This window comes from Odoribacter sp. N54.MGS-14 (assembly GCF_000980295.1).
GTDB classification, from domain to species: Bacteria; Bacteroidota; Bacteroidia; order Bacteroidales; family Marinifilaceae; genus Odoribacter; species Odoribacter splanchnicus.
This window is the reverse complement of record NZ_LARL01000021.1, coordinates 1-43,565: the sequence shown is the minus strand read 5'-3', so window position 1 is coordinate 43,565 and position 43,565 is coordinate 1. Positions and strand designations below refer to the sequence as shown.

Annotated in this window: 34 protein-coding genes, 2 pseudogenes and 1 riboswitch; of the genes and pseudogenes, 20 read left to right on the top strand and 16 right to left on the bottom strand. The window is 44.5% G+C overall.

Features of this window, described 5'->3' with window-relative positions; genetic code table 11:
- A pseudogene (locus WS42_RS06555) lies at positions 1-311 on the top strand (hypothetical protein); the annotation flags it as partial.
- A gap of 89 nt (positions 312-400) precedes the next feature.
- Here the strand turns inward: WS42_RS06555 and WS42_RS06550 are convergent.
- The 6 genes from WS42_RS06550 to WS42_RS06525 form a co-directional block, all read right to left on the bottom strand.
- On the bottom strand, positions 401-1,024 hold the full coding sequence (locus tag WS42_RS06550; protein WP_022160770.1) for a lipoprotein signal peptidase: 624 nt from the start codon (positions 1,022-1,024) through the stop codon (positions 401-403).
- Between the two features lie 60 nt (positions 1,025-1,084).
- Positions 1,085-1,465 carry a TraR/DksA family transcriptional regulator gene (locus tag WS42_RS06545; protein WP_022160771.1) on the bottom strand — a complete coding sequence of 127 codons (381 nt, stop codon included), beginning with the start codon at positions 1,463-1,465 and terminating at the stop codon, positions 1,085-1,087.
- A 106-nt stretch (positions 1,466-1,571) separates the two neighbouring features.
- Positions 1,572-5,003 carry an isoleucine--tRNA ligase gene (ileS, locus tag WS42_RS06540; RefSeq protein ID WP_046450875.1) on the bottom strand — a complete coding sequence of 1,144 codons (3,432 nt, stop codon included), beginning with the start codon at positions 5,001-5,003 and terminating at the stop codon, positions 1,572-1,574.
- Positions 5,004-5,129: 126 nt separating this feature from the next.
- Positions 5,130-6,869, bottom strand: a complete 1,740-nt coding sequence (locus WS42_RS06535) for a hypothetical protein (protein ID WP_022160773.1) — start codon at positions 6,867-6,869, stop codon at positions 5,130-5,132.
- 4 nt (positions 6,870-6,873) lie between these two features.
- Positions 6,874-7,581 (bottom strand): glycosyltransferase family 2 protein, encoded by a 708-nt coding sequence (locus WS42_RS06530; RefSeq protein WP_022160774.1) that lies wholly within the window; start codon positions 7,579-7,581, stop codon positions 6,874-6,876.
- Positions 7,582-7,594: 13 nt separating this feature from the next.
- Positions 7,595-8,854, bottom strand: coding sequence for an aspartate kinase (locus WS42_RS06525; protein ID WP_022160775.1), 1,260 nt, complete (start codon positions 8,852-8,854; stop codon positions 7,595-7,597).
- Between the two features lie 211 nt (positions 8,855-9,065).
- Here WS42_RS06525 and fbp point away from each other — a divergent pair, with 211 nt between their 5' ends.
- Genes fbp through WS42_RS06510 form a run of 3 tightly spaced genes read left to right on the top strand, consistent with a single transcriptional unit; the run spans position 9,066 to position 12,909 of the window.
- Positions 9,066-10,079, top strand: coding sequence for a class 1 fructose-bisphosphatase (gene fbp, locus WS42_RS06520; RefSeq protein ID WP_013612658.1), 1,014 nt, complete (start codon positions 9,066-9,068; stop codon positions 10,077-10,079).
- Positions 10,080-10,123: 44 nt separating this feature from the next.
- Positions 10,124-12,181: an acetate--CoA ligase family protein gene (locus WS42_RS06515; protein WP_046450874.1), complete on the top strand. Its 2,058-nt coding sequence runs from the start codon at positions 10,124-10,126 to the stop codon at positions 12,179-12,181.
- A complete protein-coding gene (locus WS42_RS06510) occupies positions 12,178-12,909 on the top strand; it encodes a hypothetical protein (protein WP_022160777.1) in 732 nt (243 codons plus the stop codon). The genes WS42_RS06515 and WS42_RS06510 overlap by 4 nt, the downstream gene beginning before the upstream one ends.
- 48 nt (positions 12,910-12,957) lie before the next feature.
- On the opposite strand, the pseudogene WS42_RS06505 reads toward WS42_RS06510, so the two are convergent.
- Both WS42_RS06505 and WS42_RS06500 read right to left on the bottom strand, forming a co-directional pair.
- A pseudogene (locus WS42_RS06505) lies at positions 12,958-13,536 on the bottom strand (Rpn family recombination-promoting nuclease/putative transposase).
- Positions 13,537-13,539: 3 nt separating this feature from the next.
- Positions 13,540-13,728, bottom strand: a complete 189-nt coding sequence (locus tag WS42_RS06500) for a hypothetical protein (RefSeq protein ID WP_046450873.1) — start codon at positions 13,726-13,728, stop codon at positions 13,540-13,542.
- A 127-nt stretch (positions 13,729-13,855) separates the two neighbouring features.
- Positions 13,856-14,059, top strand: a riboswitch (cobalamin riboswitch).
- Positions 14,060-14,378: 319 nt separating this feature from the next.
- Here WS42_RS06500 and WS42_RS06495 point away from each other — a divergent pair.
- From WS42_RS06495 to WS42_RS06480, 4 genes are all read left to right on the top strand, one after another.
- A complete protein-coding gene (locus WS42_RS06495; protein WP_022160779.1) occupies positions 14,379-16,502 on the top strand; it encodes a TonB-dependent receptor plug domain-containing protein in 2,124 nt (707 codons plus the stop codon).
- Between the two features lie 46 nt (positions 16,503-16,548).
- Positions 16,549-20,367 (top strand): cobaltochelatase subunit CobN, encoded by a 3,819-nt coding sequence (locus tag WS42_RS06490; RefSeq protein ID WP_118577283.1) that lies wholly within the window; start codon positions 16,549-16,551, stop codon positions 20,365-20,367.
- Between the two features lie 98 nt (positions 20,368-20,465).
- Positions 20,466-21,071, top strand: a complete 606-nt coding sequence (locus WS42_RS06485) for a flavodoxin domain-containing protein (protein ID WP_022160781.1) — start codon at positions 20,466-20,468, stop codon at positions 21,069-21,071.
- Positions 21,072-21,279: 208 nt separating this feature from the next.
- Entirely contained in the window at positions 21,280-22,227 is a 948-nt protein-coding gene (locus WS42_RS06480) for an Abi family protein (protein WP_353743302.1), read from the top strand.
- A gap of 195 nt (positions 22,228-22,422) precedes the next feature.
- Here WS42_RS06480 and cobC read toward each other — a convergent pair whose 3' ends face one another.
- The 4 genes from cobC to cobU form a co-directional block, all read right to left on the bottom strand.
- Positions 22,423-22,950 (bottom strand): alpha-ribazole phosphatase, encoded by a 528-nt coding sequence (gene cobC / locus WS42_RS06475; RefSeq protein ID WP_013612651.1) that lies wholly within the window; start codon positions 22,948-22,950, stop codon positions 22,423-22,425.
- A complete protein-coding gene (gene cobS, locus WS42_RS06470) occupies positions 22,947-23,693 on the bottom strand; it encodes an adenosylcobinamide-GDP ribazoletransferase (RefSeq protein ID WP_046450872.1) in 747 nt (248 codons plus the stop codon). The genes cobC and cobS overlap by 4 nt, the downstream gene beginning before the upstream one ends.
- Positions 23,694-23,702: 9 nt before the next feature.
- Positions 23,703-24,740, bottom strand: a complete 1,038-nt coding sequence (gene cobT / locus WS42_RS06465) for a nicotinate-nucleotide--dimethylbenzimidazole phosphoribosyltransferase (RefSeq protein WP_022160783.1) — start codon at positions 24,738-24,740, stop codon at positions 23,703-23,705.
- A 72-nt stretch (positions 24,741-24,812) separates the two neighbouring features.
- The gene (cobU, locus tag WS42_RS06460; RefSeq protein WP_013612648.1) at positions 24,813-25,328 is read right to left on the bottom strand and encodes a bifunctional adenosylcobinamide kinase/adenosylcobinamide-phosphate guanylyltransferase; all 516 of its coding nucleotides are present in this window, start codon (positions 25,326-25,328) and stop codon (positions 24,813-24,815) included.
- Between the two features lie 204 nt (positions 25,329-25,532).
- Here cobU and WS42_RS06455 point away from each other — a divergent pair, with 204 nt between their 5' ends.
- The 6 genes from WS42_RS06455 to WS42_RS06430 all read left to right on the top strand — a co-directional run bounded on the left by WS42_RS06455 (position 25,533) and on the right by WS42_RS06430 (position 33,717).
- Positions 25,533-26,075 carry an RNA polymerase sigma-70 factor gene (locus tag WS42_RS06455; protein WP_229032340.1) on the top strand — a complete coding sequence of 181 codons (543 nt, stop codon included), beginning with the start codon at positions 25,533-25,535 and terminating at the stop codon, positions 26,073-26,075.
- A 122-nt stretch (positions 26,076-26,197) separates the two neighbouring features.
- Complete coding sequence (locus WS42_RS06450) at positions 26,198-27,451, top strand: FecR family protein (protein WP_022160785.1); 1,254 nt, start codon at positions 26,198-26,200, stop codon at positions 27,449-27,451.
- Positions 27,452-27,486: 35 nt separating this feature from the next.
- Complete coding sequence (locus WS42_RS06445) at positions 27,487-31,023, top strand: SusC/RagA family TonB-linked outer membrane protein (RefSeq protein ID WP_046450878.1); 3,537 nt, start codon at positions 27,487-27,489, stop codon at positions 31,021-31,023.
- A 5-nt stretch (positions 31,024-31,028) separates the two neighbouring features.
- Positions 31,029-32,627 carry a RagB/SusD family nutrient uptake outer membrane protein gene (locus tag WS42_RS06440; protein ID WP_046403158.1) on the top strand — a complete coding sequence of 533 codons (1,599 nt, stop codon included), beginning with the start codon at positions 31,029-31,031 and terminating at the stop codon, positions 32,625-32,627.
- A 12-nt stretch (positions 32,628-32,639) separates the two neighbouring features.
- Entirely contained in the window at positions 32,640-33,269 is a 630-nt protein-coding gene (locus WS42_RS06435) for a lipoprotein (protein WP_046403160.1), read from the top strand.
- Positions 33,270-33,288: 19 nt separating this feature from the next.
- Positions 33,289-33,717 (top strand): hypothetical protein, encoded by a 429-nt coding sequence (locus tag WS42_RS06430; RefSeq protein ID WP_046403206.1) that lies wholly within the window; start codon positions 33,289-33,291, stop codon positions 33,715-33,717.
- 60 nt (positions 33,718-33,777) lie between these two features.
- On the opposite strand, the gene WS42_RS06425 is transcribed toward WS42_RS06430, so the two are convergent.
- Positions 33,778-34,284 (bottom strand): IS1634 family transposase, encoded by a 507-nt coding sequence (locus tag WS42_RS06425; RefSeq protein WP_022160790.1) that lies wholly within the window; start codon positions 34,282-34,284, stop codon positions 33,778-33,780.
- Between the two features lie 1,274 nt (positions 34,285-35,558).
- Positions 35,559-35,699 carry a hypothetical protein gene (locus WS42_RS15390; RefSeq protein WP_286728381.1) on the bottom strand — a complete coding sequence of 47 codons (141 nt, stop codon included), beginning with the start codon at positions 35,697-35,699 and terminating at the stop codon, positions 35,559-35,561.
- 1 nt (position 35,700) lies between these two features.
- Between WS42_RS15390 and WS42_RS06410 the strand changes: the two genes are divergently transcribed.
- The 6 genes from WS42_RS06410 to cbiB are packed head-to-tail and all read left to right on the top strand — an operon-like array spanning position 35,701 to position 40,816.
- Positions 35,701-36,144, top strand: a complete 444-nt coding sequence (locus tag WS42_RS06410; protein WP_274973152.1) for an RNA-guided endonuclease InsQ/TnpB family protein — start codon at positions 35,701-35,703, stop codon at positions 36,142-36,144.
- A 36-nt stretch (positions 36,145-36,180) separates the two neighbouring features.
- Positions 36,181-36,702, top strand: a complete 522-nt coding sequence (locus WS42_RS06405; RefSeq protein WP_046403163.1) for a histidine phosphatase family protein — start codon at positions 36,181-36,183, stop codon at positions 36,700-36,702.
- 37 nt (positions 36,703-36,739) lie between these two features.
- The gene (locus WS42_RS06400; RefSeq protein WP_022159601.1) at positions 36,740-37,306 is read left to right on the top strand and encodes a cob(I)yrinic acid a,c-diamide adenosyltransferase; all 567 of its coding nucleotides are present in this window, start codon (positions 36,740-36,742) and stop codon (positions 37,304-37,306) included.
- Positions 37,307-37,348: 42 nt separating this feature from the next.
- On the top strand, positions 37,349-38,842 hold the full coding sequence (locus tag WS42_RS06395; protein ID WP_046403830.1) for a cobyric acid synthase: 1,494 nt from the start codon (positions 37,349-37,351) through the stop codon (positions 38,840-38,842).
- A gap of 2 nt (positions 38,843-38,844) precedes the next feature.
- Positions 38,845-39,879 (top strand): pyridoxal phosphate-dependent aminotransferase, encoded by a 1,035-nt coding sequence (locus WS42_RS06390; RefSeq protein WP_046403167.1) that lies wholly within the window; start codon positions 38,845-38,847, stop codon positions 39,877-39,879.
- On the top strand, positions 39,872-40,816 hold the full coding sequence (cbiB, locus tag WS42_RS06385; RefSeq protein WP_046403168.1) for an adenosylcobinamide-phosphate synthase CbiB: 945 nt from the start codon (positions 39,872-39,874) through the stop codon (positions 40,814-40,816). The genes WS42_RS06390 and cbiB overlap by 8 nt, the downstream gene beginning before the upstream one ends.
- On the opposite strand, the gene WS42_RS06380 is transcribed toward cbiB, so the two are convergent.
- Both WS42_RS06380 and WS42_RS15385 read right to left on the bottom strand, forming a co-directional pair.
- On the bottom strand, positions 40,809-42,110 hold the full coding sequence (locus WS42_RS06380) for a cobyrinic acid a,c-diamide synthase CobB (RefSeq protein ID WP_046450870.1): 1,302 nt from the start codon (positions 42,108-42,110) through the stop codon (positions 40,809-40,811). The genes cbiB and WS42_RS06380 overlap by 8 nt on opposite strands.
- Positions 42,111-42,196: 86 nt before the next feature.
- Positions 42,197-43,525 carry a TlpA family protein disulfide reductase gene (locus WS42_RS15385; protein WP_182321339.1) on the bottom strand — a complete coding sequence of 443 codons (1,329 nt, stop codon included), beginning with the start codon at positions 43,523-43,525 and terminating at the stop codon, positions 42,197-42,199.
- Positions 43,526-43,565 lie beyond the last annotated feature (40 nt).

Sequence of the window (43,565 nt, the reverse complement as noted above, 5' to 3'; positions counted from 1 at the left end):
GTTTGTATTATGGTTTGCTTTATACCGATCAGGATGACAACAATACTTTCGTAAACGGTGATAATGATTATTGTCCGGATACTTATGCCTATTATAGTGGCTACAGTTCGGGTATCTATAAGAATAACCGTTTGTATCGGGAAGATGTTGATGCTGAATATGAGTGGTTTACCTCTTTTAATATCATGGATAATTATAGTCGCCGGAATTCAATTACGGTGAATCAGGCAGAACGGATACGGATGATTGTTGAACGTTGTCCTTCCCGTTGGGCATACAAATCTTCTTGGGCATTTACTGGAAAAGAATAAAGTGGATGTTTAGATAGTAAACTAATCGAGGGAACTCCCGTCTGAAGGGCTCCCTCGATTGTTTTCTATCTATTCCGGGTGGAAATGAATTATGCTTTTGTTGGGGCTTTTTTATCGGAGAAAAATTTCCGGTAAAAAAGGATAAGTATCAAGACTCCGATGGTGATATAAGAATCCGCAAAATTGAAAACGGGACGGAAAAACAGAAAATTTTCGCCCCCCCAAATGGGAAACCAATCCGGGAAGGTTCCTTCGATAAGAGGGAAATACAACATATCTACGACTTTGCCATGTAAAAAAGAGGAATAGCCTCCTTCGCTCGGAAATAAGGTAGCGACTTGATAATGGCTGTCGTTAAAAATCATGCCGTAAAACAGACTGTCGAATATATTACCGATGGCTCCACAAAAAATCAGGGCAAAGGAAAAAAGGACTCCCGTGGGGGCTTTTTCTCGGATGAGTTTTAAAATATACCAGCCGATTCCGATAACAGCCACGATGCGGAATAAGCTGAGAATGGTCTTGCCGATCTTACCATCTCCGAGTTCCATGCCAAATGCCATGCCGTTGTTTTCGATGAAAAGAATTTTAAACCAGTTGAAGACCGTGAATTCTTCCCCAATCATCATATGGGTCTTGATCCATATTTTTACGGCCTGGTCCAATACTAGCAGGGCGGCGATGAAAATGATCAGTTTTTTGCGCACACTCATAAAAGGCGGTATTAAAAGCTATTGTACCCCTGTACTGAAAAGTACGGGGGTACGTCATGATTAATTTTCTTTTCCTTCTTTGGCTTCTATGCTTAACGTGGCATGAGGAACAGCGCGTAATCTTTCTTTCGAAATCAGCTTACCTGTTGCCCGGCAAATACCATACGTTTTATTTTCGATCCGAATTAAGGCTGCTTCCAAATGGGCGATAAATTTAGCTTGTCTCTGAGCTAAACGGCCGGCCTCTTCTTTAGAGAGAACAGAGGCTCCTTCTTCCAGTACCTTGAATGTAGGACAAGTGTCCGCAATGTCGTTCCCGTCACTTCCCGAGATGACACCTTTCAGCAAGTCATAGTCTTTTCTTGCTTTATCGAGTTTCTCCAGAATTAATTCCTTAAATTCCTGCAACTCTTCATCCGAATATCTCGTCTTCTCTGCCATAGCTTATAAGTTTTTGTCTAAATTAATAAAAAACATCAACATTTGAAAATTTTACAGATGTTTCTTCATACGAAATACCGGTGGGATTGTTCGCCGGTTTCGTTATTCAGTTTATTCTTTCAATTTTGATAAAGGTGTGAATGTCGTCGATCTCGATATCCTTGGCCTTATTATCCTTCTCGTCTGTTAGTTCGATATGTTCGGCTAATACCTGACTGGCAATGTATTGCGAAAAATTTTCAACAGCTTCGTTTATCTCTTTGTGCCGGCCAATAGCTAACGTGATTTTATCCGTAACATCAAAATTACTTTCTTTCCGAAGATTCTGAATCCGGTTGATCAATTCCCGGGCAATTCCTTCTTCTTTCAATTCTTTAGTTACGTTGATATCTAAAGCTACCGTCAGGTGTCCTTCATTGGCGACTAACCAACCCGGGATATCTTCCGACAATATTTCGACATCTTCCAGGCTCAAATCGATCGATTCGTTACCGATATTCAGTTGATAACGGCCATTTTTCTCGAAATCGAAAATATCACTTTGTTCCATTGCGGCGATCAAAGTGGAAATTTGCTTCATATATTTACCGTATTTCGGTCCCAAAGTCTTGAAATTCGGTTTGATTTTCTTGACTAAAACACCTGTCGTATCGGTAATGTATTCGATTTCCTTGACATTGACTTCCGAGAGAATGATATTTTTCACAGCGTCCAGTTGCCGGATCATATGATCGTTCAGAATCGGTATGATGAGCTTACTTAGTGGTTGACGCACGCGAAGTTGAACTTTTCTCCTCAATCCCAACACCATAGAAGAGATTTGTTGGGCAAGTTCCATTCTCTCTTCGAGTTTATTATCGATCAATTTTTCGTCGGCTTTCGGGAAATCGGTCAAATGTACGCTTCCGCTATGCCGTCCGGTCACTTTATTCAGGTCACCGAATAGTTTTTCCATATAGAACGGAGCGATCGGAGCCGAAAGAATAGCGATCGTTTCCAGACAAGTATACAGCGTTTGATAAGCAGAAATCTTATCCTGGGAATATTCACCTCCCCAATATCTTTTCCGGGATAAACGTACATACCAGTTGGATAGATTTTCGATGACGAAATCCTGAATAGCCCGGCCTGCCCTGGTCGGTTCGTATTTTTCGTAAGCTTCGGTTACTTCTTTGATCAGAGAATTCAGTAAAGACAGAATCCAACGATCGATCTCCGGACGTTCTTCAATAGCAACTTCTGCCTCAGCATAGCGGAAATGGTCTACATTGGCATACAAAGCGAAGAAACCGTAGGTATTGTAGAGGGTTCCGAAAAATTTACGTTTTACCTCGTCGATACCCGCCATGTCGAATTTCAGATTATCCCAAGGCTGCGAGTTAGTAATCATATACCAACGCAATGGGTCCGATCCATAAGTGGCTATCGTAGAAAAAGGATCTACTGCATTCCCGAGCCGTTTGGACATTTTATTACCCTTGGCATCTAATACCAGTCCGTTGGAAATGATGTTCTTGAAGGCAACTGAGTCGAAAGCCATTGTCGCGATGGCATGCAGGGTGAAAAACCAGCCCCGGGTCTGATCGACACCTTCGGCGATAAAGTCTGCCGGGAAGCGCAGCTTCTGATCGATATCTTCGCGATGTTCGAATGGATAATGAAGCTGAGCATAAGGCATAGCACCTGAGTCGAACCACACGTCGATCAGATCTTTTTCCCGGTACATTTTTTGTCCGCTGTCTGACACCAAAATGATATGGTCGACATAAGGACGATGCAAATCTATTTTATCGTAATTCTCTTTAGAATAATCACCGGCAATAAATCCCTGATAAGGATTTTCCTGCATAAAGCCGGCCTGGATCGATTTTTCGATCTCTTCAATTAGTTCGGCTACTGAACCGATACATTTCTTTTCTGTGCCGTCTTCACTTACCCAGATGGGGAGCGGAGTGCCCCAGTAACGTGAACGCGAAAGGTTCCAGTCGACCAGATTTTCCAGCCATTTCCCAAACCGGCCTTCGCCCGTACTGGCTGGTTTCCAGTTGATTGTCTTGTTGAGTTCGATCATCCGTTCACGTACAGCGGTAGTTTTGATAAACCATGAATCCAAAGGATAGTACAATACCGGTTTATCGGTACGCCAGCAATGCGGATAATTGTGTTCCTGTTTCTCGACCTTGAATGCTTTATTTTCTTTTTTCAACATGACAGACAGGTCGATGTCAAGGGTGGTATCTTCTTCAGTCAGTTGCGGGTCATAAGCGTTTTTGACAAACCGGCCGGCATACTCACTGTAAAGTTCGGTATTGACATGGTTCTTTACAAACTCGGGATCGATTTCTTCCAAAACGAAAAAACGTCCGCGTTTATCGACCATCGGTTGTTTATTACCGTCTTTGTCGACCAATAACATCGGAGCGATTCCGGCTTGTTTGGCAACCCGGTCGTCGTCGGCACCGAAAGTCGGAGCGATATGTACGATGCCGGTTCCGTCTTCTGTACTCACATAATCCCCGAGAATCACCCGGAACGCATCTCCTTCGGGACGCATCCAGGGCATCAGCTGTTCATAACGGATACCTTCGAGTTCCGGACCTTTGAATTCTCCGACTTTTCGATAAGGAATCAATTTATCTCCTGCCTGATAATCTTCCAGGGCCAAATTTTCAGCTTTGGGATTGAAATAGGCATTGAACCGATCTTTGGCCAAAACGACGGTCACCGGAAGGTAGGTATAAGGATTATAAGTCTTTACGACATAATAAGTGATATTGGGTCCTACAGCCAGGGCGGTATTGGAAGGCAAAGTCCAGGGTGTAGTTGTCCACGCCAGGATATATACCGCTTCGCTGTCGGCAAACAGCTTTTCGGATTTTTCGTCCCGGATTACCTTGAATTGGGCGACACAAGTCGTATCCTTTACATCCCGGTAACATCCCGGTTGGTTCAGTTCGTGTGTACTCAGACCGGTACCTGCAGCCGGAGAATAAGGCTGTATGGTATAACCTTTATAAAGAAATCCTTTTTCATACAATTTCTTCAATAGGTACCATAATGTTTCGATATATCGGTTGTCATAAGTGATATAGGGATTTTTCATGTCTACCCAATATCCCATTTGCTTTGTCAGATCTTCCCATTCTTTTGTGAATTTCATGACATCTGCACGACATTCTTTGTTATATTCCACGACGCTGATCGTTTTACCGATAGCTTCTTTGGTGATTCCTAATTTTTTTTCTACACCAAGTTCTACAGGGAGGCCATGCGTATCCCAGCCTGCTTTACGTTCTACTAAAAATCCTTGCAGAGTTTTATAACGGCAGATGACATCCTTAATGGTTCTGGCCATCACATGATGGATTCCGGGCATGCCGTTCGCTGAAGGAGGACCTTCATAGAAAACGAATGAAGGGTGACCTTCCCGTGTCTTCAAACTCATTTCGAAAGTCTTGTTTTCTTCCCAGGTTTTTAATATCTCTTTGTTTACCTCAGAAAGATCCAGGCCTTTGTATTCAGGAAATTTCTCGTTCATTATAGGTGATTTTTATATTTGCAATAGTAAATGACACACCTTGTTGTGCACTTTTATAAAAACAAAGTGCAAATATATCATTTTTGAATGGAAATTGATATAGTTCTCTTTTATAATCAGATAAAATTATTGTGCATTTGTTTCAGGCTTAGTCCAGTCGGGATGAAATTCGAAAATAAGAGTCGGGGGTTCCTGTTGGGCTCCCCGGCTTTCAAACTTGCCGACGAACTTGAATTTTTCCGGATAATGTGTCGAGATCAACGGATACAACGTATAGTAGGCATGCCGAAACCAATGGTCGATGATGACATGGGTGGCTTTTTGATCGGTCAGCTGTTGCAGGATATCTTCCGGTTTTCCGTATTGGGAAAAACTACCGCATTTTTTCCCTCCTGAGTACATAAAGAATATTTCCGGTTTCCGGCAAATCACCCGTGCGCTATCGGGAAGATTTTTCCCGCACCATTGCATGGCGGCTGTAAATTCTGCAAAAGCATTTCCGGCAATTTCAGGACTCCAGGTTTTGTATTTCGCCAGCTGCTTTTTTTCGACCAAAGCCTGGGAATAGGCAGGAAACATGAAAATCAGGGCAAAGATAATCATGCAGGCAGCCGGTAAGAATACCGGAATATTTTTTCTCCGGCGTTTACCCAGATAAAGAATCACCGCATTTATACCGTAGAAAAACAGGAAGATGAAAAAAGGAATAGCGGCGATGAAATAGCGAAGACCGCCGTATTGTTCCGGCCATACGAGCAGGACTGCCATGGTTGCACCCAAATAGAGAAACAGGAGTAATCCGCCTTTGGGCAATTTGATGAGACCGAAAATGATCAGAAATGCGATCAGCATCCCCCGGAAGATTTCTCCCCCGGAAGATTTGGCAGTCAGATTATAGGGGGTATTCAAAATGGCGTTGGGCAGCCATTTGTTCAAATAGGATCCGAAATTATCGGTAATCCGGTTTTTCCAGTCGTCCCAATTGGCCATCGTTTGTCCATTCGGTTTTTTCATAAAGTCTTTGATGTAATCGTTGCTTGTTTTGCCGACGTTTTTGTTCCGTACGTCCCAGGCCATTTTCGTACCCCAGAACGAACCGGTCAGTAATACGAACAATAATCCGTATCTCAGTAGCTGTTGGAAAAAAGTTTTCCGGAACGAGGATTCTTCCAGGTTTTTTCTGTTTTTGTACAGAGCATAACACCGTTTGAAAAAGAGTATACCGCTATAAATGATAATTGCCAGAATAAGTGAAGTGCCCATAGTCCGGACAAAATAGATATAGTTGACCAGGAACAGAAGAAGAACGAGCAAAACCGTATCCCGTACCCCTTTTTTGGTAAAAAGTTGTTCCGGTTTTATGCTCAGCATCAAGAAGATTGCTGCCACGCTACAAAACAGGAAAAGCATTTCACTCATCATGATCGTGGCATACCGCAATATCTCTGCATGGATAGAACAAAACATACAAGTCAGGAAAGCAACGATGATACTTCCCGATATTTTTTTCAATAAAAAGAAAAGCAGCAAGATAGCGGCATAAAGCAAGATACCGTTTGCTATTTTTACGGCATTGATATTATCCGGAAAAAATTTCATCACTCCGGCAACAAAAACCGGATATCCTGGCGGGAAATGAGTATGTGGAGTTTCAGAAAAAGAAATGGTGTTGGTAAATCCTTTACCTTCTGCCAGCGCTTTTCCCAAAGCATAATAATGGATATTATCTCCGTTCATATCCAGTTTTACATCGTAAATCTTAGTATAAGTGCTCACAAAACAGATCGTAACGATGAATAATAAGACATATAAAAAGGAACGACTGTCTAGTAGCGTCTGAATTGAATAATTTGTTTTTTTCTCCATCCTATTAGTTTTTAAAACGATATTTTAACAGAGTCCAGATGGCTTCCAGACCATCTTTCCAATTTATTTTTTTTCCTTCGGCGATGCTACGTGGATAGTAATTGATCGGTATTTCGTGAATTTTGATTCCTTGCTTACAAACTTTTGCCGTTACTTCCGGACAAAATTCAAATCCCTGGCATTTTAATGGAATGGATTTTAAAAATTGTGCATCGAAGAATTTATAACAGGTCGGTTCGTCTGTCAGATGTTGGCCGTATAAGAGATTCGTGACAAAAGTGACTAACCTTCCGCCTAAATAAAAACGCAGGTAAGAATGTTTGTTCGAAGGTTTCAGAAAACGGGAACCATAGACTACTTTTGCATCGTTTTCGATCACCCATTGTAATAAAGGATTATAATCTTCGGGGTCATATTCCAGGTCTGCATCCTGAATGATGATCCAATCCCCTGTCGCTAATGCTATGCCTGTTCTCAACGCTGCTCCTTTCCCCTGATTGAAAGGCTGGAGGTGATAATGTATATCCAGATCAGGGTGGGCCTGCATGAATTGCCGGCATTTTTCAGCCGTACTATCTTTTGAACCGTCGTCGATAATGAGGATCTCTTTTTCTGTTTCTCCAATCAATCGGGTCTGATGTATTTTTCCGAGAATTTGGGAAATCGAACGTTCCTCATTATAGGCAGGTATGATGATAGATAGTTTTTTCATTGGCAGGATCGTTTTAATTGTCGGCTACGACAAAACGGGCTGTTAAACGGCTGCGTTGTTCTACCAACACATTTTTATGGCTGGTCAGCTGTTGGATGATGTCTTCATTGTAATGGCGAATCGTCAGTAAACGCACATTTTTGTTGTAGAGTACTTCGTATTCGTCATGGAGTTCATCGATGAAACTTTCAAAAATCGCTTCATTATAGTCGATGCAAAAAGAGAATGTGATTGCTGAATTTTGCATCAGGTTAAGGCGGAGTCTGTATTTGGCTAACGTAGCGAAAATACGGCTCAGTTTTTCTTCTGCTATAAAAGAAAAATCCCGGGGGGAAAGAGTCAGTAATAACTGATCTCCTTTATTGATATAAATCGGAGGTAATTTCAATTTCTCGTCCAATTCCCGGATCACCGAACCATGACTTTCCGGGTAAAGGAAAGATCTTACGAATAACGGAATCCCTTTATTTTGCAACGGTTTGATGGTTTTCGGATGAATTACTTTCGCTCCGCAGTTCGATAGCTCGATCGCTTCTTTATAGGATAGCTTACTGATAATTTCTGTATTTTCATATATTTTGGGATCGGCATTCATAATACCGGGCACGTCTTTCCAAATGGTAACATCTTCGGCATCCAGCAAATTGGCCAAAAGGGCTGCGGTATAGTCCGAACCTTCACGCCCCAGGGTGGTCGTTTGATTGGTCGTCGTTCCGGCAATGAATCCCTGCGTGATATACATAAATGTATCCTGAAAATTGAATGTCTTCCGGCACAACTGAGCCGATAATTCGATATCTACACAAGCATTCCGGTAGTTTTGGTCGGTAATCAGACATTTACGGATATCGGTAAACTTGGCTTTTCGCCCTTGTTTCTCGAGATAGGAGGCAATGATTGTTGTCGAGAGCAATTCACCGAAACAGATGATCCGGTCGTATTCATAATCGTAACAGAGGGAAGGATCACTTTTTAGGATAGTGTCCAATTCCTGATACAGGGCTTCTACCCGGGCATTTACTTCACTGTCGGCAGAACCGAAAAGATCCCGGATAATCTGCTGATGGAAATCTTGAATGCGCTGAAAAACCTCTGCAATATTACCGGTTTTCCCGAAATAAGAATTACACAAAACTTCCAGGGCATCGGTCATTTTTCCCATCGCCGATACGACAATGATTAAATTTTCCCGCTGGGTATTGATGATTTTAAATAAATTTTTTACACCTTCGGCATCTTTAACGGAAGCGCCACCAAACTTATATACGTTCATTGCGTTTAAATTTAAACACGATAATTAATTCATGGCGCTAATTTAGATATTAAAATTGAATAATAATGTGGAATCAATTCGGATTGAATGAAAACTTATTTGATTTTCAAAAAATCTGTGATTCTGAGGGAATACTAATTTCATGAAAACGTTTGTGTATTACGATTTATCATTTTATATTTGCATCTAATAACAAATAGAATCAGAATCAATGAATAAAGTTACAACCTTAAATCAGTTTATTATCGAACAGCAGGCAGGAGTACCTCAGGCAACAGGGGGTTTTTCTTGTTTGTTACATCACGTAGGTATTGCAGCCAAAAAAGTCAACCGGGAGGTGAATAAGGCTGGTTTAGTGGATATTCTGGGGCGTGCCGGCTCCGAGAATGTACAAGGTGAAGACCAGCAAAAACTGGACATTTATGCCAATGAGACTTTTTTGTCGGAACTGAAAGCCAGTGGTGAATGTTGCGGTGTTGCTTCAGAAGAAAATCAGGATATCATTGTTTTTGACGATGGATTGAGCCGTGATGCGAAATATATCTTTTGTATGGATCCGCTGGATGGCTCTTCGAATATCGACGTGAATGTCTCTATCGGTACTATTTTTTCTGTTTACCGCCGCAAATCTCCGCTGGGCGAAGTTGCGAATATCGATGACTTTTTACAGCAAGGTTGTGACCAGGTTGCTGCCGGTTACGTTATTTATGGCTCTTCTACGATGTTGGTATATACGGCCGGCAACGGAGTGAACGGTTTTACGCTGGACCCTTCTATCGGGGAGTTCTGTCTTTCACATCCGAATATTAAAACACCGGAAAATGGTTTTATTTATTCTATAAACGAAGGAAATTATGAGAAATTTCCGGTGGGAGTGAAAAAATATATAAAGTATTGCCAGGAAACCGATAAGAAAACCAAGCGTCCTTATACTTCGCGTTATATCGGTTCTCTGGTGGCCGATTTCCACCGGAATTTATTGAAGGGAGGTATTTTTATTTATCCCGAAACCAATAGCCATCCGACAGGAAAACTGCGTCTGTTGTACGAATGTAATCCGATTGCATTTATTGCCGAGCAAGCCGGAGGATTGGCTACGGATGGCGGAAACCGGATATTGGACATGACCCCTGAAAATATCCACCAACGGATACCTTTTTATACCGGCTCAAAAAATATGGTCACTAAAGTAGGGGAATTTTTGAAGTTTTTCAATAATATATAATTGATAAAATTGAATAGTGAATTTTATAGTAAAATTCGGAAGATATGATTAATAAACAATTGCTAAATCCTTCCAGCATTGTGGTGGTTGGAGGATCGGACGATATTCAGAAACCGGGTGGTAAGGTATTGAAGAATTTGATCGATGGACATTTTAAAGGGAGTTTATATGTGGTGAATCCGAAAATGGATGAAGTACAAGGTATCAAATCCTACCGGGACGTGAAAGATTTGCCGGAAGTGGATTGCGCTATCCTGGCCATCGCTGCCAAATTCTGTCCGTCGACGGTAGAGATGCTGGCGAAACAAAAAAATACCCGGGCATTTATCATTCTGTCTGCCGGATTTAGTGAAGAGAATGCAGAAGGGAAAGCATTGGAAAAACAAATTGTAGAAACGATCGATTCTGTCGGGGGAGCTTTGATCGGCCCGAATTGTATCGGTGTATTGACAACGAACTACAATGGGGTATTCACGACCCCTATACCGAAATTGGATCCGAAAGGAGTAGATTTCGTATCGGGCTCGGGAGCAACGGCACTTTTCATTATGGATGCCGGTATGCAGAAAGGTGTAAAATTTTCGAGTGTATTTTCAGTCGGTAATTCTGCCCAGTTAGGCGTGGAAGAGGTCCTGGAATATTGGGACGAATCTTTCGATCCTGAGACAAGTTCACGGATTAAATTGATGTATGTAGAGAGTATCGATAAACCGGAAAAATTATTGAAGCATGCTTCCTCACTGATCCGGAAAGGTTGTCGTATCGCTGCGATCAAATCAGGCGGTTCCGCTGCCGGAAGCCGTGCTGCTTCGTCGCATACCGGAGCTTTGGCCAGCTCGGATGTAGCCGTGGAAGCTTTGTTCCGGAAAGCCGGTATCGTACGGTGTAACGGGCGGGATGAACTGGCCACGGTGGCGGCTATTTTTAACTATCCAGAATTGAAGGGAAAGAATATGGCTATCGTAACCCATGCCGGAGGACCGGCCGTAATGCTGACAGATGCCTTGTCGGACGGGGGAATGGAAATTCCTCATTTGGAAGGACCGAAGGCTGAAGCATTGCTGGGACAGTTGTTTAACGGATCTTCTGTAGGTAATCCCATTGACTTTTTAGCGACAGGAACAGCTGAACAATTGGGAATTATCCTGGATGCCTGTAACCGCGATTTCGATAATATCGACGGTATTGCAGTGATCTTCGGTAGTCCCGGGCTTTTCCCCGTTTTCGATGTATATGAAGTATTACGTGAAAAAATAGCTACTTCCCCGAAACCGATTTATCCCATATTCCCCTCTTCGATGGTGGTGAAAGAGGAAATCGACGAGTTTGTAAGGAAAGGTGGCGTTTACTTCCCCTATGAAGTGAATTTTGGTAATGCTTTGTGTAAAATATACCGTACTCCTGCTCCGCAACCTGCCGAGCCCGAATTGCCGGAAGTAGACCGGAAACGGATCCGGGCTGTCGTCGATCAGGCTGAAAACGGCTATCTGTCACCTGAACAGATCCATGAATTGCTGGATGCTGCCGGTATTGCCCGGGCAAAAGAAGGAGTGGCCGATAAAGAGGAAGAAATTGTCGGTTTGGCCCGTCAGATCGGTTTCCCGTTAGTGATGAAAGTAGTAGGACCTGTCCATAAATCCGATGTCGGTGGGGTAACCCTCAACGTAAGGGACGAAGCGACGGTACGCAGCGAATTCCGTCGGATGATGCAGATCAAAGACACGCATGCCGTCATGCTGGCTCAGCAGTTGTCCGGGACCGAAGTGTTTATCGGGGCTAAACGGGAAGATAAATTCGGACATATGGTGTTGTGCGGATTAGGAGGTATCTTTATCGAGGTATTGAAAGATGTGAAAGCAGGCTTGGCTCCGATTGCCCAACCGGAAGCTTTGGATATGATCCGTAGTTTGAAATCGTATAAGATCATTCAGGGAGTACGGGGACAAGAACCGGTGAACGAACAAAAATTCGCCGAAGCCGTGTCGAGGGTGTCCATGTTAGTGAAAGTGGCTCCTGAAATTTTTGAGATGGACCTGAATCCATTACTCGGTAATAAAGAAAATGTGGTGGCGGTGGATGCCCGTATCCGGATTGAAAAATGAAAAAACAAGACTTTATTTTTATACTGGGGGTAGCGGTTTTGCTGCTACCCTTTTTTATCTGCCGGCCTGTTTACGAATGGTATCATGCTTTTAATGCGGCTCATGGCATGATCATGAGTTTCCTGAAATTTGCCATCTTGTCGACTTTGGGAGAGATGATCGGCTTGCGGATTAGTGCCGGCGTGTATTGCCGGAAAGGATTCGGGGTTTTGCCCCGGATGTTTGTATGGGGGATATTGGGGATGGGCATTAATATGGCGATGGTTATTTTTTCGAATGGTACTCCGGCATTTTTGCAATACCTTGGCATGCAGGAGGCTCCGGCGGTTTTTCATGCACCGGGATTGTGCTGGGCTAAAGTAGGGGTGGCTTTTGCCGTGTCGGTGAGTATGAATACCATTTTCGCTCCGGTATTTATGACGCTGCATAAAATTACGGATACCCATATTCTGATGCACGGCGGTACACTCCGTGGTTTCTTCACACCACTGGATATGGGAGGGATCATGAGCAGTTTGAATTGGAGGGTGTTGTGGGGATTTGTCTTTAAGAAAACCATCCCTTTCTTCTGGTTCCCGGCTCATACCATCACTTTTCTGTTGCCCGGCAATATGCGGGTATTGTGTGCTGCCTTGTTGGGAGTGGTATTGGGAATCCTTTTAGCGGTAGCAGCCCGCAAAGGGGACACTTCCGCACCGGATAAGGGAAGGGTTGAAAGAAAGATATAAATAAAATGCGGTTTTCTGAATTGATTTATTCAGTCGGAAAACTATAATTTAAAGTTCTTTAATTTCTTTGACGGGAAGGCCGGTCAGCTCACTGATATCTTCTGCGGCAAAACCTTTTGCTTTCATATTACGGGCGATTTCCAGCTGTTTCTTTTTTTCGACTTCTTTCCGGCCTTTTTCCATCCCCTCCTCTATTCCCTTTTCTTTGGCGAAAGCGATTGTCATTAACTGGTCGCGATAGACCTTGATACTTTCGTCGTACTTTTCGCGTTCTTCTTTTGTCAGTGATGCGAGTCGATGATTTTTTCCAGTTTTTCGAACACCGCTTTGCGGGCCTTAAACGGTAATCGGTTTAGTGTTTCCATATTCTTTAATACATAAATCCAGCGTTCAAAATCAGTTATACATTCTTCTTCTTCATTCGTAAAAGCCGGAAGTTCGATGAAAATAAAGCGTAGTTTATCCGAAAATACCTCGTGTGTATTACGGTCGGAGAGTACGATGTCCGTACACAGTTTGCCCGGAGAATCACCCAGGCGGAAATTCATGAAGAACACACCGATCCTGAATATGCCGTTCACCTACCAACAGATCGTTCAGAAAGTCGATCAGCAGACCCTTTGTCATTTCCTATCCGAAAATGATTTTGAATCCGACATCTGTAAAAGGATTGATAAACTTCGCCATGATAGTTCTGTTTTCATACAAAGAAAGCGAATTTCCTTCGTATGACCAAGCATATCCGTTATTTCCTGCATCCTGTTTCTGCCATACGATATATCCCCCTGAAAGAATCGTTAACGGAACAAAATCTCGCATAGACCATGCTACAGTCAATGGCTCCCCGGTGGCTGGAAATACAGATCTCCTGTAAGAATATGGTCGCAGTCTGTCTGAAAAATTGGAAAATATCGTAAAAGTATCTTCTTAAAATAAAAAAATCGATATCTTTGCATCCGATTTTGGTGTCACGATTCTGCTGCTACGGAAAAGTGATGAAAAGGGAATCAGGTGAGAATCCTGGACAGACCCGCTGCTGTAAGCTCTGCTAAAATCTTCAACAATACTTTAGCCACTGTTCTGGAAAGAATGGGAAGGGCGTTTGAAGATTGGAGTAAGTCAGAAGACCTGCCGAAATGATGTATGATTGATAAACCTTCGGGGATTAAGGTTGCTCGATTCGGACTTGATTTTTTTTACAAAGGGTGTGCTTTACGGCAGGGATTATGCCGGAAAACAATTTCCAGTCAGGATTCTGCAATATGATTTCTTTTCAGGTGAATTTAGAATTATGCAAAATGTTACCGGTAAACGGGGAAGCGCCGGTGGCACATGAATGGGGTGAATTTATGCAAGTTTTTTGAGGGGAAACTTTCAATTTGTTGGGAGTAGCTTTGCTGCTGTTACAACGAATAAACTTGTATGTGATTAGCAAACAATAATTTATGTCGGTGTAAAACAAATTCAAGATGAAAAGGAAATTTATTTTAACTTCTCTTGCCCTTACGTTCTGTATGGGCATGTATGCAGAGCAACCTGTAACTATAAAAACCGATTCCATGCGTCGGATAGATTTGGAGGAGGTGATGATCCATGCGACTAAAACCGGAGCTTTATTAAAAGATCTTCCGAACAGGGTAGAGGTGGTGACCAAGCGGCAGATCGAAGCTTCGGGGATCAATAATCTGACGGACCTGTTGAAAAATTTTGTTAATGTGGATGTGATCGAATATCCGGGATATAATTCTTATTTCAGTATTCGGGGATTCAAACCGACAGAAGGAAAATATACGACAGTCCTGATCGATGGAGTACCGGCCGGTACTACCAATATGGCGACACTTTCTTTAGGCGATGTAGAGCAGGTGGAAGTACTGAAAGGCCCTTTCTCCGCCATGTATGGTTCGGATGCGATGGGTGGAGTGGTGAACATCGTCACCAAACGGAATAAGGATAAACTCACCGGAGGAATCAAAGTTGCAGCCGGAAGTTATCAAACTTCCAAAGGGGCTTTTCATGTCGGTGGACGGATCTACCGGGGGCTTTCTTTCGATGCCTCTTTCGATTATACTGCTCAGGCACGAAACTATAAGATCGGAGACCATAATCTCTTGCATATGTCGGCAACGGATAAAGCTATCCTCGGTAAAGATACTTATGGTATTAAAATGAATGGCTCTCGGCATAGCGGTATCGCCGGTAAAGGCCGTATCGGTTATGATTTCGGGAAAAACTGGTCTTTGAATTTTACCGAGATTTTTTTTGTGGGTAAGGACCTGCCGACGGGAGGAAATGTCTGGGGGGCTAACGGATTGAAAAAGAAAGATGTCACCCGGTATACCGAAAAATTGGAACTCAACGGAAAAGTGAATAATCATAGTTTGTTTTTCGCTCCTCATTACTCTACAGCTAAGACCGATACTTATACGGCAGACACCGATACGGCTTATGTGTATTCGGGTAACGAACTGAATACTTATGGATTTACAGTACACGATAATCTGATTTTAGGCAAACAAAGAATTGCTTTCGGATTCGATAACAATAATGAAGTCAGTGAGATAACCAGTTTTAAAGCGCGTGGTGAGATTAAAGCACCTTATCAACCCCGTTTCCGGAATACGGCTTGGGGGATATTCCTGCAGAGTAACTTGAAATTATTTAAAGAAAAATTGGACTTGTCGGTCGGATTGCGCTATGATTATATCGATTTTAAACTTCGGAAAACACCTGGTTTGGAGAATGAAGAGAAATCGGAAAGTTACAACACTTTCAATCCCAATATCGGCGCAAAATACAATATATACGGCGGTATGGCCGTCCATGCCAGTTTCGGTACAGCTTTCAGCATGACCGATGCTTATCAGAAAGCCGGAGAATTTTTGTACAGCGGTACGCTTACCGTAGGAAATCCTGATCTGGATCCTGAAAAATCCCGTACGTTGGATGCCGGTTTGACATTCAGCCGGCCGGAACTGGGGGTAAATTTTGATTTTACTTATTTTTATACGTGGAATGATGATCTGATTGTGGAAGAGGCATGGACCGATGAAGAAAGCGGACAAAAGTACAAAACGTTCAAGAATGCCGATAAAGCAAAAAAAAGTGGAATGGAAATTATGGCTTCTTATGACTTCGGCCGTCTGTTCGATAGTGACTTTGCTTTGAAGCTTTATGGAAATCTGACCTGGATGTTTACCTATCAGGATCAGACTAAAGGAGTATGGAACAAAACATTATCCGTTCGGAAACAGAATGCCAATTTCGGACTCGATTTCTTGCATCAGAAAGGATTCAGTGCGCGGCTGAACGGACGTTTTGCCGGACATCGCATCGAGAAAAACTTTATCGGTGATAAATATCGTCCGACATTGAACGATTTGTTAAGTGAAAGCCAACCCGGGTATTGGGCTGATAAACTGATTAAGCATCCGCAATTTATGGTGTTCGATTTCTCGGCCTCTTGTCCGCTTGTAGAGAATGTGTCGGTCGGTTTGAATATTAACAATTTATTCGATGAAAATTATACCGAAAAGGATGGTTATAATATGCCTGGGCGGAATTTTCAGGTAAGAGCTGCTATGACTTTTTGATCTGAAGACATGTATTTATTGCTGATGACGGATATATAATGGGGATATGAAAGGGATTAAGTATTATTTTGTTATTTTGTCACTTTGTTTTGGGCTATCTTTGACAGCCCAAAACAAAGTCAGTTTTCTTATCGATGACGGTTTTTGGGTCGGCGTAAACCGGAGCATGCATTTACTGGCGAAAATGCATCCGGAGGTAGCGGAGAAATGTCAGTTCAAGGAATTTATCTATTCCAACTATCACGAAAGTGATATGGATTTTTTTGAAAATTCCGATCTGATATTCGTCGCTTTGCATAATAATGGGTTGGTTTTTAAAGCTAAACCTCAGCTGTTGTCTGCTTTGAAACGCGGAGCGAAGGTTTATGCGCTTAATTTATCCCATGAATACGATGCCGAATTGCAGGAATGGGGGATCTGTTTCGATCCCTGGACATTGGCCGCTTTTAAAAGCGGAGGAGAAAACAATATCATGAATATCGTTCTGAAAAAACTGAATAAAGATTTACATTTCGATTGTGAATATCAGGATATTGAAGAAACTCCCCTTTCCGGAATATATAACTATAGAAATAAAAAATTACATACCTATATCGGTTCTTATTTAGCCGAGAGAACCGATATCGACACCCAGGCTCCCTGGATCGGATTGATTATTGGGAGAAGCGATCTGACCAAATCGCAGTATTTGTATATCGATGTATTTATCCGGAATATCGAAGAGAAAGGTTTTAATGTATTACCCGTGTTCACCTCTCAAAAACCGGGACATCACGAAGAACAGGTGATCGAACGGTTTTTTATTTCCTGTGATAGTCTTCCCCGCGTGAGTGCCCTCTTGAATCTGGGATGTTGGTATAATACAAGGCCTGAGCAGGAAAGGGTGGTACTGGAAAAATTAGGAGTGCCGGTGATCAATGGGATTATACTGAGTACGAATCAAAAAGATTGGGAAAAATCTTTAGTCGGAATAGATATTTACAATCGGTCGAATTTGGTGGCTATACCCGAATTAGCCGGTTATATCGAACCTTCTGTTGCTGTCGTATTCGACGATTTCGATCATAATATCCGGATTAAGAATATGATCGGTTATCAGATGGAAACGCTGCTCGGGCGTATAAAGAATATCCATAACCTGCAGACAAAGCCTAATCGTGAAAAGAAAGTGGCCCTGATTTACTACAGCTATCCTCCCGGAAAAGAAAACATAGGGGCCAGCTACCTGAATGTACTTCCCCGAAGTATTTTATCTATCCTACAGAGAATGCGGCAGGAGGGGTATGATACCGGCGGGCAGCCGATCGACAGTGCTGCTATTTTTAACCGGGTGATGGACTATGGAAGGAATATCGGTTCCTGGGCTCCTGCAGAGGTGGATAAATTGGTGCGTAAAGGAGATCCTGTATTGGTACCGATGGAAGTGTACAAAGAATGGTACGATAAGTTATCGTTGAAGATTAGGACGGAAATGGAGAACAAATGGGGAAAACCCGAAGAGTCTGAACTGATGGTTTGGAAAGATTCTTCCGGGAAATCTTATTTTGTGATCCCGGTGGTGAAATACGGAAATATCATACTGACACCTCAACCTCCCCGGGGATGGGAAGACAATGCGAAGAGTTTATATCACGATCCTCTGGTTCCTCCCCCTCATCAGTATCTGGCTTATTATCTTTTTTTGAAGTATGGCTTTCACGCAGATGCACTGGTGCATATCGGTACTCACGGCACGCATGAGTGGTTGCCCGGAAAAGAAGCCGGACTCGGTCCCGATGATTATCCCGAAGCGCTGATCATGGATGTACCTAATATTTATCCGTATATTGTGGATAATGTGGGTGAAGGCCTGCAGGCGAAAAGAAGGGGACAGGCCGTGATTATCGACCACATGACTCCTCCTTTCGATAAGGCTTCTTTAAATCCGGAATTGCGGGATTTGAAAAGTGGCATATCTAAATACTATGATCAAAAAAGCAAAAGCCCGATCTCGTCGATGGCGCAATTCAGGGATCTGGTTCTTCGGATAAAAACACTCGGACTGGATAAGGATTTGAAGCTGGATACCATAACGGATCAGAATCTGGAAGATATCGACGATTATCTGAAAGAGATAGAAGAAAATAAAACCCCTTTCGGCTTGCACACTTTCGGTGTATCCCCTGATGAGGCTTATACGAAAGCGACAACGGAAGCTATTGTATCAATGCAAAAGGATTTGATGGGAAAAGATTTGGAACTTTTCAGGGAGCAGGTACAAAAGAATATCGCAAAATCGGGGAAAGAAGAATTGGATGCTTTTATCCGGGCTTTGAATGGAAAGTATGTCCGGGCAGGAACAGGAAACGACCCGATCCGGAATCCGGGTGCTCTGCCTACAGGTAAAAACTTTTTTGCTTTCGATCCGAGACTGATTCCTTCCAGAATGACTTGTCGGTTGGGAGAGCAATTGGCAGAGGAGCTGATAGAACAGTATAAGGCCGAACACAACGGGGAGTGTCCTCCTAAAGTGACCATAAATTTGTGGGCGGTGGAGTGTATCCGGAATGAAGGTACGATGGAAGCCCAGGCTTTAAGCTTACTTGGTGTGAGACCTGTTTATAATGCTTCCAATCAGGTTATCGGTCTGGAATTGATTCCGCAGCATGAGTTGAAACGTCCGAGAGTAGATGTCGTTTTTGCTCCATCGGGATTATACAGGGATATTTTTCCCGAATTGATGGCTCTGCTGGATAAGGCAGTCAGCCTGGCCAGAAGTGCCGATGAAAAAGATAATTTTGTCCGGGAACATATCCTTGAATCTGAAGATAAGTTGAAACAACTGGGGGTTCAGGAAGATTCGCTGGCCCGGCGCATCGCTTCGGTACGTTTGTTTACGACCCCTTCGGGTGCTTATGGCACCGGGGTTAGTGGGACGGTGCAGGCTTCGGGAACCTGGGAGGATGAAAAGGACGTGGCGGAAGTTTATTTTGACAAGATGAGTCATTTGTATGGCCAGGGATTTTGGGGAACGAAAGTAGAGGACGAATATACCTATTTACCGAAAGGCTTTTCGAAAACTGTATTTAAAAATGCTTTGTCGGGCACCAGGGTGGCTTTACACAGCAGGACTTCGAATCTGTATGCTTTGCTGGATAATGACGATATGTTTCAGTACCTCGGTGCTACCGGTTTGGCCGTTCGGACGATCGACGGGAAATCACCGGTGGTCATGCTGACGAATCTGGTCGATCCTTCGGCTCCGGGACAGGAGACACTCGAGAAATTTCTGGGACGTGAACTGAAGACCCGTTATCTGAATCCCAAATGGGTGGATGCGATGGTGGACGAGGGATATGCCGGTGCCCGTTTTATCAATAAAATGGTTTTTAATCTTTGGGGCTGGGAGGCCACATTACCGGAATCGGTTAGCGATAACGACTGGAATCAAATCTATGATACTTATGTCATGGATAAATATCGACTGGATATAAAAGAACGGTTTAAGAAGAGCGGCAATTTATATGCCTATCAGTCGATACTTGCCCGTCTGCTCGAGACGGTCAGGAAAGGATATTGGAAAGCGGATAAAAAGAGGGTGGATCAGATGTTACTTCAGTTTAATGAAACCATACGGGAAGCCGGATTAGCCTGTAATCTGAATATTTGCAACAATGAAAAACTGATGCAGTTTATTTCTGACCGGATCAATGATATGCCTTCGCTGACCACAGAGGAAAAATCCCGCTATAAATCGGCCTTGGATGATCTGAGACACAAAGCTAAAACAGAGGATGCCGATGCCGATTCGACTACTGACGGAGGTAATGACAAAATTTATGAACTTCAGATTCAAGACGATAAATGGTTATTTAAACAAAAATAAAGCGCAGAGAAAATTTTTTTAACAAAAACAAACCGTCCCGTTCCTTTGCCGTATATAGGTTAGATATCATATAGGTTTGACATTAAATTATGCGATCCATGAAAAAGGAAAATCAACCAGGGAATTATCAGCTGAAAGCTGATCTGGAAGGGAATTATTTGATAGATAAAGAGCATAAGGCTACAAAACGATTAGGAATATTTTATGCACCTTCGGGAGGCAGCGTTCATAAAGTGGCCCGTCTGATCAAACAAAAACTGGTAGATCTGCAACCGGATCTCTTTGTTATTTCTGATGTCACTCCACTGCGATTACTGGATTATCACAATCTGATCCTGGTCTGTTCGACTTTAGGCCGGAATACCTGGGAAATGGAACAAAAAGATCCCTGGTCGTCATTTTTACCCAAAATGCTCCGGATTCGTTTGGAAGGTCGAAAGGTTGCTATCGTCGGGTTGGGGGATCATGTCAGTTATCCGAATAATTTTGTAGACGGAATGGGCATATTGGGCCAGACGATCGGGGAAATCGGTGGGCAACTGATCGGAGAAACAGAGACCCGCGATTATATCTTTAATGATTCGCGTGCTTTACAGGAAGGTAAATTTATCGGTTTACCGCTGGATGAGGATTATGAGGCTGATAAAACAGAAGATAGGGTAGATAATTGGTTGGAAAGGATCCGGCCTGAATTGAAAAAATAGGGGCGGCCTGCCAGGTAGAACAGAAGAAGGTGGCTGAAAAGTCATCCTGGAGAAATAAATGGAAGTATATCAAAAATGAAATTTGACTTAGTTTGTTGTTTTTGCCTTTACCTTTGCTATTTCAAATAAAAGTATTACCTTTGCAATTGATATGACCTCCCACGCTTCCCGTTGAACAGCGCACCCGGGGAGGTCTTCGAGTTTTTATATGGTAGTTTCAATAGAATTGACTGATAAAATTGATTATACAAAGAAGCCGTTGACTCTCGCCGAGCAAGTCGCACGGCTAAAACAACGGGGGCTTGTTTTTGATGATGAAAGCGAGGCAACTGCTTATCTTTTCAATATCAGCTACTATCGGCTTCGTGCATACACTTATCCGTTCCAAGAGAACGGCGAAGATTCCGAACACACCTTCACTCGCAAAGATATTCACTTCAAGGACATCATTGACCTTTATTGTTTCGACCGCAGACTGCGTTCACTTATTTTCAATACTATTGAGAAGATAGAAGTGGCAGTGCGCACAAAAATTGTACAGGTATATGCCGAAAGCACAGGCGATAGCCATTGGTTCAATGATGAAAGTTTATATCGTTTCGGCTATGATGATTTGATGGATCGTATTGATGCTGATGTAAATCGCAGCAATGAAGATTTCATCAAGCATTACAACTCCAAATACGACAATCCTTTGATGCCGCCGAGTTGGATGGCACTCGAAGTTGTGTCGTTTGCCACATTGAGCCGTTTGTTCCAATCCTTAAGGTTAGACAGTCGTAAAGAGTACATTACCGAACAATTCGGTTTGAAGAAAGTGGCAATCTTGGAAAATTGGCTACACTCCATTTCCAATCTCCGTAACTGTTGCGCTCACCACAGCCGAGTGTGGAATCGTCGTTTTATGGTCAGTGTAATCCTGCCATACAATACTCTTTATCCCTTTATGGATAGAACTACAATCGGACAAATACGCACAAACAAATTATTTGCCGTGCTGTCTTGTATCGCGTATATACTTGATATTATCAGTCCAGGTAGCGACTTCAAAAAGAATATCAAAGAGTTGCTCAAATCCGATTGCCGTTTGCTCGACCTCAAAGATATGGGATTCCCTAAGTATTGGCAATCTCTCCCCATTTGGCGGGAAAAATAGCAAACTTTGTGTTTATACAAAGTGATCAACAGATAGTTAACCTCAGTGTCCCGGTAATCCTTGATTCGTCAAGTTATCGGGTTTGTTATTTTAATTGTTAGAATATTTTATTCGACAATATTTTGAGTGGTAAAGAAGTTATGATACAGGAAGTGGATGAAGCGTATCTGAATTCATTACTGGAATAATACAGTTTCAGAATTCCAACACATTTTTGCTGCCATAGTCCACCTCTATACTGAATGATTCTTCGATCGGGCAAATGCCTGCGTAGACCATAGCGCAGGCGATGACTCCCCGGTGGGTGAAAATACAGGCATCGGTATGGCCGGAATGGCGGAGTTCATCCAGAAATTGAGCGACACGGCGGCACTGATTTTCATAGCTTTCCCCTCCTCCTGCCGGGAGATGAATCCAGTCCTTATACCAAAGTTCAAGACGGGGGTCGGTGAGATCGTCCCATTTCTTCATTTCCCACTCCCCGAAGTTAAGTTCTTTTAAACGGTCGTCGAGGATCGGTTCGTGAAAGCCACAAAAGGCAGCTAGCTTCCGGCAGCGGGAGAGCGGGCTGCTATACACGATATCGAACTGTTCGTTGGAAATGTTTTCTTTGACCCGGCTGGCTTCGGTTTCGAAAGAAGGGGCGACACCGACATCGCTCCAGCCGTAACAAATTCCGGTTTCGACGGCTACACGGGTATGGCGGATCAGGGTTATCTTCATAGGGAATAAGTATAAACGATAGTGGCACCGATATAAAAAAACTGTTCGGCTAAAAGTACGCTGGCCCCGCAACAATCTCCGGTATATCCTCCGATTTTACGTTTGAAATACCAACGCAAGCCGGTAAGGATAAGGAGGGTGGGGATTAAAGCTGAGAAAGGAGTCGCCATCAGCCAAAGGGCGGTGAGGCAGGGCAGGGCTACCAGGACAAATTCGCAGAGACGGATTTTGCGGTAGAGTACTTTTACTTTGCTCTCTTCTTCCGTACGGGCATAGGGTAATGTATTGATCATAACGGCGGTACAAAGTTTGGAAAGTACATCCGCTCCGATAATGACACCGGGAAGGGCCAGCGAATAAAACGAACTCAACAAAGATACATACAAGATGAAATACAGAATCAGGCCGATCGTACCGTAACTACCGATATGGGAGTCCTTCATGATTCGCAGGATGCCGGCTTTGTCATGTCCTCCGCCGAAACCGTCGAAAAAATCAGCCAGTCCGTCTTCATGTAAAGCTCCGGTCAGGAGCAGACGGGCAATGACCGCAATGACGCAAGCCGGCAACAAAGGCATGACCCAAGAGGCAAGATAAAGCGTCCCCCAGGTTGTCGCTCCGGTTAAAAAACCTACGATTGGCCAGTATAACAGGATTTCTGCATACTGCTTTTTATCTACCCGGACGATTCGCCATAACGGAAGCCGGGTAAATAATATGATTGCCGCAAACAGAGATTTCATACGGATATCTTAAAAATATTTCGTAACGGCTGCCTGTTTGAAACTGCTCATTTCGTTGATCATACGGATGGCGGATTCTATAATCGGATAAGCGCAAATGGCTCCCGTTCCTTCTCCCAAACGTAATCCCAAATTCAATAATGGCTTGGCGTGTAAAGCTTCTAGCACTGATTTATGTCCGGCTTCATCGCCCTGATGTCCGAATACACAATATTCCAATACCTCCGGATGCAGTTTACTGGCTGCCAGTATGCAGTTAGTCATGATAAAACCGTCGATGATGATCGTCATGCCTAACTCTGCAGCCTGTAGCATACCTCCTGCTGCCGCCACCATTTCAAAGCCTCCGAACCAACGCAGGATATCTTCTGCCGTACCGTTTCCCTGATAATTGTCTGTGGCCCGTTTCAGTACCTGATATTTATGTTCGATACCCTGGTTGTCCAGTCCGCTTCCGGCACCGACGCATTCTTTTAACGGAATTCCGGTGAAAAAATACATCCAGACCGATGAGGCCGAAGTATTGGCCATGCCCAATTCGCCGAAACTGATGATGTTGGTTCCTTCCTGATAAGCCAATTGTACCATTTCTGCCCCGATTTCGATGGCGCGTTCCATCTCTTCGGGCGTCATGGCAGGTCCGTAAAGGTAATTATCGGTACTCTTCCTGATTTTCCGGTGAATAAGTCCGGGCAGATCCCCGAAATCGGCATTCACTCCGCAATCTACCACTTTCAGTATGAAATGATGCTGGCGTGCAAACATATTGATTCCGCCGCCGCCTTTCAGGAAATTGTATATCTGTTGTGCCGTTACTTCCGGGGCAGAAAAGCTGACTCCTTCGACAACCACACCATGGTCGGCTGCAAACACAATATTTTGAGGAGTTCTCAAAACAGGAGAGAGGCTTTGTTGGATGGTACCGATCTGGACTGCCAATTCTTCCAACCGTCCTAACGAACCTTTCGGTTTTGTCAAATTATCGATTTTATCCTGAAGTGCCGGTACGATCTTTTTATCCGGCGTTTTGATATTGAAAGTTCTCATATCGTATCCTATTATTTTTTATCCTTATTACCTTTCACTTTTTTTACCTCCCTGCCTTTAGCTTTATAGCCTTTAGCCTTTTACCTTTACTCCTATTCCCGAGACCATCAGCACCACCTCGTCGGCTTTCTCTGCGATGTATTGGTTTACCCAGCCTTGCATATCGGTAAACCGGCGTTGGATGGTGTTTTCGGCAACTCCACCCATACCGATTTCATTGGTCACAAAGATAAAAGTCGCTTCCTGGGCTGTAAATCGGTCGAACTCTTCTTTTAGTTCTTGTAAAGCCAGGTCGACATTCGAATCCTGATCGAAAAAGAAATTAGTACCCCACAAGGTAACACAATCGATCACGATTACCCGTCCTTGCAAGTGATGTTTACTCAGGGCTTTTTCTTCCTCGATATTTGTCCATTGAGGTCCCCGGTCACGTTGATGCCGTTCGATACGTTTACGGTATTCTTCATCCCATACCCGCGAAGTAGCCATATAAACAGGACAGTCGGATAGTTCCAACGCTAAACGCTGTGCATAACCACTTTTACCGGAACGTTGCCCTCCGGTGACTAAAATAATTCTTCTTGTCATTCCTCAGAATTTGAATTCGTAAAGATATAAAACAAAGAAAATCAAAATTCATAAATTCTTATTTTTTTCGTAACTTGCACAAAAGTTGTTCATGATATTTATCTGATTGGAAATGAAATAAATATACGGAATTTATCCGGCGTGAACAACTTTTTTATGCGTTTATGCCAGATGTATAACGGGTTAATTTCGTATATTTGTAGCATGTACGAAAAAAATCCCGAAGAAGAAACGTTCAAGACTTTCTTCTTGAAATACCATGATGTGTTGGTTTTATATGCCACAAGTATTCTGAAAAATGTTGATGCGGCAGAGGATGTTGTGTTGGGTTGTTTCGTACAGGCTTGGGAAAGCTCTCTTTATAAAAAACTTTCTGATGGGTTGGATAAATACATGTTTCATGTGGTCAAGAATGCTGCTTTAAACGAGCTGAGAGACTGTAAACGCAGGAAAACCCGCCATGAAAAAATGATGGAAGGAATGCCCGTGGCAGAAATCATGCATGAAGATGAGCAAACTGAAATAGATGTTTTGTACTTCGCGATAAACCAGCTTCCTCCGGAGCGTCGCCGTATTTTTATGATGGTGTATGCCGAAGGGAAAAAATATAAGGAGGTTGCCGAGCATTTGCAAATCAGTATTAATACTGTCCGAACCCAGTTGTCGCGTTCGTTGAAGTTTCTGCGGGAGAAACTGGAGGGCCACATGTTTACCATATTATTGCTTTATTTCAGAAAATCGGAATAATCAGGGTGGTGTCGCAGGAATTGGCGATACAAATGGGATTGTTGCAATTTTTTTATAAAAAAATGGGATTTCCTGTCACATGATTTGATGGGTGGTGGTGTTATTTGTATAAAACTAGGAGTATGGAAGACGAAATATTAAAAATTATGGCGGCTGAAATAGCGGGGGAGAACGTGACGAAAGAGGAGAGGGAGAAGATGAACAGGTGGTGGGAAGAGAAAAGAGGGAATGAGAGAACGTATAAGATGTTGATGGGTGAGTTGGGTGAGGTCGTGAGGTTGGTGAGACAGCAAGGAGGGTTGGATAGGGAGAAGGCCTACGAGAGGTTGGAGAGCGATATCCGGAAGAAAATGACGGTACGGAAGGGTAAGATACGGCGGATGAGGTGGTGGTCGTTTGGGGCGAGTGTGGCAGGGGTGTTGTTGATATTGGGTGTCGGGATAATGTTATGGATGAAGCCGGAAGAGAATGGAGTCTGGGAGGGCGAAAAAACGGTGGAACCGGGAATCGGGCAAGTGGTGTTGACGCTGGGAGATGGTGAAAGCGTGCCGTTGAAGCGGGATACGAACAGGTTGATTTTTGGGGGTACGATGTTGCAGGTTAGGAATGAACGGGGAACATTGGTATACTCGAAAATCAAAAGCAAGGAGGCTTCGGAGAAGATTGTCTACAATACGTTGACGGTTCCTGTGCGTGAGAGGTTTCAGCTTGTTTTGGCGGATGGGACAAAGGTGTTCTTGAACTCCGGTTCGGAAATGCGTTATCCGGAGAGGTTCGGGAAAGCCAGAAGGGAAGTTTTCTTAAAAGGAGAGGCATGGTTTGAGGTGGCGAAAGATAGCGCCCGTGAGTTTTGGGTACATGCAGGAGCGATGGATGTGAAGGTGTTGGGGACTTCTTTTAACGTGAAGGCTTACGAGAGGTTGGAAACGGTGGCGACGACGCTCGTCGAGGGGAGTGTGGAGGTGGCATGTGCCGGCAAGAGTTTTCAGATTGTGCCGGGAGAGCAGTTTGTATATGACAAGAATAATCGGGTGATGGATGTGAGGATGGTGGATACCGAATCGTATGTTTCGTGGAAAGACGGGTATTACAAATTCCGGCAAACGACATTGGAAGAGATTATGGAGACGTTGTCTGTCTGGTATGGATTGAACGTGTTCTACGTGAATGAAAGTGCGAAACAGGTAGAGTTCACTGGAAAAGTGAGACGGTATGAGGATGCCCGTATGTTGCTGGATAAATTCGAGCAGACCGGAGATGTAGTATTTGATATAAAAGGGAATAATGTTTTTATAACAATAAAGCAAAAAAAGCCGTTCGCACGGGAGTGGAACAGCTTTTTAGTTAAAGCACGCGGCATGGTGTGGCAATCTTGACCGACGTGCAAGGTAAAATTCTAATGTACAAAAGTATGAAAAAAAAGTCAAATCAGACAAGAGCCGGAGGGCGAATTCTTGTCCCTAAGTGGATGATGAAGATGAAAGTCGTTTTTATTTTATTGGTTTGTAGCTTGGTGCAGGTGCAGGCAGCAGTGAGCGCTCGCCAATTGAAAGTTTCAATAGAGCTGAAAAACGTGACATTGGAGAAGGTTTTTCAGGAATTGGAAAGGCAAACGGGTTATAGTTTTCTCTATAATCACAGGGAAGTGGTGACTTGGAAGAACGTGAGTATCAGTGCAGAGAATCAAGGATTAGAGGCGGTGCTCAAAGACTTGTTGCCTCGCTTGGGAATGTCGTTTTCTTTTGACGATAATTTGGTAATTATAAAGGCAACCTCGTACCAGGAACCCGAGAAGAAGTTTGTTCGGGTGAGAGGCTTCGTATATGATGCGGCCAAACAGCCTTTGCCGGGGGTAACGGTAAGGGTTGTCGGCACTACTATTGGTACGGCTACAAATGAGAAAGGTTGGTTCGCATGGGATTTGCCTTTGTTGAAAGGGACGTTGGAATTTTCATCTGTCGGTTTTAAGAAACGGCGGGTGGAATTTTCTGAAAAGACGGCGAGAGATACGTTGCGTATTACCTTGACGGAAGATGTATCCGATTTGGATGAAGTGGTTGTCCGGGCTTACGGTACGCAGAATAAGCGGGAGATGGTGAGTGCAATCTCGACGGTGACAGCGGAAGAAATGAAAGAATTGCCGGCAGCGAGCATCGCAGACATGTTGCAGGGAAGATTGGCGGGTGTGAATATTGTGTCGCAGTCGGGAGCTCCGGGTAGTGCTGCGGTGATTGCGGTGCGGGGGTTCAACTCTCTGTTGGTGGATGGTGCGAGTGACGGACAGCCGTTGTGGGTGGTGGATGGAGTGCCGATGTATTCGTTTGTTTCACCGGTGACCGGTACGAATACGCTGGCTGACCTGGACCCGAGCATGATTGAATCGGTACAGGTGTTGAAAGATGCGGCGGCGGCATCGATTTACGGTAGCCGTGCGGGCAATGGGGTGATTCTTGTTACAACGAAGAAGGGAAAGGTCGGTGAGGCCAAGTTTTCGGCAAATGCTTCCTACTCGATTTCACAATTGATGGAATATCCCGAGCAGACGGGCGGACACATGGAGAGATGGTTGGAACTTAAATTCCGGAGGAATATCAAGAATAATTATTACGATTGGGCGACAGGGAAGTATCACGTCCCTACTTCGTACGAGGATGTGTATAACAATGGAAACGGTATCTACGACCAGTTTTGGGGGAATGGTTACTGGGGTTCGCCGAGCATGATACATTCATTGCAGGATAGTCTGGACCCTTATTACAATAATAGTACAAACTGGTGGAAGTATGCTTTTCGCAGGAGCAAGGTGGTCAATGCAAATGTGCAGGCTGTAGGAGGTACGGAGCGTTTCCGTTATATGGTGGGACTCGGATATTATGACGAGCAGGGAATCATGATTAACAGCGGATACAAACGGGCGAACCTGATATCGAACCTGACAGCACAATTCACACCGAAATTGAGGATGGATACGCGTGTGTATCTCTCTTATGTGGACCGGACAATGAATCGCTCCTCGTCATCGGCTTCATCCAAGCATACCCGCTACGAGGGATTGTCTGTGAATCCGTCACAGCAGCTTACCGTGTTGCCTGCCACGAAGGAACTGGAGGCAGAGTGGAAAAAGTCTGTCCTGGGAATCAAGGATCGCACGGACGATTATCGTGCAATGGTGACGGCTTTCCTTGAGTATGAGTTTCTTAAAGGATTGACATTCTCGGCATCAGGGAATATCGACTACTCGCAGTCGAACCTGAATAAGTATACTCCCGGTGTGTTTGACGAATATCATAACGAAAGTAAGTCGGAAGGAAATATCGGTCGACAGGTGATGCTTTCTTCGGAGGAGTTGTTGCATTATAACGCAAGTGTGAATGATGTGCATAATATTGATGTACTTTTGGGTGTCAATACAAACAAGGAACAGGCATTTTCGATGTACGGCTATGGGTTGCGGGGAGTGAGCGATGATGTGTACTATTATAACCCGCAGAAGGTCCCGCCGGTGGTGAATCACGGAACACCGGAGTTTCCGGACTATGCTGCAACGCGCTATTACTCTTCGGATTTTACCGAGAAACGGATGGTGAGTTATTTCGGCCGTTTGGGATATAATTACAAACAGCGTTATTTGCTGGAGTTTACATTCCGTCGTGACGGTAGTTCTACGTTTGGTGAGGGAAACCGTTGGGCAAATTTCCCGTCGGTGGCTGTCGGCTGGTCGTTTTCGGAGGAACCATTCATCAAACGCTTGACCGGAGGCTGGCTGAATTGGGGTAAGATTCGCGGTAGTTATGGAAAATCCGGACAGACATTTACAAGTGCTTACCTCGCTCACGGATTGATGAACATTATGGACAAGAGCTTTTTCGGGAAGACGGGTATAACGACTGACAAGCCTGTATCGCCTTATCTTACCTGGGAAAAGACAAGGCAGTATGACCTGGGTTTGGATATGGATATGTTCAATTATCGTTTGAATGTGAAATTGGATTACTATTACAAATATACCAGTTCGCTGATTTATGATATTCCGATTCCGGGCAGTTTGTATGCGTTCGGTGCGCAGGTGGAAAATGCGATGGAAATTTCCAACGAGGGGCTTGAGCTGGAGTTGCAGGCAGATATCTTGCGGGAGAGTGCTGTGAGCTGGCGAATGAAATTCAATATGGCAAGAAACTGGAATCGTTTTGAAAAGTCGTATTCGGGGAAAGATGTAGTGGACGGTGACGGGACGCTACTGGTAGTCGGCAGACCTTTGAACGGTTTGTACGTGTGGGCGCACCGGGGATATTACAACTCGGATGCTGAGGTACCTCGCTTGTACAAGATTGACGGACAGGAAATATACTTCAACGGTGTGGCGACAAATGGAATCAGCGGCGCTGTCGGTGATTATCGTCTGCTTGACTTGGATGGCGACGGGAATCCGGATTCATATTATGCGGGTTCGCCGCTTCCTTTGGCTCATGGAGGATGGGTGAACGAATTGATGTGGAAGAACTTCGACCTGAACGTACTGGTGAATTTCACAATCGGGAGAAAAATGATTAACAACCGGATGGGTCTGGGGTTCAGCAGACAGTCAGAGGATGGCCATTTGACGAAGTTGTTTGATTACCGCAAGTTGAGACCATGGGACGGGGTGAACAAGAAACCGAATGCTCCGGCATGGGGAAATTCTCTCAGTATGAATACGGACTCGGCTATCGAGAAGGTGCACCACCTTGCCTTGAAGCAAATAACCTTGGGATATAATCTTCCGGACAGGATATCCAAGAAGGCAGGGCTCTCGGGAGTACGTTTCTTCCTGACAGCAGAAAACCTGTTCTATTTGAGCAACTACTCGGGCGGAAATCCGGAAGTGGTGAATATTTACACGGGACGTGATAATGGCGATACTTATCCATTACCCAGAAAGTATACGTTGGGATTAACTCTTAATTTTTAACGGACATGAGAAGATATATTTACATATTTGGTTTGACAGTTTTGTTTTGGGGGACTTCTTGTGCGGATTTTATAAATATCCAGCCGGAGAATGCAACCACCTATTCTAATTATTACAAAAACGAGAAGGAGCTGGAGGCTGTGCTGACCGGCTTGCAAGTCTATTTGAGGCAGGCTGTGGGTGAGTTTACCGGTGGCGATATTTCCAGAGCCGGAGAGATATTGGATTACGACAGATCTTTGCGCAAGGGGTTGACATTGTCGAATGTAGGAACGTGGAAATATTATTATTACACGATTTATCAGGCGAATTTGATTCTGGAGAATACACACCGTTTCAAAGGAGACCCGGAGAAGTTGAAACCCTATATTCAGCAGGCATATTTTGCCAAGGCAGTGGCTTATTTCTATTTGGCGATGAATTATGGACAGGTGCCGATTACTGGCTCAACAATTGAGTTCTCTAAGTTTCCTCAGAGCCCGATAGGCAATGTGTTGGATGAGGCGGAAAAATGGGGATTGAAGGCGATGGATTTGCCGACATACGAGGAGTTGGTGGCTACTTCAAAAGAATCCCGAATGAAACAGTATGGCAGCAAGGGTGCCGCGGCTGCTTTGTTGGCACATCTCTATGCGTGGAGAGCTGGCGTAGAAGGCAAGAAAGAGTATTGGGCAAAGGCCGAAGAGTATTGCAGTATGCTCATTGAAGGGAAAGCAGGCAATTATTCGTTGGCTGCGGATCCTGAGACCGTTTGTACAAGCGTGATGAAAGGAGGAAGCGCCGAGTCGATTTGGGAGATTTACTATGACTCACAAGAGGGTTTGCGCACTGATTTGCCAATTACGTTCCCGATAGCTCTGGGAAGTGCGCATCCGATTAACAATCAGTATTCAGACGGATATTACAAGAGTACGGTGAGAATGATGTATGCTCCCGAAGATTTGCGTAGGGATGCCTATTTTTGGAATATTGATGCGGATTCATTGTTCTTGATTTATAAGAGCAATGAGGAGGTTTATGCTGCAACGAAGTATAGACCGGGAGATTCCATCATAGCAGCGGAGGACAATCAGAAGTTGCAACGGGCATTCCTGTATAAGTTCCGGTATGCACATTACATTAAGCTTGCGTACACCCCGGAGCTTCAATATGCCGGAATCAATCAGTATAAGGTGATTTGGAGATTGGGCGAGATATACTTGCTCCGTGCAGAATGTCGGGCCCGTCAGGGGAAGACGGATGCCGTAGACGATTTGAATGAGATCCGTCGCCGGGCCTATGGGGATGACATGCACGCTTTCCCGAACTCTGATGATGTGGAAAAAGGACTGAGTGGGAATATTCAGCTGGCTATTTTCAGGGAGAGGGAGAAGGAATTGCTGGCGGAATATCACCGTTATTTTGACATTATGCGTAACGGTTGGTGTTTCTTGAGAGGGGATGATACGCATGATTATATCAGAATGGAAATTTCTGAAGCTTATGGTAAACTCACGGATAGAGATATTCAAGATGGTGCTTTATATCTAATGTTGGGAGCGGACTGTTTCTCCAATAATGATTTGATTCGCCAAAATAAGTATTGGAATCGTCGTTCGAATTAAAAGAAGAATATTATGAGAAAAATGTTATATACAATATGGTTTTTGGGCTCGTTATTACATGTGGGGTGTACAAAAGACAATTATATCGACACAGGGATTAGTAACGGACGTTATCACGGAAATTTGATGCAGTACATGGGATCGAATTCCTACGATTGGGATTCTACGATTCTGTTGGTTCGACATGCGGGAGACGATATCGTACGGCTTTTTGAGGGTAAAGATCCTGAGCACAAAGAGATTACGTTCTTTGGTATCACGAATCATTCGATTCGTCGGCATTTGTTGGAATCCGGTTATCAACGGGTGGCTGATCTCGACCCGGAGTGGTGTCGTGAAATGTTGCTGAGGCATGTGATTGACGGAAAACTCTATCGGAAAGACATTCCTTACGGAGAACCGACGCTTTATGGTACTCCGGGCACGGGTGGTAGCTACTTGACTACCTTGGCAGGTACGCCAATATGGGTGTTTATCATGAAGCAGGAGAAGAATGGCGTAGTGGAACATGCAGCTAAGCCGATATACATCAGTTTCATGAATTCCCAGCCTATTTTTGCCATCGCCTCGGGAGACATTGAGCCGGACAATTGTCTGGTGCACGCATTGGAATATAATTTTGCATTGGGGTATGAAGAATAATTCAAAAAAGTACATGAAGATGAAACAAATAATGATATGGATGATATTGGCAGTGGGCCTGTTGGTCGGAGCTTGCCATCAGACAACGGTCGGCTACCTGTTGACAGAGAACGCATCTTACGACCCGGACACGATGTATATTCGCAAGACGTTAGATCCGGAATTGGATGCTGTCCGGATTGAGAATAAGGCTCCTTGGGTGAGTTTGGCGTTACAAGGATACGAGGGGACTCAGCAGATTTTATTCAGCGTGGAGTCGGTGACTTCGAATCAGGGAGAGGAGGCTGCGGCGATTTTCAAGAAAGACTTGACAATCCGTGGAGGCGGAGTTTTGCTGTACCCGTTAGAGAATGATGCGAAACCGGGCGTCTATAAGGTGTCGGTTCGATTGACGAATCCCGGATACTCTCACGTTTTGCGAGATGCCATGACGATCATCGTGGAGTGATAGATATAATTTTTTGAAGATTCACAATAGAAGTGCAATTCGTGTAGAATCTTCAGTCCTCTACCTTGCTCGCCCGAAGGCGAGCAAGGTAGAGGCTGAAGTGTTCTGACTGTGGTGCTGCTGTAAAGTATCACATCGTATGTCCGACAGACCGAACTTGTCTTTCAGTATCTGTTCCATCGGCTTGAGTGTGCTGGTCTCCGCCGTGTTCCCCGGCTCGATGCACATTGCCAGCGGGAAGCCGTCATGGTCCATGAACAGCCCCGGCTGTACAAGGGGCAGCGGACGGCCCTCTTTGCAGTGGCCAAACCGCACCAGTCCGCATTCCTCCTCCCGCTCAAAGAAGTAGTTCGTCGGGTTATAGTACACAACCTGCGTATTACGCTTCCAAAGCTTCTGGCTGCGCTTATACATATCTGCCTGTATCTCGCTGAACTCCGTGGCTGGTAGTGACAATGCCCTGTACACCTGCTCCAGCGTGCATTCCGGCCGCCCGAAGAACTTCCTGGTGTCCTCCAGCGGTGAGCGCTTTGACCCGGGATACAATATCCGGGTGTACACCGGCATGGACAGGATACTGTTAAGGTCGTTCCATCATCTGCGCGCTACCCCTTGATGGTATAGAGGTATGTGAAACGACCGCCTGGTTTAATGACAAGTCTCATCTTTGCAATATACCGTTATATACCACAAATTAATTAAGGAATATTTGACAAAAAAAGACCTTGGAGGGCCTGCTGGCAAATAAAATAGAAAAATTATTGTGTCAAACTACCGAATATTGTTGTAATCTCGAAAAAAGTGTTTATATTTGCGCATGAATCAGAATTAAACTCATAGAGTATGAAGTAGTTTTGAGTATATAAAAACGACGTTTAAATTCATTATATTATACCACCTCTTTTCAGGGGTGTTTTTTTTTGTTTTATACTTTATAATCATCTGACTATCAACTCTTATTAAGAGATTCATAAAAGTTCCAAAATTTTTCCCAAACGACCACCAAAAAAACGGACGTTTTTTTGGTGGAATTTTATTTTCAGAACATGTCATTTTTATATAAAAATATTATTGTGATAAGACAAATATGGTGCTGACCCGGAACTTTTACCTGATATCCTGTCGGATGATAATATATGTATACACATTTTATACATACTTTTCGGGGAGGTAGTATGATATTGTTAACTAATAATGCAAAAGAGGTATGAAGCTGATTGATTTGATCGATGATATGGAAGTAAAAAAGTGGGTCTTGATATTTTGTATCCTTGGCGTGTCATTTACCGACAACGTCGGAGATATAAAACTGGCTGAGGTATTCAGTAATAAAAAAGTAAAAGAGTGGGTCTTGATATTTTATATCGTTGGTGTGTCAGTACTTGTTTTAAAGGAATCGATAAAAATATAATAATGGTTTCGATAAAATGGATTTAAATAAACGAAGTAGCGATTAAAAAATAAAAGTATGGGAAAAAATGTTTTTAATAAGGGGGGCTGATCAGTAAAAAACATGATTTATAATCCCCTGAATGTGTGAGAATGAGATTCCGGTTGGATAGTCAGCCCTTTTTTGTGGAAAGACGGGGATTCGGACTCCGGAGTCCTTTCAGAGGATTACACGCCCCCCAGGCGTGCCGGTTCAGCCACTCCTGCCTCTTTCCTTCCTGACGGAGTAAAGATCCGGCGAATCTTGCCGGTATACCTATTTGAATCCCTGGAAACGAGTTTTATTCACCGGATCAAAGATAGCATGTAATCTTTCAGTAAAAAAACTCAATGAATTATCTTGTAACATTTTCGTAACAGAAAGGAGTTTCCTATTTTTACAGCCGCAAAATTCAGAATCTTAAAAAATGGATTATGGAATCTTTGATGTACTGAAGGTAGTTTTCATATCTTTTCCAGATGGCAGCCGCTGACATTTGTTTGAGCCTTCGTGCAATTTGCAGCGGAGACAGTTTGGGTTCGCTACGTATCATCATGTGTATATGGTCTTTGTCTGTTTATCCGGCTGATGAGCAAAGGGTTTTGTTCGCCGAGACCTTCGGCTGTTGTCGTTTTGTCTATAATTGGGCATTGAACCTTAAAATCACGGCATACAAGGAGCGTAAGGAAACGCTTGGCAATGTATATTTGACGAATCTGATGAAGAGCGAACCGAAAGCGGAACACGAATGGCTTTCAGAAATCAGTTCCCAGTCCTTGCAGAGTGCGTTACGCAATCCTGACACAGCCTACACCGACTTTTTCCGTAATACTCATGCGGTTGGCTTCCCCCGTTTCAAGTCACGTAAGGACAGGCAGAGCTTCCTCTGTCCGCAGCATTGGCGTGTGGATTTCTCCAAAAGCACAATTACGATTCCCAAAGCCAAAGATATTCCAGCCGTGCCCCGGATCAAATCCGATCTGAATTTAGATAAATGATTTCAAAAACTTTTACCTTTGTACAAATTTAGGCAAATGAAGAAAATCGATTTATTATTGACACGGCATGGGGAGACCATCGAAAATCAACGGCATGTTCTCCAGGGGCAATTGCCGGGAACACTTTCCCCTTTAGGAAAAGAGCAGGCAGTTGTTTTGGCAGAACAATTGAAGCAAGAACCTTTGGATGTAATCGTATGTAGTGATTTGGCACGTAGTTACGATACGGCAAAGGTCGTTGCCGGTTACCATGGAAAACAGCCTCAGCCGACTCCTTTATTGCGGGAGATGGACTGGGGAATATATACCGGCGAAACGCTGGAGGATGTAGATTGGGAGCATCTGCCTCCTGGTGTCGAGTCGGTGGACGAGTTGTATCATCGGGCAGGAGAATTTGTGAATTACCTTCGGGTGAAATATGCCGGTAAATGTATACTTGCAGTCGGGCACGGTGCTTTTAACCGGGCGATTCTGACTTATCTGAACGGAGGAAAACCGGCCGATATGGTCGATCTGCCTATCATGGAAAATACTTCTGTTATCCGGTTAAGTATATAATAGATAAATTCGGGATACTAAAATAAATGATAATCATATGAAAATATACACTCGCGGAGGAGACAAGGGGAAAACGAGTATTCATGGCGGACAGCGTGTAGATAAAGACGATATCCGGATAGAAGCCAATGGGACGTTGGATGAGTTGAATTCTGTCCTGGGATTGATTCGTGCGTTGATAGGAGAGGGGCATGAGTGGCAGGAGATGTTGTTTTACCTGCAACGTTCTTTGATGGTGGTGATGTCGCATGTGGCCACTCCGGCTGCCTTAAGGGGACAAAATCCGAATCGGTTGCCGGAAGAACCGGATGTGTATTGTGAGCGGCAAATCGATTTTTTTAATGCAAAAATACAGTATCCGTCCACTCATTTTATTTTACCCGGAGGGAACCTGGTATCGGCCCAATGTCATGTGGCCCGGACTGTGGCCCGGCGGGCGGAGCGTCGTTTGTGGACTTTGAACCGGATAGATCCCGTCGAACCGGTTATCCTGCGTTTTGTAAATCGTTTGTCGGATTTGCTTTTTATCCTGGCCCGGTACGAAATGGATAAAGAAGGAGCTGAAGAAGAGCGTTGGCGTGATTTCTTATATAAGAAAAAATAGCGCGTCTCCCTTGAATAATCCTTGCAGCAATCTGTGATAAATATGGAAAAGATAGAGAAAAAAAAACTACGTCCGATTATGTTTGTCGGGACTTGTTCGGATGCGGGAAAAAGTATCCTGAATACGGCTTTTTGCCGTATTTTCAAACAAGACGGCTATCGGCCGGCGCCTTTTAAAGCGCAGAATATGTCGTTGAATTCCTATTCTACGCCGGAGGGAGGAGAAATCGGAAGAGCTCAGGCCGTGCAGGCGGAGGCATGTGGGATCTTGCCGCATACGGATATGAATCCGGTTTTGTTGAAGCCGTCCACCGATCAGACTTCCCAGGTGATATTGAACGGCAAGGCTGTGGGGAATATATCCGCCCGGGAATATTTTCGTTCGGGGAACAAAACGCAATTATTTACCGAGGCCGTGAAGGCATTTCATCGTCTGGAAGAAAACTATAATCCTATTGTATTGGAGGGGGCCGGTAGTATCTCCGAGCTTAATTTGCGGGACAGGGATATTACGAACATGCGGATGGCGAAAGAGGTGGATGCTGCGACTTACCTGGTGGCGGATATCGATCGGGGAGGAGTGTTTGCTTCTGTTTATGGTTCCGTGATGTTGCTGCCTGAAGAGGAGAGATGTTTGATCAAAGGTATCATTATCAATAAGTTTCGCGGAGATGTGTCTCTTTTTGAAGAAGGAAGGCAGATCATCCGGGAGCTTACCGGAGTTCCGGTGGTCGGTGTGATCCCTTATTATAAAGATATTCATATCGAAGAAGAAGATTCTGTCGCTTTGGAGGTAAAAGCTTCTGCTGCTGTGGCAGGGAAGATCAATGTGGCGGTGATTCGTCTGCCGAGAATGTCTAATTTCACCGATTTCAATGCATTGGAGAGAGACGGGCGTTTCCATTTATATTATACGGATAAAGCGGAGGAAATCGGTAAAGCGGATGTTATCATTCTGCCGGGAACAAAAAGTACTATAGCCGATTTGCAGGCTATTTATGCCAACGGGGTGGCGGAAGCTGTGGTGAAGGCCTTCCGGAAGAAGAAAAAAGTCATCGGCATTTGTGGTGGGTATCAGATGATGGGAGTGCGGATCGAGGATCCCGGGCAGGTCGAAGGTATGCAAACCGTGACCGACGGATTGGGGTTACTGCCTCTGGTCACGGTGATGCAGGATACGAAGGTGGTTTGTCAAAGTCATTTCCGTTTTAAGAATTATGAATCGGATTGTGCCGGTTATCAGATTCACATGGGGACGACGACACCTTTACACGCGGGAGAGCGGCAAACAACGCTCAATACCCTTGCAGACGGTACAACCGACGGTTACCGGTTGAACGCAGACTGCTGGGGAAGTTATATGCACGGTATCCTTGACAATCCGGTTGTTTTAGACGATCTGGCTGCAGGTTTCGGAGTGGCTGCCGGCAGTGGTTTTGATTACAGGGCTTTTAAAGAACGGCAATACGACCTTCTGGCCGGTCAGGTACGGAAAGCTGTCGATTTGGACTATATTTATTCAACTTTATATTTATAACTATGATTCACGGACATGGGGATGACCTTTATAAATCGCAGGTGCAAATAAAAGCGAACTTTTCGACAAATGTCTGGTATGAAGCGGATACCCGTCCCTTGTGTGATTTTTTGAGTACGCATCTCGAAGGCATTTTTCATTATCCGGAACCGGATGCCGGTTCTTTCCGTAAGGTGGCTGCTGCCTACCACGGGCTTACTCCCGAACAGGTTTTGGTCGGAAACGGGGCTACAGAGTTGTTCTATATGGTGGCTCATGCTTTTTCCGGTAATCGTACGTTGATACCTGTCCCGTCGTTTACAGAGTACGAAGATGCATGTACCTTGTATGACCATCATATCCAATTCGTTGGGCAGGTCGATGTGGAGCATATTCCCGAACATACCAATCTGATGTTTATTTGTAACCCCAATAATCCGGACGGACGAATCTGGAACCTGGAAGAAATTACGGCTTTGGTGAAAAATTATCCGGATATGATGTTGGTTGTCGACGAATCGTTTATTCATTTTGCTCCCGGGACGGAGTCGGCTTTATCACTGCTGAAAGAATATTCGAATTTGTTGGTTATAAAATCGATGACCAAGTGTTATGCTATTCCGGGCTTGCGTTTGGGATATATGCTGGGAAATCCGGCTATCGTCGAATTTGTGGCTTGCTTCGGGCAGCCTTGGTCTGTGAATGCGCTGGCGATAGAAGCCGGGAAATTCTTGCTCCGGCATGGCGGGGAAGGTTTGCCGGATGCTTCTTTGTTAAGGATCCGGCAGCAGGAGTTCGCTGCACAAATGGCCCGAATTTCCGGATTCCGTCCCTTGCCTTCGGGAACGTCTTTTTTTCTCGTAGAAACGGATTACAACAGTTCGGCTTTAAAGAAATATCTGTTGGAGAAACATGGACTATTGATTCGGGATGCTTCCAATTTCAGAGGATTGGACACGCACTATTTTAGGGTGAATACCCTGACTGAGGCAAAAAACCGGCTCCTGTTGGAAGCATTGGAAAGTGTAGATAAAATCAAATTAGAGCCTTATGAATGAGGTGTGGCTGGTTATTCTTCCCTTGATTGCGGGTTATCTGCTGGATCTGGCCTTTGGGGATCCCCGGACAATCCCGCATCCTGTCGTGGGGTTTGGAAATATGATCTCTTGGGCAGAACGGCATTTCAATTGCGGCCGATTCCGGAAATGGAAAGGGGCTGTCGTGGCACTGTCGTTTCCTTTGTTTGTCGGTATGATCGGTTGGGGGATAACCGTCGGGACCCTGGCCGTTGGGGATTGGTGTTTCTGTATTGTTGCGTCTGTCTTTGTTTTTTATGGATTGGCTAACCATAGCCTGATCCAGGAAGGGAGGGAAGTCATCGATACATTGAAAAAACAGGGCGTGGAGGCGGGACGCCGGCGCCTGTCCTGGATTGTAGGCAGAGATACATCGGAATTATCGCCTAAGGAGATATATACGGCTGTACTCGAAACGATGGCAGAGAATCTGAGTGACGGGGTTGTGGCTCCTTTATTTTATTATGCTTTGGGCGGATTTCCGGCTATGATGGCTTATAAGATGGTAAACACCCTGGATTCGATGATCGGTTATAAAGATGAGCGTTACCGGCAGTTCGGTTGTATGGCAGCCCGTTTGGACGATGTATTGAATTATATCCCGGCCCGGTTGACTGCTTTGTTTATGGCCCTGGTAGCCTATCGTCCCGGTCTGTTCCGGTTTATTTTCCGTTATTGCCACCAGCATGCCAGCCCGAATTCCGGTTTCCCGGAATCGGCTATGGCGGGAATTTTAGATTGCCGGTTCGGCGGTGCACACGTTTATCACGGTTTGTTGGTCGAAAAGCCTTATATCGGGGATAACGACAGGGAAATAAGCTATGCCGATTTCCGGATTGCAGTCCGGGTGAATCATAGGGTAACTCTCCTTACGGTAGTATCGATCGTTGCGGTCTACCTATGCGTGTTTATCAAATAAAGAACGGGGGAAGATCTCCCCAATAAAAGTGAATATAGCTGGCAGTGACATGCCCGGAACGATAAACCGGCGTATCGACTTCCATCCCTTTGGCATTCGTTACCCGGGCAATGGATGGCAGGGGGCTTTGACCCGGGATTATGCGGGAGTAATGGAATTCGTGGCCCCGGTATTCCTGCCCGTTCAGAAAAATTTTGCGATATCCGAGTTTTAATTTCATATTTTCCATCGTTGCTCCTTGCGGTAAAAAACCGCACATCGGATAGGAATGTCCGTCTGTATCGGTAATATATTCTCCGAGGTACATCATTCCCCCGCATTCGGCAAACAGATGTCCTCCGTTTTGGCAATAATTCAGTATCGACTGCCGCATCGTTCGGTTTTCACTCAAACGGGAAAGGTAAAATTCCGGGTAGCCTCCGGGTAAATACACCAGGTCGGAGACGGGAAGTTCACTGTCATACAGCGGACTGAAAAAAGTGAGTTTGCCTTTTTGTTCCAGTACACGTAAATTTTCCGGATAGATGAAATTGAAAGCTTCGTCACAGGCGATGGCAATACGCATGTCGCTGGCATGGCTGTTTGTTTCTCCCGGAAGGCAGGACGACGGGGCAGTTGCACAGGAACAAATATCCAGCAAACGGTCGATACCCACCGTCTGTTCCACCTGACAGGCGATCCGGTCGGCAAATTCATCGAAGCAAAACTCACTATCGATGTTCAGGCCCAGGTGGCGGGAGGGTATTTCGATGCCTTTGCATTTGGGCAAATATCCCAGGGCTTCGACGCCGGCATCCCGGCAGGCTTGTTGCAGGTAGGTGTAATGCGATTCGGAACCGACGAAGTTGAATACAGCTCCTGCAATTTGGATATCGGGACGGAAATGTTTGAAACCATAGAGGATTGCTGCGACGGTGTAAGCGGTCGACCGGGCATTGACCACGAGGATAACGGGAAGATGCAACAGGCCGGCAAGTTCGGCGCTGCTGCCTGCCATATTGTCGTATCCGTCGAAAAGTCCCATAACACCCTCGGTGATGCAGATGTCTGCCGTTCGGCTATGCCGGGCATATACCTCTTGTACATGTGTCGCTGAAGCCATGAAGGTATCTAAATTGTATGACGTTTGCCCGGCCGCAGCTGCATGGTGTTTGGTGTCCAGGTAGTCGGGGCCGCATTTGAACGGTTGTACTTTCAGACCGCGGTTTTTCAGCGCACGCAATAATCCCAGCGTGAAAGTGGTTTTTCCGCTGCCCGACGAAGCTGCACCGATGAGAAATTGAGATGTGCGCATATTTTTTTCGCAAAGATAGTGATAAAAAACGAAAAACCAGGCTGGTGGGATAGGGGCAACCGTCACACATCAATAACCGCTAACACTTATTTCAATTGATTGAGCCTATCTCTTAACGGTACACCGATAGAAGGATGTTCCGCCTTGTATTGCATCAATTTGCCATCTTTGCCATACAGCAGGAAATGAGGGATACCCCGGACATTCAGCATATCGGTAAAGGCACCATCCTTAACAATCCATTGATGTCCGTCCAGCTTCAACTGATCCATTTTCTTTTCCCAGGCCTCCCGGTTTTCATCTAAAGAGATACTGACAAATACCACATCGGGATTGGTTACACTTTTCTCCAGTTTTTGCAGGTAAGGAATCTCTGCGCAACAGGGACTACACCATGAAGCCCATAGATCGATGTAGAGATATTTATCTTTAAAATCCGACAAGCGGTGTTGATTACCGCTCCGGTCCTCGAAAGTCACGTCCGGAATCGGGGCACCGACGACTGAAAAACGCTTTTCCCGGTACTGATGTACAACATCTTCCCCACCGGGCACTCCCTCGCACAATGTTTCCAACCGGATCAGATTCTCTTCACTATAGGGATACTCACTGATATAATTGGCGAGTATCGAGAGATGTAAGGCTTCCCGCATAGAAGGTGTCCGGAATTGTTCTTTCAACAGGCGGATTTGCTCTTCCGGGGTTCGTGCCTGTTTCCTCAAGTAAGAAAGAGCAAGAATCTTGCTACCGTAAAACTGTCTCCAATAAGGTTTATCCACGATTGCCGGCACCTCCGGTAAACCGGAAGTCAGGTCTTCCGGTAATTGCATTCCCTGCCGTCCGTAATGATGAGCCATATTCTGCACGATCTCCAGGTAAGTAATCAAACTCCACGTATTCAGGTAATCAGCTAGCACCTCATCCGGTTGCCGGGTAGCGATCAGGCGTTTCGCTTCCTGAAGGAAGTCTGATAACTTGCCTTTCAACTCTCCGGGTGCCGAGGAAGACTGCCAGAAAGTTTTACCCGATTGCAACATGTATGCCCGAAATTCCTGGAGCATCCGGTTCCCTTTATCGACGGCCTCTATCATTGCCTCTTGATTTTGTAACACGAATTTCATCTTTACGGGCTTGCTGTTCTGAAAGTAAACGGGAGTAGAGAATTGCCACTTCTCCCCGTCTTTTTCCGTAACCACGCCATTGAAATTGAAAAACGGGATATTTCCGGCAGGCAAAGTGACCGAGAATCGATGACAACTGTCCGGCACGATACTTGCCGTCGTATCGTTACCCTGCAACGATAAACGGTAAGAGATTCCTTCCGTGGAATATAATTCACCCGTGAAAGTATATTCAGGTTTGTTCCGGCAAGCAACGCAAGCCAGAACAAACAAATAAAAACAAAATCGTTTCATACAAATCATTGCTTCTTGTAAATGATTTTTAGCGGTTTAT

Excerpts from the sequence above, each read along its gene's own strand:
- WS42_RS06405 (WP_046403163.1), top strand. The coding sequence starts at position 36,181 with ATGAAGAAAATCGATTTATTATTGACACGGCATGGGGAGACCATCGAA.
- WS42_RS06495 (WP_022160779.1), top strand. The coding sequence starts at position 14,379 with ATGAAAAGGAAATTTATTTTAACTTCTCTTGCCCTTACGTTCTGTATG.
- cobC (WP_013612651.1), bottom strand. The coding sequence starts at position 22,950 with ATGAAGATAACCCTGATCCGCCATACCCGTGTAGCCGTCGAAACCGGA.
- WS42_RS06515 (WP_046450874.1), top strand. The coding sequence starts at position 10,124 with ATGATTAATAAACAATTGCTAAATCCTTCCAGCATTGTGGTGGTTGGA.
- WS42_RS06435 (WP_046403160.1), top strand. The coding sequence starts at position 32,640 with ATGAGAAAAATGTTATATACAATATGGTTTTTGGGCTCGTTATTACAT.
- cobS (WP_046450872.1), bottom strand. The coding sequence starts at position 23,693 with ATGAAATCTCTGTTTGCGGCAATCATATTATTTACCCGGCTTCCGTTA.
- WS42_RS15390 (WP_286728381.1), bottom strand. The coding sequence starts at position 35,699 with ATGATACGTAGCGAACCCAAACTGTCTCCGCTGCAAATTGCACGAAGG.
- WS42_RS06485 (WP_022160781.1), top strand. The coding sequence starts at position 20,466 with ATGAAAAAGGAAAATCAACCAGGGAATTATCAGCTGAAAGCTGATCTG.
- WS42_RS06490 (WP_118577283.1), top strand. The coding sequence starts at position 16,549 with ATGAAAGGGATTAAGTATTATTTTGTTATTTTGTCACTTTGTTTTGGG.
- WS42_RS06410 (WP_274973152.1), top strand. The coding sequence starts at position 35,701 with ATGTGTATATGGTCTTTGTCTGTTTATCCGGCTGATGAGCAAAGGGTT.
- WS42_RS06440 (WP_046403158.1), top strand. The coding sequence starts at position 31,029 with ATGAGAAGATATATTTACATATTTGGTTTGACAGTTTTGTTTTGGGGG.
- WS42_RS06395 (WP_046403830.1), top strand. The coding sequence starts at position 37,349 with ATGGAAAAGATAGAGAAAAAAAAACTACGTCCGATTATGTTTGTCGGG.
- WS42_RS06455 (WP_229032340.1), top strand. The coding sequence starts at position 25,533 with ATGTACGAAAAAAATCCCGAAGAAGAAACGTTCAAGACTTTCTTCTTG.
- WS42_RS15385 (WP_182321339.1), bottom strand. The coding sequence starts at position 43,525 with ATGAAACGATTTTGTTTTTATTTGTTTGTTCTGGCTTGCGTTGCTTGC.
- WS42_RS06550 (WP_022160770.1), bottom strand. The coding sequence starts at position 1,024 with ATGAGTGTGCGCAAAAAACTGATCATTTTCATCGCCGCCCTGCTAGTA.
- WS42_RS06535 (WP_022160773.1), bottom strand. The coding sequence starts at position 6,869 with ATGGAGAAAAAAACAAATTATTCAATTCAGACGCTACTAGACAGTCGT.
- WS42_RS06525 (WP_022160775.1), bottom strand. The coding sequence starts at position 8,854 with ATGAACGTATATAAGTTTGGTGGCGCTTCCGTTAAAGATGCCGAAGGT.
- fbp (WP_013612658.1), top strand. The coding sequence starts at position 9,066 with ATGAATAAAGTTACAACCTTAAATCAGTTTATTATCGAACAGCAGGCA.
- WS42_RS06450 (WP_022160785.1), top strand. The coding sequence starts at position 26,198 with ATGGAAGACGAAATATTAAAAATTATGGCGGCTGAAATAGCGGGGGAG.
- cobT (WP_022160783.1), bottom strand. The coding sequence starts at position 24,740 with ATGAGAACTTTCAATATCAAAACGCCGGATAAAAAGATCGTACCGGCA.
- WS42_RS06425 (WP_022160790.1), bottom strand. The coding sequence starts at position 34,284 with ATGCCGGTGTACACCCGGATATTGTATCCCGGGTCAAAGCGCTCACCG.
- WS42_RS06445 (WP_046450878.1), top strand. The coding sequence starts at position 27,487 with ATGAAAAAAAAGTCAAATCAGACAAGAGCCGGAGGGCGAATTCTTGTC.
- cbiB (WP_046403168.1), top strand. The coding sequence starts at position 39,872 with ATGAATGAGGTGTGGCTGGTTATTCTTCCCTTGATTGCGGGTTATCTG.
- WS42_RS06380 (WP_046450870.1), bottom strand. The coding sequence starts at position 42,110 with ATGCGCACATCTCAATTTCTCATCGGTGCAGCTTCGTCGGGCAGCGGA.
- WS42_RS06480 (WP_353743302.1), top strand. The coding sequence starts at position 21,280 with ATGGTAGTTTCAATAGAATTGACTGATAAAATTGATTATACAAAGAAG.
- cobU (WP_013612648.1), bottom strand. The coding sequence starts at position 25,328 with ATGACAAGAAGAATTATTTTAGTCACCGGAGGGCAACGTTCCGGTAAA.
- WS42_RS06510 (WP_022160777.1), top strand. The coding sequence starts at position 12,178 with ATGAAAAAACAAGACTTTATTTTTATACTGGGGGTAGCGGTTTTGCTG.
- WS42_RS06500 (WP_046450873.1), bottom strand. The coding sequence starts at position 13,728 with ATGCGAGATTTTGTTCCGTTAACGATTCTTTCAGGGGGATATATCGTA.
- ileS (WP_046450875.1), bottom strand. The coding sequence starts at position 5,003 with ATGAACGAGAAATTTCCTGAATACAAAGGCCTGGATCTTTCTGAGGTA.
- WS42_RS06400 (WP_022159601.1), top strand. The coding sequence starts at position 36,740 with ATGAAAATATACACTCGCGGAGGAGACAAGGGGAAAACGAGTATTCAT.
- WS42_RS06530 (WP_022160774.1), bottom strand. The coding sequence starts at position 7,581 with ATGAAAAAACTATCTATCATCATACCTGCCTATAATGAGGAACGTTCG.
- WS42_RS06390 (WP_046403167.1), top strand. The coding sequence starts at position 38,845 with ATGATTCACGGACATGGGGATGACCTTTATAAATCGCAGGTGCAAATA.
- WS42_RS06545 (WP_022160771.1), bottom strand. The coding sequence starts at position 1,465 with ATGGCAGAGAAGACGAGATATTCGGATGAAGAGTTGCAGGAATTTAAG.
- WS42_RS06430 (WP_046403206.1), top strand. The coding sequence starts at position 33,289 with ATGAAACAAATAATGATATGGATGATATTGGCAGTGGGCCTGTTGGTC.